We start from the raw sequence: 45,790 nt of genomic DNA, 5'->3' as shown, positions 1-45,790 counted from the left end.
GATGGCTGCCCAAAGGGATGGGTACTCCCCCCGGTGCTCCTGCACCAATCTCACCGCACGCTCACGCACCTCAGGCGAGAACTTGTTTGACTTCTTCATGGCTCAATCCTCTCAGAGAAAAGAGCCTCCTCAAAACCCGGGGCGATTCACCAGGTTGGCCTCTGGTGAAACAACCGACTCACCATCGCCTTGATCTCCGAGGACACTCTCCCCACTGGAGAGCGGGCCACCTTGGTCGCGCTCAGATTTCTCCCTTTGGGGATCAGCGCCGATGGCGCCCACGGGCATAGCGCTGAGCAGTCCTTCTATCGACAACAACTGTATAGGGCGCCCGACTGCATCACCGTGTCCCGGTACCACGCTGGTGCCGAGCGGGGTACCTGAAGGCTGCAGCCTACTTGATTCGAACCGCTGTACTGACACTATGTGGTCTACCAATACCCCAAGCGATTCACCTGCCGTGCAAACGACGAGCAACCTTGATTCAAGCGGTGCGTTGGGCAGTGGCGGTTCAAGCCCCAGGACGTGGTGGATGCGCACCACTGGCACCTTGCGCCGCCCCCAGGCAAGTACTCCATGCAGGCCATTCACCAGGGCAGGTAACTTTTGTATGGGAGGTGTCGTCATCAACGTGCCCACCGATTGAACCGGCAGGGCAAAACGTGATCCGCCCACCTCGAACACGACGTGGGCCTCTGTGAAAGTACGTGAAGCAGCGCTCGAGTTGCCCCTCTGTGGATTTTCCTGATCTGGGTTAGAAGCGGGGCCGAGTGCCTGATTGATAGCTGGCCGTTCTTGTACCCATACCTGAGTCAGCTTTAGAAGATGCTCAGTGTCCAGCAAGGGAACGGACGTAGAGAATCCCTGAACTTGCAACACGCTGTGGAATAGCTCGTCAGTGGAGTTGTCATGATGTATTCGAGTCAACCCCTCGGGCGCCACCTCAACGATGCCTACGGTGCGCTCAATGGCTATGCTTGTCATCATCCCCGACTTCTGCAGGATAAGTACCTGCGCGTTAGACCCCATAGGGTCCATCTGCCGCAGGCTACCCCAACAAGCGAGGTCTACTATTGGTACCACTAGGTCTCGGTGCTGGCACACCCCAAGCAGAGCGCGCTCCCGGCGCGGAAGATGGGCGGCTTTTCCATCGAGCGGAAAAGCCTGGCCGACCTCTTCAACGGCAACAGCTAAGGTAATGCCTGCCGTACAAACAAGTGCATACCGATTTGACTTGTGCTGCGGCAGCGGCAGTGATTTCGACATCGGCCTAGCCCACTCTCGTCGACCCATCTAACTCTGACAGCAATTGTGCAGCGCTATGCGTTGCCTGAGCCTGCTGAACGGAGGCCTTGTGGATATCTTTCATCGCTTCACACGAATTGCCTACTGCGCGCACGATTCGCGAAAAAACATCCTCGACTTGCTCGGAGATCCTGCTGCCCTCTTCTATGCGCAGAAGGGTCTCTGTCATCAACTGACTGATGCCCCTGGTTGCAGAGGAGGACTTTTCTGCCAACTTGCGAACTTCGTCTGCCACGACAGAGAAACCTAGCCCATGCTCAGCGGCACGGGCTGCTTCGATAGCAGCGTTAAAGGCCAGGAGATTGGTTTGGCTGGCAATTTCGCGGATGGTATCCACGATGTCATTGACACTGCGCGACGCATTTTGAATCTGCCTGGTAGCTTCTCGGGAGCGCTGTAGCAAAACCGTGCCACCAGAGGCTTCTTCCTGAGCCGATAGCGCGAGCGCTAGTGACTCTTGGGAGCTATTTGCGACACCGTCGGTCGTCCCCGAAAGTTGATTTAGCACAGAGGTTATCTCAGGCACTTTTTCTCGAATCATCTGTTCTCGTTGAACCTGTTCGGTCACGTCCATGGCGAACTTCACGATCTTGTACGGCTTACCCTCCGCATCCATGATGGCGTTGTAGGTGGCCTGTATCCAAATCTCAGCCCCATGTTTACCCAACCTCATGTAACGCCCGCTCTGAAACTCACCCAGCGACAGGGAGGCCCAGAAGTTGCGGTACTCGGCGGACTTCACTAGAGCGGCCGTGCAGAACATGCTGTGGTGCTTGCCTTGTATCTCTGGCAGCGTATAGCCCAAGGCGCGAAGGAAGTTGTGGTTGGCCTCAAGAACGTTGCCCTGCATGTCAAACTCAATGACGGCTTGAGAGCGCGAAAGTGCTTCGAGCTTTCCCTCAAATTCTGTATTTCGCACTTTTTCGGCTGTGATATCAGTGGCGAACTTGACCACGCTTTCAGGCCGCCCCTCAGCGTTCAAAACGGGGTTGTAGGACGCTTGTATCCAGACCTCTCTACCTTGTTTGTCCAGCCTTCTGTACTCTCCCACATGGAAATCACCCCTCTCCAATCGATCCCAGAATGCTATGTACTCGTGAGACTTGACGAAATCCGGAGCGCAGAAGATGCTGTGGTGCTGGCCCACGACTTCCTGCAGTGAGTAGCCAAAGGTGCGCAGAAAGTTGTCATTCGCATGCAGAACTCTCCCATCGAGAGAGAATTCAATGACCGCTTGGACGCGGTTTACGGCCGTATACAGCGCCTGAGCTCGTGCATCAGAACCCGAAGACGTGTAGTCAGAGTTACTGAGATGTTGAACAGTCATGGAAAGAGTCTCCGAGGGTGGATTGGGCATTGTTCCGGGGATTAATTGCTGGGAAACGCTCGCGCATCCAGCTTGAAAACCGCCACGGCCCCCACCAGGGCCTGGGCCTGGTGGCTCAGGCTGCTGGCGGCCGCGGCCATTTCTTCCACCAAAGCCGCGTTCTGCTGCGTGACCTGGTCCATCTGCGTCACAGCCTCGCCCACCTGCGATACGCCAGTGCTCTGCTCGCTGCTGGCGGCACTGATCTCGCCCATGATGTCGGTCACGCGGCGGATGGCACCCACCACCTCGGTCATGGTGGTGCCGGCCTTGATGTCGGCGATCTTCTTGCTGCTGTCGTTGATGCCTTTCATGGTGGTCACCACCTCGGCCACCACGTCGCCGCCCTGACCTGCCACAGTGGATGCGCTCATCGCCAGCTGGTTGTTCGAGTGGCCCATACCCAGAAGACCAATGCCTCCAACCAGCAAGACCAGGCAACACAGCACTCCAAGGAGAGCGACTAAGCGGGTGGAAATTTTCAGATTGCTCATCTTGCAGTCCTCGAATCGGAGCATGCCGTGATGCCAATGAAACGCTGCTCAACCCAATCTTGGGAGAGGAAGAGGGGCGAAATTGAGGGAGATTTCATGAGCTTGGGTAGGCGTGGCTTAAGTTGATAACGTCATTGTAATGATAAAAATGATTTTTTGATGGTTTTTTGGAAATTTTCATTTGTGTCATTTTTTTCGAAATTTCCAAGTGCCATCGAAAGCAAGGACTGGACTTCCAGTAGGCCGTGACGGTCCATGGTGGATCGACATGAGTACATGGTTGCGCTCAGAACCGGTGGTGTGGGGATGCTCCCGTAACAGCAAGAGCCTGACCGATCGGGGACCAGCGGGAAAAAAGCCTGTAGTCGTATATCTGGCATCTGTGGTGGACTCTGGGGTGGTCCGTGCCGACATGGAATCTGCGTCACCCCGTCGCCATACGTTGCAAGCGGCAGGCAAGCTGCCAAGAGTGTTATTGGCGTAGTGCGAGGGGGGGAACCGATTCGCCATGATGGTCGATCAACCCCGTGGCAGGTGATTAAGAAACTGCTGTTCTGGCGTGCTGACCAGTTGTACTGATTCAGTCGGGCATCGCAAGGCTCTGATGGCTCTCCTCATTGCTCAACGAAGCTGCTTCATCGAACGGTTTGTGATCGCGCAACGTCGCATAGCAAATGAGCGCTAACTTGTTGGCCTGCGCGCAGGTGGCCTTGTTGTGCTTGCTTCGCCTACGCGCATTCAAACGGCTATGGCCAAGTCGACAGCGACATCAGTGGCGTGCATGTCGGACTCCTTTCGTTTGAAGACCTAGTCCCTGCGCCAATGAAGACCAGTGCGCCAATTTCGTGCAAACAAACGGAGGAGTCGATCCCATCATTCGAGCCGCTAGGCGGCCACGCAAACGGGTTCCTTGGTACTAGGGGGCGAAGCCATTCAAGATGCGAGGCGTTCAACGACCGGTTTGGCGGCTGCTGTGATTCAAGCACTGGACTGTGAATGACTCAGATCAGCCTGGGTCAGGCCTTCAACTCTTCCAGAACCCTATGCTCGATGCGGCCCAGACGTTCGCCCATGCCGAGTTATTCGGTGCGGCTGCATGGTCACTTTGGTGACGCCGAACCGGGCCATCCCCATTGCCTGCGCCCCTTGCGGTCTCTAGGCTTGTGGGCACAAGGAGACTGTCTGCCCTATGCGTCCGCACCACAAGTTCTGGCCCCGCCGCCTGCCGCATGCCATCACCCTGCCCGCCACCTCGCTGTGGGACAACCTGGCCACCAACGCCCGGCGTTACCCGGACAAGCCCGCGCTGGTCTTCTTTGGCAGCACCGTGACCTATGCGCAACTGGCTGCCGGGGCCGAGCGGGTGGCGGCGCGGCTGGCCAGCCTGGGTGTGCAGCGCGGCGACCGGGTGGTGCTGTGCATGCAGAACTGCCCGCAGCTGGTGATGGCGCACTTTGGCATCCTGCGTGCTAATGCGGTGGTGGTGCCGGTCAACCCCATGAACCGGGCCGAGGAGCTGAAGCACTACATCACCGACCCCGACACCAAGGTGGCGATCACCACGGGCGACCTGGCCCCGGAGATGGCCAAGGCGAGCAATGCGCTGCACCCGTCCGAACGGCTGGCGCACCTGGTGGTGACGCAGTTCAGTGATGCGTTCGATGTCAATGTGACGGGCGCCGATGCGCCGCCCGAGGCCTGGGGGGAGTGGTTGGGCACACGGCACCCGCTGCCCGTGCTGGATGGCGGCGAGGCCCATGCGTGGGTGGATGCCATCGCCTGCACCGACACCCCTCCGGCGCTGGCGGTGGGCCCGCACGACCTGGCGCTGCTGCCCTACACCAGCGGCACCACGGGCCTGCCCAAGGGCTGCATGCACCTGCACAAAAGCGTTATGCACAACGCGGTGGCCAGCAGCCTGTGGGGCAATGGCTCGGCCGACAACGTGACGCTGGCCGTGGTGCCCATGTTCCACATCACCGGCATGGTGAGCGTGATGCACACGTCCATCTATTGCGGCGCCACGCTGGTCATCATGCCCCGCTGGGACCGCGACCTGGCCGGGCGCCTGATTTCGCGCTACCGGGTGACCACCTGGACCAACATCCCCACCATGGTCATCGACTTGCTGGGCAGCCCGAACTTTGCAAGCTATGACCTCTCCAGCCTGGCCTACATCGGCGGTGGTGGGGCGGCCATGCCCCAGGCGGTGGCGCAGCGCCTGCTGGAGCACTATGGCCTGCGCTATGCCGAAGGCTATGGCCTGACCGAGACGGCGGCCCCGTCGCACGCCAACCCGCCCGACAACCCCAAGCAGCAGTGCCTGGGCATCCCGTTCATGAGCACCGATGCGCGGGTGATCGACCCCGACACCATGCAGGAGGTGCCCATGGGCGAGCAGGGGGAGATCATCATCCATGGTCCCGAGGTGTTCGAGGGCTACTGGAAGCGGCCCGATGCCACGGCGTCGGCCTTCATCGAGTTCGAGGGCAAGCGGTTCTTCCGCTCGGGCGACCTGGGGCGCATGGATGAGGACGGCTATTTCTTCCTCACCGACCGGCTCAAGCGCATGATCAATGCGAGCGGCTTCAAGGTGTGGCCCGCCGAGGTGGAGGCGCTGATGTTCCGCCACCCCGCGATCCAGGAGGCCTGCATCATCGCGGCCAAGGACAGCTACCGGGGCGAGACGGTGAAGGCGGTGGTGGTGCTGCGCGCCAGCCACCAGGACACGACCGAGCAGCAAATCATCGACTGGTGCCGCGAGAACATGGCGGTGTACAAGGTGCCGCGCATCGTGCAGTTTGTGAGCGCGTTGCCCAAGAGTGGCAGCGGCAAGGTGATGTGGCGCACGCTGCAGGAGCAGGAAGCGGCGTAGCCGCTGGCAAGTTGGCGGGGCCCGCAGTCCCGTGGGTGATTGAAAGAGACGAAGGTGGGGCTGCCGGTGGTGCAGCCCTTTCTTTTTGGGGGCGGCAGCGTGGTGTCAGGACGCGGCCGACGCAATGGTCAGCTCGCCCAGGTCGCGCTCCAGCAGGGCCGGGTCGCCCAGTTGCAGCTCGATCAGGCGGCGCAGATGGGTCACGCTGTCCAGGTCGATGCCCCGGCACAGCAGGCCGGTGTGTAGCCCGTGCACATGGGCCACCTCGGTGGACATGGCGATGTGGTTGCCGGTTTCGGCCAGGGGGATGGTGATCTGGCAGAGCATGCCGGGCTCCAGCTCGGCCTGTGCGGGCACGGTGATCAGTGCGCCCTTGAGCGACAGGTCCAGCACATGCACGCTGAATGCATCGTGGGAGGTGGTGAGCAGGGCCGGTGCATCAAAGCTGACGCGGACAAAGTGGCGGCGTTCATGGGGCATTGCTGTCTCCTGTCTCCTGAGCGAGGCGTGGTGGGCACATGCTACTCCAACCCTCACCCGGTCAGATTGCCTTTGGAGCTTTTGGCAGGCTTTCGTTACCATGCGGCTTCCGCCATTGATGGATGGAGTCAGGCCGTGGGTCCAGGCGTTTACCAGTTCAATCGCCACGCTGCGGGCGTGCTGCGATGGGTTGTGGTGATCTCACTGCTGTGGGTAGGCGTCGGTGCGATCAGTGCGTCTGCGGCACCGCGTGAGCTGCGGGTGGGGGTGTATTCCAACGAGCCCAAGGTGTTTGTTGATGAGGACGGCAAGGCCTCGGGCATTTTTGTGGACCTGCTGCAGCTGGTGGCCGACCGCGAGCAGTGGACGCTGAAGTTTGTGCTCTGCAACTGGCAGGACTGCCTGGAGGCGTTGCGCGCCGGGCGGCTTGACCTGATGCCCGACGTGGCGCGTTCGCCCGAACGCGAGGCGCTGTACGACTTCCATGCCCTGCCGGTGCTGCACAGCTGGTCGCAGATCTACCGGGCGCAGGGCAGTGCGATCCACTCGCTGTTTGACCTGCAGGGCAAGCGGGTGGCGGTGCTCAAGGGCTCGGTGCAGCGCGCCACCTTCCTCAACATGATGGACAGTTTTGGCATCCAGGTGTCGCTGGTGGATGCTCCGAGCCTGATCGAAGCCTTTGCGCTGGTGCAGCGTGGCGAGGCCGATGCGGTGATTGCCAACCACCTGTTTGGCAACTTCCATTCGGTTCGCTATGGCGTGACGGACTCGGGCATCGTGTTCCAGCCCGCCACGCTGTTCTTTGCCACCACCCCCGGGCGCAACGCGGAGGTGCTGGCGGCCATCGACCGGTCGGTGCAGGACTGGCGCAGCGGCGCCGACCCGGCCTATGCCGAGGTGCTGCGCCGCTGGGGCGTGCAGGCGCAGGAAGGGGGCATGTCGCCCCTGGTGTGGTGGAGCCTGGGCGGGCTGCTGGTGTTTGGCCTGCTGGCGGCGCTGACTGCGCTGGTGCTGCGCCGTCAGGTGCAAGAGCGCACCCGCCACCTGCAGGACAGCGAGCAGAAGCTGGCCACCATCCTCGACAGCGTGGGCGCGTTCATTTACATCAAGGGCCGGGACTACCGCTACCAGTACGCCAACCACCACACGCTCAAGCTGTTTGGCAAGGCGGCCAGCGAGGTGGTGGGCCATGACGACACGGCCGTGTTCGATGCCGCCACGGCCGCGCAGCTGCGCGCCAACGACCGGCGCGTGCTGGAGGATGGCGAGACGCTGGAGGCCGAGGAGGTGAACACCCAGCTGGTCACGGGCGAGACGCGGGTCTACCTGTCCATCAAGATCCCGCTGCGCCACGCCGACGGCAGCGTCCATGCGCTGTGTGGCATCTCCACCGACATCACCGAGCGGCGCAAGGCCGAAGAGTCGCTGCAGATCGCCGCCACGGTGTTCGAGTCGTTCGAAGGCATGATCGTCACCGGGCCGGACCAGCGCATCCTCAAGGCCAACCAGGCTTATGCGCGCCTCACGGGTTATGCGGTGGAAGAGCTGGTGGGGCAGACGCCCCGGCTGCTGCACTCGGGCCGGCAGGACGCAGCCTTTTATGCCGCCATGAAAACCGCGCTGCGCACCACCGGCAGTTGGCAGGGCGAGGTGTGGAACCGGCGCAAGGATGGCACGGAGTACCCCGCCTGGATCACCATCACCACGGTGCGCTCGCCCGAAGGCGAGGTCACGCACTATGTGGGCACCCAGACCGACATCTCCAGCCGCAAGGCTGCCGAGGAAGAGATCCGCCTGCTGGCCTTCTACGACCCGCTCACCGGCCTGCCCAATCGGCGCCTGATGACCGACCGCCTGCAGCACAGCCTGGCGGCCAGCGCGCGGTCGGGTACGGGCGGGGCGCTGCTGTTTGTCGATCTGGACAACTTCAAGGACCTCAACGACACCCAGGGCCACGAGCTGGGCGACCAGTTGCTGCGCCAGGTGGCGGCCCGCCTGTCGGGCTGCGTGCGCATGGGCGACACGGTGGCCCGCCTGGGGGGCGACGAGTTCATCGTGCTGCTGGAGGGCCTGAGCCCCCATGCCGCCGAAGCCGCCGCCCAGGCCGAAACCGTGGGCCGCACGGTGCTGGCGGCGCTGAGCCAGAGCTACCTGCTGGGCGGGCTGTCGCACCACAGCGCGTGCAGCATCGGCATTGCGTTGTATGCCGACGCACGGGGCTCGGTGGACGAGCTGCTCAAGCATGGCGACATGGCGATGTACCAGGCCAAGGGCGCGGGGCGCAACACCCTGCGGTTTTTTGACCCGCGCACGCAGGCCGATGTGACGGCGCGCACGCTGCTGGAGGCCGGGCTGCGCGAGGGGCTGCGCGATGGCCATTTTTTGCTGCACTACCAGGCGCAGATCAACGCGCACCAGGGCGTGGTGGGCGCCGAGGCCCTGGTGCGCTGGCAGCATCCGCAGCGCGGCCTGGTGTCGCCCGCCGAGTTCATCCCCGTGGCCGAGGCCTCGGGCCTGATCGTGCCCCTGGGCACCTGGATCTTGCGCACCGCCTGCCAGCAGCTGGTGGCGTGGGGCCAGGACGAGCGCACCGCGCACTGGACGCTGGCCGTGAACGTGAGTGCGCGGCAGTTCCGCCACAGCCATTTTGTGGACGAGGTGCTGGGCGTGCTGGAGGAAACCGGCGCCAACCCCCGCCGCCTGAAGCTGGAGCTGACCGAAACCCTGCTGCTCGACGACGTGGAGGACACCATCGAGCGCATGGAGCAATTGCGCCGCCACGGCGTGGGTTTCTCGCTCGACGACTTTGGCACGGGCTATTCCAGTCTGAGCTACCTCAAGCGCCTGCCGCTGGACCAGCTCAAGATCGACCAGGGCTTTGTGCGCGACCTGCTCACCGATGCCGACGACGCCAGCATCGCCCGCACCATCGTCACGCTGGCGCACAGCATGGACCTGGGCGTGATTGCCGAAGGCGTGGAAACCTGCGAGCAGCGCGACATGCTGATCAGCCTGGGCTGCCTCACCTGGCAAGGCTACCTGTTCGGGCGCCCGGGCCCGGCGGAGGCCCTGCAGGCGGCCGCTGCCGCGCATGTGGTGGTGCCATGAAGGCTTGTGGTGGGCGTGGGTTGAAAACTCCTGTTTTGATAGCTGAAAACCATTGATGGATGCGCGGAGAGGGCTGTTTTTTTCAATAAACTGCTGCCTGGCTGGATGTGTCGCCATTGGCTGACATTCCGGCGGTCTTCCAAGGGGTAAGGTACGGCAGGCTGCGCGATCAGTGCGGCCACCCTGGCCCCGCACACCGGGTGGTTTGCGCGCAGTGCGTGCACCCGGCAGGGCCTGCCTTTCGGAGTTCCCCATGACCAATACAACCACCTCCACGAGATTCACCACCCTTTGCCACCGGGTGTGCGGCTCTGCTGCCGCGCTGCTGCTGGTGGCCGCAGGCGGGGCGCAGGCCCAGACCTACATCAACGCCACCGTGGGTGGCGAGCTGGCGCCGGGCGTGTACGGCCGCATCAACATCGGAAATGCGCCACCACCGCCCCTGATCTACGCCGAGCCCGTCATCATCCACCGCCCGGCCGTGGTGGTGCCCCGCGCACCGATCTACCTGTATGTGCCCCCGGGCCACGCCAAGAACTGGGGCAAACACTGCGCCCGCTACAACGCCTGCAACCAGCCCGTGTACTTTGTGCAGGAGCCCCCGCCACGCAAGGGCCCCAAGCACCACCATCACCCGGGGCGTGACGACCGCCGCTGGGACGACGACCACCGCCACGGCGGCGGCAAACATGACCGTGACCATGGTCGCGGCCATGGGCGGGGCGATGACCGGGGTGATCGCGGAGAGCGGGGCGAAGGCCGTGGCAAGGGCCATGGCCACAGGGACTGAGCGGCCTGAGCGGCCTGAGCCGCCTGGCGGATTGGTCTGAGCGGCTGCGCGCGGCGGGGGTACGGCGGGGCGGCGCTCGCTCCCGTCCTCTCCTTGCGCCATCGCAGATCGCGGGCTTGCGCCTGCGGTTAAGCTCGGGCCCCTATGGCCCAAGTCACCTTTTCCCCCCCGTTCACCACCCCTTCCGAAGTCGCCAGCCAGCTGCGCCAGGGCGGCTACGCCGTGTTATCCCCGGCGGCCGTGGCCGAGTGGATCGGTTGCGATCTGCCCGCGCTGATGGCCCTGAGCAGCGACTGGGCCGCGCTGCCACCCGATGAATTTCTGAAAGACGGTGGCCGCTACCGCCGCCGCCGCCATGCCTGTTTTGTGGTGCAGGGCGGGCAGGTGCAGCAGGCGCCCCACCGCGCGCACTGGCAGCCGGTGGAATACAACGCGCTGCATGGGGGCATGGAGCGCTGGTTTGCGCCCATGGAGCCCGCCACCGTGGCACGCCCGGTGTGGCAGCAGTTGCTGGCGGCGCTGGCGGGCGTGTCGGACGCCGTGTTTGCCGGGCCGGACGCACCCGCCCCCTGGTTTGTGGAGGCGCACCAGTTCCGCATCGACACCACCGACGGCATTGGCCGCCCCACGCCCGAGGGCGCGCACCGCGACGGCGTGGACCTGGTGGCGGTGTTCCTGGTGGGCCGCGAAGGTGTGAAGGGCGGCGAGACCCGCGTGTTCGAAGCCACCGGCCCCAGCGGCCAGCGCTTCACGCTCACCGAGCCCTGGTCGCTCTTGCTGCTGGACGATGCCCGCATGATCCACGAATCCACCCCCATCCAGCCCGTGGCTGCGGGCGGCCACCGCGACACACTGGTGGTGACCTGCCGGCGTGGCAACTTCCAGGGTGCAGATGTGGTGGGGCAGGGCCCGGCCGCCTGAAAACAGGTGCGAGTGCGCCCGATTTGATGCGAATCAAGATGCGGGGTATGGTGGCAGTTCACACTGTGTCCATGGTCAGGCCAAAGATCCTGAACAGGTTCTAAGCCTGGTCCCACCCTTCACTTAAGGAGTAGCACCATGTTCAAGCACATTCTGGTTCCCGTCGATGGCTCCAAGACCTCGATGCTGGCCGTTTCCAAGGCCGCAGCCCTGGCCAAAACCTTCGGCAGCGCGGTGACAGCGGTGTATGTGATCGACCCCTATCCCTTCACCGGCGTGGGCGCCGACTTTGCCTACGGGCAGGCGCAGTACATCAATGCCGCCATGTCCGAAGCCAATGCGGCCCTGGATGCCACCAAAAAAGCCATGGCCGAAGCGGGCGTGGAGGCCAACGCCCTGGTGGGCGAGGGCCATGCCGTGCATGACGGCATCCTGCGCGCACTCGAAGCCTCGGGCGCCGACCTCATCGTGATGGGATCGCACGGCCGCCGGGGCCTCGAAAAGCTGGTGCTGGGCAGCGTCACCCAGCGCGTGCTGGGCGTGGTGCACATCCCCGTGCTGGTCGTGCGCGACTGAGCGCCATCCCCCATGAAGAACGGCTCCGAAAGGAGCCGTTTTCATTTCAGTTTTCGATAACGCGGAACACTACCCGCAGCCCACTGCGCGTGGAACAGGCACGCCCCAAGGCGCCAGTGCACCCGTGGAACTGGCTCCGCCAGGCCACCGGGTGCGTCCCCCTTCAGGGGGAAGGCGCCGCAGGCGACTCAGGGGGTCACTCGATCTTCGCGCCAGAGGCTTCCACAATGCCCTTCCACTGCGTGTATTCCTTCTTCAGGAGGGCGCCCAACTGGGCCGATGTCATGGCTTCGGGCTCGGCGCCCTGGGCCTGGATGGCGGCCTTCATGTCGGCCGTGGCCAGCAGCTTGTTGACCTCGGCATTCAGCGTGGCCACCACGGGGGCAGGCGTGCCAGCGGGGGCAAACACGCCATACCAGGTGCTCACGTCAAAGTCCTTGAAGCCGGACTCGGCCACGGTGGGCACATCGGGCAGCGACGAGCTGCGCTTGGCCGATGTGACGGCCAGCGGGCGCAGCTTGCCCGCCTTGATCTGGCCCATGGCCGAGGGCAGCGAGGACACCAGCAGGTCCACATTGCCCGCCAGCGCGTCCATCAGCGCAGGGTTGGAGCCCTTGTAGGGGATGTGGCTGAGCTTGGCGCCCGCCGCCTGCTCGAACAGGTGGCCTGCCAGGTGGATGGAGGTGCCGTTGCCGGGCGAGCCATAGGTGATGGTTCCAGGCGCAGCCTTGGCGGCGGCCACCACGTCGGCCAGGGTCTTGTACTTGGAGTTGATGCTGGTGGCGATGACCACGGGCGTCCACGCCACATGGGCCACGGGCGTGAGATCCTTGGTCGGGTCCCAGGGCAGGTTCTTGTACAGCCAGGGGCCGATCACCAGGTTGTCCTTCTGGCCCATCACGATGTCGTAGCCGGTGGGTGCGGCCTTCACGGCTTCGCCGATGCCGATGGTGCCGCCTGCGCCGGCTTTGTTGTCGGCCACCACGGTCCATTTGGCGCCTTCGGTGAGCTTGGTGGCCACCAGGCGCGAGAGGATGTCGGTGCCGCCGCCGGGCGGGAAGGGCACGATCAGGCGGATGGGCTTGGTGGGATAGGCCGCAGCCGGTGCGGGCGCCTGGGCGTGGGCCGTGGTGCCCATCGCGAAGGCCAGGGCGGTGAAGGAAAGCAGGGTGCGAATCATGGTGAGCAAAGTCTCCGTCGTTGTGTGGGATGCGCAGGCAGCGGGTGGGGCCATGCAGCATGGCGGCAGCCAGGCTCAGGGCCAGCGGGCGCCAATGATCGCTGATCACCGGCGGCGCCCGCCTTGCCAATGGCGGGTGGCAGCATCGCCGCTGGCGATGGCAACCACCGCCACGCTCAATAAATCACAGGCGCTCGAAGATCGCCGCAATGCCCTGGCCGCCGCCAATGCACATGGTTACCAGCGCATAGCGGCCCTGCACGCGCTGCAGCTCGTGGATGGCCTTCACGGTGATCAGCGCGCCCGTGGCGCCGATGGGGTGGCCCAGCGAGATGCCCGAGCCGTTGGGGTTGACCTTGGCCGGGTCCAGGCCCAGGTCCTTGGTGACGGCGCAGGCCTGCGCGGCAAAGGCTTCGTTGGCCTCGATCACGTCCAGGTCGGCCACGGTGAGCCCGGCCTTCTTCAGCGCCAGCTGCGTGGCGGGCACGGGGCCAATGCCCATGTACTTGGGGTCCACACCCGCGTGGGCGTAGGCCACCAGGCGCGCCAGGGGCTTGGCGCCACGGGCCTTGGCGGCAGCGGCGTCCATCAGCACCACGGCAGCGGCCGCGTCGTTGATGCCTGAGGCGTTGCCCGCCGTCACCGTGCCGTTTTCCTTCACGAACACGGGCTTGAGCTTGGCGAAGTCATCGAGCGTGGCGCCGGGGCGGAAGTGCTCGTCGGTGGCGTATTGCACATCGCCCTTCTTGGACTTGAGCGTGACCGGCACGATCTGGTCCTTGAAGTAACCCGCAGCAGTGGCGCGTTCGGCGCGGTTGTGGCTTTCCACGGCCAGCTTGTCCTGGTCTTCGCGGCTGATGCCCCACTTGGCGGCGATGTTCTCGGCCGTCACGCCCATGTGGATGGTGTGGAAGGGGTCGTGCAGCGCGCCGATCATCATGTCCACCATCTTGGTGTCGCCCATGCGGGCGCCCCAGCGCATGTTCAGGCTCGCAAAGGGCGCGCGGCTCATGACCTCGGCACCTGCGCCGATGGTCACGTCGGCATCGCCCAGCTGGATGGCCTGCGCAGCCGACACGATGGCCTGCAGACCCGAGCCGCACAGGCGGTTCACGTTGAACGCGGGCGTGCCTTCGGCGCAGCCGCCGTTGATGGCCGCCACGCGCGACAGGTACATGTCCTTGGGCTCGGTGTTGACCACATGGCCGAACACCACATGGCCCACGTCCTTGCCTTCCACGCTGGCGCGCGCCAGCGATTCCTTGACGACCAGCGCACCCAGGTCGGTGGGGGCGATGTCCTTGAGGCTGCCACCAAAGGTGCCAATGGCGGTGCGCACAGCGCTGACGACGACGACTTCACGGGTCATGGGGAGGTCCTTGTTGAAAAAATATGAATAAAAATGGCCGCTTCCGCGCGTCCATCATGCATTGGTAGCTATAAAAACAGGAGTAATAGGCTCACGCCTCGCGCACATCGGCCACGGGGTTGGTGCCGAAGTCTGCGCGCTCCAGCCAGGCGAGCACGCGGGTGGCGGCGTCGGCAGGCGATGTGAGCTGGCCACCCGTCTTGAGGTTGGCGAAATTCTGGCGATCGGGGAAGGCGGCTGGGTCGGCGCCGCGCAGCTGGACCTGCATGTCGGTGTCGATCACACCGGGCGCCAGCGAGCATACCTTGGCGCCATGGGGCTTGAGGGCCTCGTCCAGCGCCACGCAGCGCGTGAAATGGTCCATGCCCGCCTTGGCCGCGCAGTAGGCGGCTTGTGACGCCATGGCCCGGCGGCCCAGGCCCGAGGAGATGTTGAGCACCTTGCGCGGCACCGTCCAGGCGTCCGTCGCGCCCAGGAAGGCGGCGGTGAGCTGCATGGGCGCCTCCAGCCCCACACGCAGCGCATGGGCCAGGTCGGCCAGATCCTGCGGGTTGGCGCTGGCCGACAGCGGCGCAATGCGCGGGATCACGCCCGCGTTGTTGATGAGGGTGGCGCTGGCAAACGCCTGCGGGCCCTGGGCCTGCAGCCAGGCCTGCAGCTGGTGCGCGGCCTGCTCGCCTTGCGACAGGTCTTGCTGCCACTGCTCCAGCGTGGCGCCTGCGGCCTTGGCCTCGGCGGCCAGATCGGGGTTGGTGCTGCGGGCGATGCAGATCAGCGTGTTGCCGCTTTTGAGCAGCTGCTGGGCCATGGCCAGACCCATGCCGCGCGAGGCGCCGGTGAGGAGATAGAGGTGGTTATGAGGCATCCCGCCATGTTACTGCGCAGTACGCATGTCCACGTGCTGTTGTGGGCCCGCAGGCGACTCCAGTGCCGCCAGCAGCAGTGACAGCCGCGCGTCCAGCGCCGCCAGGTCGGCCGCCTTGAGCGGCGCGAGGATGCGGTGCTCATTGGCCACATGGGCTTCCACCGCACGGTCGATCAGTGCCAGGCCCGCCGGGGTGAGCTGCACCAGCGAGCTGCGCGCATCGGCGGGATTGGGCAGGCGCTCGATCCAGCCGCTGGCTTCGAGCTTGCCCATGCGGTGCGTCATGGTGCCTGAGGTGACCATGAGCGTGGAGAACAGCGTGGTCGGCGCCAGGCAGTAGGGCGCGCCCGAGCGGCGCAGCGTGGCCAGCATGTCGAACTCCCAGAAGCTCAGGCCGAACTCGGCAAAGGTTTCATCCAGCCGGCGCTCCAGCAGCGCGGTGCAGCGCTTGATGCGGCCAATCGGCCCCATGGGGCTCACGTCGAGGTCGGGGCGTTCGCGGTGCCATTGGTCGAGGATGGCGTCCACGGCGTCGGGGGGGCGTTGGGTGGCCATGGTGGAAGCAGGGGTTGCGGATGATTTATCTTGATTTCAAGATTGTATGGTAGAGTTTTTTATCTTGAATTGAAGATAAAAATTGCATGCAAAACGCCCGCAATACCCCCTGGATGGACGCGCTGACCACCGCCGTGGGCCCGGTGATCTGGGGCTCCACCTACATCGTCACCACCGAGCTGCTGCCGCCCGACCGGCCCTTCACCGCCGCACTGCTGCGCACGCTGCCTGCGGGCCTGTTGCTGGTGCTGTGGTGCCGCCGCTGGCCCGCCTGGGGCGACTGGGCCGGGTGGTGGCGCCTGCTGGTGCTGGCGGCGCTGAACATCGGCGTCTTCCAGGCGCTGCTGTTTGTGGCGGCCTACCGGCTGCCGGGCGGCGTGGCGGCCGTGGTGGGCGCCATCGGGCCGCTGGTGGTGATGGGGCTGGCCTGGGCGCTGGACCACCGCCGCCCCCCGGCCGTGGCACTGGCCGCAGGGGCGCTGGGCGTGCTCGGCATGGCCGCGCTGCTGTTGTCGCCGGGCGCGCGCTGGGACATGGTGGGCGTGGCCGCCGCGCTGGTGGGCACGCTGTGCATGGCGGCGGGCACCTTCTGGTCGCGCCGCTGGCGGTCGGACCTGCCGGTGCTGGCCTTCACCGGCTGGCAGTTGCTGGCAGGCGGCATCATGCTGGCGCCCGTGGCCTGGGTGGTGGACCCGCCGCTGCCCGTGCTCACCGCCACGCATGTGGCGGGTTACCTGTACCTGAGCCTGGTGGGCGCGTTGCTGTCGTATGCGCTGTGGTTCCGGGGGGTGGCGCGGCTGCCTTCGGTGGCCGTGTCGTCCTTGCTGCTGCTCAGCCCCGTCACGGCCGTGGTGCTGGGCTGGGCGCTGCTGGGGCAGGCCATGCGCGGCCTGTCGCTGGTGGGCATGCTGGTGGTGCTGGCCAGCGTGCTGGCGGTGCAGTGGGCGATGTCGCGGCCGACCACACCAGCGGCAAGTTGATGCTTCTGAATTGATAGCTGCTTGCGCTTTATGGGCGCGCGGTAGCAGCCTATTTCATTCAAATTCTGCGGCCCACTCCAGCGCCAGCCAGGCGCCAGTGCCAGGGTGGGTGAATGCCAGGTGGCTGGCATGCAGCAGCAGGCGCGGGGCCTGCGCCTGGGTGGCCGCGTCGGCATACAGCGCGTCGCCCAGGATGGGGTGGCCGATGGCCGCCAGGTGCACGCGCAACTGGTGGGTGCGGCCGGTGACGGGCTCCAGCTCGACATGGGTGGTCCCGGCCACCGGGTCCTGGGCCCGCGGGCGCCAGCGGGTGAGGCTGGGCTTGCCCAGGGCGGGGTCGATGACGCGCAGCGGGCGCCGCTCCCAGTCGGCGGCGATGGGCAGGTCGATCTCCTGCCACGTTTGCTCTGCCGGGCCCAGCAGCCCCTGCACCACCGCCTGGTAGCGCTTGTGCACCTGGCGCTCGGCAAACGCGTGGCTCAGGCGGCGCTGTGCGTCGATGTGGCGCGCCATGAGCACCAGGCCCGAGGTCGCCTGGTCCAGCCGGTGCACGATGAGGGCGCCGGGCCAGCGCTCTTGCGCGCGGGCGCTCAGGCAGTCTTGCTTGTCGGGGCCCCGGCCGGGCACACACAGCAAGCCTGCGGGTTTTTGCAGCACGAGCAGGTCGGCGTCTTCGTACACCGCCTGCACGCCGCCTGCCAGGGGCTCATTCCAATTCAAAATCATCCGTGTCGTTGTTGCTTCGCCTTGTCGTGCTACCGCACTGCCTGCGGCTTCGCGCCTAGACACGAATGATTTGGAAATGGAATCAGGCAACGCCATCGCCTGCTGCGTTGTCTGCGATCAGCCGTTGCACCGTGGCGCACAGTTCTTCCACGTCGTTGGGCTTGTGGATCAGCGCCTGCGCGCCTTCGGCCAGCGCGGCTTGCTCGATTTCGGCCGTGACGTAACCGGAGGCCAGGGCCACGGGCAGGCCGGGGCGGATGAGGCGCGCCTCGCGCACCAGGTCCACGCCGCAGAAGCCGGGCATGTTGTAGTCGGTCACCAGCAGGTCGTAGCGCTGGGGCGCTGCGCGCAGCGCGGCCGTGGCCTCGTGGGGGTCGGTGAAGCCACTCACCTCGTAGCCCCGGCGGCGCAAGAGGCGCTGCACCAGAAAGACCAGGGCCTGGTCGTCGTCCACGTACATCACATGGGGCTTCTGGCGCGGTGTGGGGGCGGCTGCTTCGGTGGCTGGCAGCGTTGCGGGCGCAGCCGGTGCTACCGGGGCGGGCGTTGGTGCGGCGGGGGCCTGGCCGGTGGCGACTGGAAAGTACAGCGTGAACCGGCTGCCCTGGCCGGGCGTGCTTTGCACGTCCACCCCGCCTTCGTGCGTGCGCATCACGCCATGCACCACGGCCAGGCCCAGGCCCGTGCCCTGGCCCACGGGCTTGGTGGTGAAGAAGGGCTCGAAGATGCGCTCCAGCGTGGCGGCATCCATGCCGGGGCCGCTGTCGCGCACCGTCAGGGCCACATAGTCGATGGGCGCCAGGCCCAGCCGTTCGGAGAGGCGCTGGTCGGGCTGCACCGTGGCGGCTTCGACATGGATGCTGCCGCGCTCTCCGCCCTGGCCCTGGATGGCGTGGACGGCATTGGTGCACAGGTTGAGCAGGGCCTGCTCGACCTGGGTGGCGTCAGCCAGCACGGGGGGCAGGCCTGCCTGCAACTGCATGTGCAGCTCGATGGCGGGGGGCAGGGTCACGCGCAGCAGGCGCTCGGTGTCGTGCGCCACCTCGGCCAGCGACACGGCCGAGCGCTGCGGGGGCTCGTTGCGGCTGAAGGTGAGGATCTGGCGCACCAGGTCGCGTGCGCGGCGGCCAGCCTTGTCGATCTCCAGCAGGCTCTCCAGTACGGGCGAACCTGCGGTGCAGTCCGCCTTGGCGAGTTCGACGTTGCCCAGGATCGCGCCCAGGATGTTGTTGAAGTCGTGCGCAATGCCCCCGGCCATGGTGCCCACGGCCTGCATCTTGTGCGACTCGCGCAGCTGGGCTTCCAGCTCATTGCGGTGCGCCTCGGCCTTCTTGCGGCCGGTCAGGTCGCGCGCAAACACGGTGGTGGTCTCGCCCCCGCCCACGCTTTCTGCATGGCGCTCGAACGACACGCTCACCTCCACGGCCAGCTCCTTGCCGCTCGCGGTCAATGCCGTCATCTCGCCCAGCAGCGCCTGCGTGGTGAGCTGCGCAAACGCCAGGGCCTGGGCCGCGTCGGGCAAGAAGCGGTCGAGCGTGCTGCCCAGCGCGTCGCTGGCAGCGCACTGGAACAGCGCTGCCGCCGTGGGGTTGAACACGGTGATGCGCTGGTGCTGGTCCACGCAGATGATGGCGTCCAGCGCCGAGTTGATGACGGCTTCGAGCCGCTTTTCACTGGCGTGCAGCTGTTCGTTGCGCTGCTGCAGCGTGACTGCGCTGTGCTGCAGCGCCTGGCGCTCGGCCAGCAGCGGGCCCTGGTCGATCACCGCGCACAAATACTGCGACAGCGGCGCGCCGCTGGTCTGGGGCGCCTCGATGTGCGCGATGTGCAGATCGCCCGTGATGCGGCTGGTGGCGTTGATGAGGAACACCACCTCCTTGGCTTCGCTGTGCCCCAGGTCCTGCGCCTGGGCAAAGACCTCGCGCACGCGGGCGGCGTCCTGCGGGCACACAAAGGGCATCAGGGCGGTCAGCGGCCGGTCGCGTTCGGTGGGCTGGAAGGAGCGGTGCGCCATCGAGTTGGCCTGCACCACCATGTCGTGTTCGTCCACCACCATGAGGGCCAGGGGCACGCTGGCAAACAGGGTCTCGAAGCGTTCGTAGGCGCTCTCGGCCACCGTCTGGCTGTAGCGCAGCACCTTGTTCTGGTTTTCCAGCTCGGCCTGGTAGGCGCGCAGCTCGGCCACCAGGCCTTCGGCCGGGGCGGTGGGGGGCAGCGGGTGCTTTTCGGCCGGGGTGGGCCGCCGACCTGAAGGGTCCAGGAAGGACAGATCGGGTTCAGTCATGGGGCGGGCGCGGCCAGGGAATGGAGCGGGAAATTGGGCAGGAAGTGCGGCAGGAAGTGCGGCAGGAAGTGGGGCGGGGAGGGCGGGTGCACACCGCGCCATGCTGTGGGCCAGAACGCATGGCTGCGAGTGTACGCCCGCAGGCTGCGGGCGCTGGGTGTCTGCGGGTTGCCGGGCGGAATGGGGGGCGGAATAGGGGGCGAAATGGGGGCGAAATGGGGGCGATTGTTGACCGATTGCGAACAATCCTTTTCCGCAGCGGGGCTTACTCAAAGAAAGCCGGGTCTCTACAGTTCAACCATCCGCTTTTTCTTTGCCCAACCCCTTTTGCCGATTTCAGGAAACCTTGCCATGAACCCCGTTGACACCACCGCCGCCCAACCCCTGCTGAACAAGCTGCAATGGCGCTATGCCGCCAAGAAGATGAACCCCGCCAAGAAGGTGCCGCAGGAGAAGGTCGAGCGCATCCTGGAGGCCGCCCGCCTGGCCCCCACCTCCAGCGGCCTGCAGCCCTTCGAGATCATCGTGGTGACCGACCCCGCAGTGCGCGCCAAGATCCAGCCCATCGCCTGGAACCAGGCCCAGATCACCGACGGCTCGCACCTGCTGGTGTTTGCTGCGTGGGACAACTACACGGCCGACCGCATCAACATGATGTTCGACCTGACGAATGAGCAGCGCGGTTTCAAGAACGAAGGCTGGGAAAACTACCGCCAGATGTTGCTGGGCATGTACCCCCAGCGCGATGCGGAGGTGAACTTCCAGCACGCCGCACGCCAGGCCTACATCGGCATGAGCGCTGCGCTGATCGCTGCGGCGTTTGAAGAAGTGGATTCCACCCCCATGGAAGGCTTCGACCCCAATGCGCTGGACGAAATCCTGGACCTGCGCGCCCGTGGCCTGCGCAGCGTGGCGATCCTGCCCCTGGGCTACCGCGCCGATGAAGGCGACTGGCTGGTGAACCTCAAGAAGGTGCGCCGCCCCCGCGAGCAGTTCGTGACCGAAGTCTGAGTCGTTCGATTTCAGTCAAAAAAAGGCCGGGCAGTTGCCCGGCCTTTTTTGTGCGCGCAGGGTTTCAGCGCGTGGCGGGCGCCGTATCGGTGACGCGGCGCATGGGGGTCAGCACCCAGGCCAGCGCAGCCAACACCACCAGCGTGCCACCGCTGGCCGCAAACAGCTGGGGCAGCGTGATGCTTTTCATCACCCAGCCCGTCACCGCCGCAGAGATGGGCGCCAGGCCCATGAAGATGAACATGAACAGGCTCATCGCCCGGCCCAGCAGCGCCGGGGGCACGCGCTGCTGGATCCAGGTGAACACGCTCACCTGCATGAAACCGCCCAACAGGCCAATCACCAGCATCAGCAGCGCCCCTTGCCACACGGCGGTGATCAGGCCCATGGGCACGAACAGTGCACCGATGACCGCGTCGAACGCCAGGATGGTCATGCCCAGGCTGCCGATGCGCAGCCGCGGCAGCATGCCCGACACCACCATGCCCAGCAGCGTGCCCGCCCCATGGGCGCCCACGATGATGCCGAACGCGGCGGCGCCCAGTGCAGGCGTGCTGCTGGCCAGCACAGGGATCGCAATGTGGATGGGCCCCATGATGAACAGGGCAATCGCGCTCCAGTAGAGAAAACAGGTGCGCAGCTCGCCATCGCGCCAGAAATGCGCCAGGCCCTGGGCCACCGACGCCAGCACGGCCTGCGGCGCTGCTGCGGGGGCTGCGCTGCCTGCGTGGGTTTGCACCTTGGCCAGCGTCCAGGCCGACACCGCAAAGCTCAGCGCATCGAGCGCAAACGCAATGCCGATGCCCGTGGCATTGGCGCGCGCGCCGCCCTCGCTACTGGCGGGGGCAGCCGAGGCATCACCAAACAGCGCGATCAACAAGCCCGCCAGCAGCGGCCCAAGGAACATCGTGAGCTGGCGCAGGCCCAGGTTCACGCCGTTGGCCGCCTGCAGCTGGTGGCGTGCCACCACGTTTGGCATCATGGCCGTACCCGCCGGGATGCTGAAGGCCGTGGCCAGCCCGATGCCCAGGGACAGCGCGTACACCATCCACAGTGCCAGGCTGCCGGCCAGCACCAGCCCTGCGAGCACGGCCAGCAGCACGAGGTTGACGTACTTGGTGACCATCAGCACCTGCTTGGGCGAATGCCGGTCCACCAGCGCGCCGCCGATCAGGATGAACAGCGCGCGCGGCACGCTGACCAGGGCCAGCACGGTGCCCAGCACCAGGGTGTCGCCGGTCATCTGCAGCACCAGCCAGGGCAGCGCAATCAGCGTGAACTGGTCGCCCAGCATGGACAGGAAGGCGCCGCTGGTGAGCCAGCGGAAGTTGTGGTCCTTGAACAGCGCGGCGCGCGGGTCGGCAGGCGGGCCCGCAGGGGCCGTGGACGCGGAAGGGGGTGGGGTATCAGGTCGCATGGGCAGTCTCTCCAGAAAGTGGGCGGGTGTGGCGGTGGCCGTTGAGCAACTGGCTCACGGCGGTGAAGCGCACACCCAGGTGGTAGGTGGCCAGGCACAGGGCGGTGGTGGCCAGCACATTGATCAGCATCTTGGCCAGCACAGGAATCGGCAGGCCGTGCAGCAGGGCGCCCCACCCGATGGTCATGGGCAGGTGCACCAGGTACACCCAGTACGAGCTGTCGGCCAGATAGGCCAGCCAGGCGCGGGCCTGCGCCACATGCCGCAGAAAGAATCCGATCAGGGCCAGGCTCCACAGCCAGGAGGCGCAGTTGTAGGCCAGCGCCATCCAGAACTGCAGGTGCCGCGTGGCCGACACGGGCGCGGCCAGGATGTCGGCGAAGGCCCCGGTGACCAGCACCAGCGCGAAGGCCGATGCCTCGGGCTGCGCCAGCACCTCCGACAGCACGGCCGTGATCAGAAAGCAGGCCAGCCCCAGGCCTGCCAGCACAGGCCAGTGCTTTTCGTAGCGCGCCATCAATGCCTTCTGCTGCGCATACAGGCACAGCCCGAAGCCGTAGAACAGCCCGTTGTGCAGCCATTCCGCCAGCGGCGGCAGGAAGGAGCCGTTGGGTGTGACGACGCCATGGTCATAGCCGGCGCCAATCCAGGCCAGGGGCAGCGTGAGCACGACGATGCCCGGCGGCGTGCCGCCCAGCCAGGCGACGATGCGCCCCAGGGCGTGCTGCAGGCTGGAAGGCAGCGCGCGCACGGCGGCCCAGAGCAGGGGCGTCAGCATGGCCAGCCACAGCAGCATCCACAGAAACCACAGGTGCATGGTGTTCGGGCCCGTTGTCACGGTGGTGCTCTGGGGCATCAGGCTGCGGTCCAGCCCCCAGGTGCCGTGGGCCATGCGATGCAGGAACGCCAGGCCCAGCAGGGCGCTCGCCGCAAACAGAGGAGGCCAGAACACCACGAACGGCAAGCCCAGGCGGCGCAGCCGGTGGCGCACCATGCCAGCCAGCCCCCGGCGGTGCACCAGCAGCGACACAAAAAACCCGGCCAGTATGAAAAACACCGGCATGCGGAACGCATGGATCACGGCGACCAGCAGATCGGCCACCGGGGTGGCCTGGTCGTCGTGCCAGGGCAGGGGGGACGGGCGGCTCATGTAAATCACCGCGACATGCAGCACGATGCCCAGCCACATCATGGCGGCGCGCAGATTGTCCAGCGCATGGAGCCGCAGGCCTGGGGCGGCGGGCTTGGGGGAAGGTGTCGATCCATTCATAGGGACCGACTGTGCAGCCTCACGTCACGTGAGGGTCAAGCATTTTCAGAATTCTTTTGAAGGAAGTTCGGGCCGAGGGGCGTGGGCCGCTGCAGGGGCCGCGCAGGCCAGCGCCGCATGCAGGTAGGCCCGCACCGGGGCGCTCAAGGGCGATCCGGCCTGCAGCAGGGGCTCGTTGGCCGATGCCGCGAGCAGCTTCTGGCGCAGCCCGGGGCGCTGGCCGGTCAGTTGGTCGAACAGTGCATTCCAGCGCAGCGCAGCCGTGATGGCATCCGGGTGGTGCGAGGGAAGCCGAAGGGCCAGAAGCTGCTGCACATCGGCCTCCAGCGCGGCCCAGTGGGTATGGGGCACATGGCCCAGCGCGCGCAGGTCGTCGCGGGTGAGGTACTTTTCCAGCAGCGCCATGCGCAGCTTGATGGCGGCTTCGACGTACTCGATCATCTCGCCCGGCGGCGCATGGTTGCGGCCTTGCGTGCTGGGCTCGGTGCGGAACATGTGGCCCCAGCGCTCCAGCAGGTCCAGGTCGCCGCCCATCCAGTGCAGCATGAGCGCCATCCAGCGGTAGGCCAGTGCCTGGACTTCGGGGGCGTCGGGTGGCAGTTGCCGGTCCATGGCGTCGCGCACCAGGTCCTTGACCACCAGCCAGTCTGCCTCGATGAGGCTCCAGTTCGTGAAGATCTGCTTGAGTTCGGCTGAGCTGAAATACTTGCCGTAGGTCGTCATCAGCGCGAGCGCCTCCAGCCAGTTGCCCATGTTGGGCTCGGCGCCCGCCATGAGGCCGTCGCGCAGCATGGTCAGGCGGGCGCGCAGCTCACTGGCCTGCGCAATCTGCTGGTCCAGCGCGCGGATCTGCTGGCCAATGATGCGTTCGGGTGCTACGCCGTCACCCGCCAGCAGGGTGCCGATGTCGCTGAGCGCCAGGCCCATCTGGCGCATGGTCTGGATGCCGTGCAGCCGCTGCACGTCGGCCTGGCTGTAGAGCCGGTAACCCGCCTCCGAGCGGCCCGAGGGGGTGAGCAGGCCGATCTCGTCGTAATGGTGCAGAGTGCGCACCGTAAGGCCGGTGCGCCGCGCGAGGTCACCGACCTTCAGCAACATGGGCTCAGCGGCCGACGGAAATCAGTTCGACTTCGAAGTTCAGCGTGGCGTTGGGCGGGATCACGCCACCCGCACCCCGGGCGCCGTAGGCGATGGCGGGTGGGCAAGTCAGCTTGGCCTTGCCGCCCGGCTTCATGCGCTGCACGCCTTCGGTCCAGCAGGGGATCACGCCATTGAGCGGAAACGAGGTGGGCTCGCCGCGCTTGTAGGAGCTGTCGAACTCCTTGCCGTCCAGGAACATGCCCTTGTAGTGCACCTTCACGGTGTCGGTGGCCTTGGGCGAGTCGCCCGTGCCTTCCTTGAGGGATTCATAGACCAGGCCGCTGGCGGTGGTGACGGGTTTGGATTGGGCCAGGGCGGCAGGGGCAATCACAACGCTTGCAAGCAGCACGCACAGAATGTTTCGCAAAGGGGTCTCCATAGTGGAAGTCGGGTAAGGCCGCGATCTTAGAGCCTGTTCAGTAAAAAACCTCCGTGCAGGCCGGGCCCGCACGGAGGTTTTGTCTGCTGAAGACGGCGTTCGGTCAGGCGTAGTCGGACACCGGAATGCAGCTGCAGCTCAGGTTGCGGTCGCCCCACACGTTGTCCACGCGGCCCACGGGCGACCAGTATTTGGCCTGGCGCAGGGCGGCCACGGGGTAGGCGGCGGCTTCGCGGGTGTAGGGGCGGGTCCATTCGCCGCTCAGCAGGTTCTCGGCCGTGTGGGGGGCGTTCTTGAGCGGGTTGTTGTCCTGGGGCAGCTTGCCCGCTTCGATCTGGCGGATTTCCTCGCGGATGGCGATCATCGCGTCGATGAAGCGGTCGATCTCGAACAGCGTCTCGCTCTCGGTGGGCTCCACCATCAGCGTGTTGGGCACGGGAAAGCTCAGCGTGGGCGCATGGAAGCCGTAGTCGATGAGGCGCTTGGCGACATCCTCGGCCATCACGCCGCTGGTGTCCTTCAGGCCGCGCAGGTCCAGGATGCACTCGTGCGCCACATGGCCGTTTTCGCTGGCGTACAGCGTGGGGTAATGGTCCTTCAGGCGTGCGCTGATGTAGTTGGCGCTCAGGATGGCCGTTTCGGTGGCGGCCTGCAGGCCATCTGCGCCCATCATGCGGATGTACATCCAGCTGATGGGCAGCACGGCGGCATTGCCCAAGGGGGCGGCGCTCACGGGGCCGACCTTGCCGGTGGCGGGGCTCTTGGGCTGGTCGCCCTGGCCGGGCAGGCCAGGAAGGAAGGGCACGAGGTCTTCGACCACACACACGGGGCCGACGCCGGGGCCGCCACCGCCGTGGGGGATGCAGAAGGTCTTGTGCAGGTTCAGGTGGCTCACGTCACCGCCGAACTCGCCAGGCGCGGCCACGCCCACCAGGGCGTTCATGTTGGCGCCGTCCACGTACACGCGGCCGCCGTGGCTGTGCACCAGGGCGCACAGCTCCTTCACGCTGGTCTCGAACACGCCGTGCGTGCTGGGGTAGGTGATCATCACGCAGGCAATATTGCCGCTGTGCTGCTCGCACTTGGCCTGCAGGTCGGCCAGGTCCACGTTGCCGTTGGCGTCGCAGGCCGTCACCACCACCTGCATGCCCACCATCTGGGCGCTGGCAGGGTTGGTGCCGTGCGCGCTGCTGGGGATCAGGCAGATGTTGCGGTGGCCTTCGCCACGCGACTCGTGGTAGCCCTTGATGGCCAGCAGGCCCGCGTATTCGCCCTGGCTGCCCGCGTTGGGCTGCAGGCTGATGCCCGCATAGCCCGTGGCCTCGCACAGCCAGGCGCGCAGTTGCTCGTCCAGCGCCTTGTAGCCCTGCTGCTGGTCAGCCGGGGCAAACGGGTGCATGTTGGCAAACTCGGGCCAGGTGATGGGGATCATCTCGCTGGTGGCGTTGAGCTTCATGGTGCAGCTGCCCAGCGGGATCATGCTGCGGTCCAGCGCCAGGTCCTTGTCGGACAGCTGGCGGATGTAGCGCAGCATGCCGGTTTCGGAGTGGTGGGTGTTGAACACCGGGTGCGTGAGGTAGCGGCTGGTGCGGCGCAGCGCGGCGGGGATCAGGGGCTCGACACCGTTCTCGAACGCATCGAACGTGGGCAGGGCCTGGCCGTCCTTGGCAAAGACCTTCCACAGCAGCTCGATGTCGGCGCGCGTGGTGGTCTCGTCCAGCGAGATGCACAGGTAGCTTTCAAAGTAAATTCGCAGGTTTGCGCCTGACTGTATTGCCTTTGTAGCTATGGATTTGGTAGCGCCATCGGTTTTCAGCACCAGCGTGTCGAAGGTGGCTTGTTCACGCACCGGCGCGCCCAGCTGCACGAGGCCCCGGGCCAGGATGGCGGTGTAGCTGGCCACGCGCTGGGCAATGCGCGAGAGGCCCTCGGGGCCGTGGTAGACGGCGTACATGCTGGCCACCACGGCGGGCAGCACCTGGGCGGTGCAGATGTTGGACGTGGCTTTTTCGCGGCGGATGTGCTGCTCGCGTGTCTGCAGGGCCAGGCGGTAGGCGGGCTTGCCGTGCACGTCCACGCTCACGCCCACCAGGCGGCCAGGCAGGCTGCGCTTGAACTCGTCACGGCAGGCCATGAAGGCGGCGTGGGGGCCGCCCGCGCCCATGGGCATGCCAAAGCGCTGGGTGGTGCCCACGACGATGTCGGCACCTTGTTCGCCCGGCGGGGTGATGAGCGTCAGGGCCAGCAGGTCGGCGGCCACGATGAAGGCGGCCTGCTTGGCGTGGGCTTTTTCCACGTCGGCGCGCAGGTCGTCAATGCGGCCGCTGGTGGCGGGGTATTGGGCCAGCACGGCAAAGTAGTCGCCGGCCAGCAGGCTGTCCCATTCTTCGGCCGAGTTGGCCAGGCGTACGTCCAGGCCCAGGGGTTTGGCGCGGGTCTGGATGACCTCGATGGTCTGCGGGTGGGCGTCGCCCGCCACCACAAACACGTTGCTCTTGCTCTTGACCGAGCGCTTGGCCAGGGTCATGGCTTCGGCGGCGGCCGTGGCCTCGTCGAGCATCGACGCATTGGCAATCGGCATGCCGGTCAGGTCGCACACCATGGTCTGGAAGTTGACCAGCGCCTCCATGCGGCCCTGCGAGATTTCGGCCTGGTAGGGCGTGTAGGCGGTGTACCAGGCGGGGTTCTCCAGGATGTTGCGCAGGATGACGCCCGGCGTGTGGGTGCCGTAGTAGCCCTGGCCGATGAAGCTCTTGAGCACCTTGTTCTTACCCGCAATGGCCTTGAGCTCGGCCAGCGCTGCGGCCTCGGTGGTGGCCGCAGGCAGGTCCATGGCGCGGCTGCGGGCGATGGAGCGCGGCACGATGGAGTCGATGAGCGTGCGGCGCGAGGCCTCGCCGATCACGGACAGCATGTGGGCTTCATCCGCTGCGTCGATGCCGATGTGGCGGGGCAGGAATTCGGCGGCGTTTTCCAGCGCGGACAACGGCAAGGAGGTGGGCAGGGCGGCAGTCATGGCGGGCGTTCGGGGTGCTATGAAAAAAGAAGCTCCTGGCGCTTTTCAGTCGGACGTTTCAGAGGATTTTTCTTTGAAACCCAATGGAATCAAGCGCAGGCAGCTATGGTTTTTGAAACCGGAGACGAATGGGCCAGGCGCCCATCAGGCGTTGGCGGCAAAGGCCGTGTAGGCCGTCTCGTCCATCAGTGCGTCGAGCTGGGCCACATCGGCCAGCTTGACCTTGAAGAACCAGCCAGCGTTCAGCGGGTCGCTGTTGGCCAGCGAGGGGTCGGCGCGCAGGGCTTCGTTCACTTCCACGATCTCGCCGGTGACGGGCATGTACACGTCGGCAGCCGCCTTCACGGACTCGACCACTCCCGCCACGTCACCCTGGCTGAAGGTGGCGCCCACCTCGGGCAGGTCCACAAACACCACATCGCCCAGCGCATCCTGTGCGTGCACGGTGATGCCCACCACGGCAGCGGCTGTGTCGGCGGTGTTGATCCATTCGTGTTCTTTGGAAAATTTGACGGTCATGGGGAAGCTCCTCAAGCAACGGGATAAATAAGGGAATCAGCAATGTAGCGGGCGCAGGCCGCGTTGGTGCGCGGCTGCCTGCGAAATCAGCCGCGAAAGTAGTTGGCGGGGACGAAAGGCATGGCGCGCACTTCCATCGGCACGGCCTTGCCGCGCACGATGGCGTTGACGCGCGTGCCGATGGCAGCAAACGCAGGCAGCACGTAGCCCATAGCCACAGGTTCGTTCACGGTGGGGCCGAGCAGGCCGCTGGTGACTTCTCCGATCTTCTGGCCGTCCTGGCTTTGCAGCTCGGTGTGCTCGCGCACAGGCACACGCTCCAGCGCGACCAGGCCCACGCGCTTGCGCGGCAGGGTGGCCGGGTTGTCGATCTGCGCCAGCACCTTCTCGGCGCCGGGGAATCCGCCCGCGCGTGCACCGCCGGTGCGGCGCACTTTCTGGATGGCCCAGTTCAGCGCCGCTTCGGGCGGTGTGGTGGTGGTGTCGATGTCGTTGCCATACAGGCACAGGCCCGCTTCGAGGCGCAGCGAATTGCGCGCACCCAGGCCGATGGGTTGGACCTCGGGCTGGGCCAGCAGGGCGCGCGCCAGGGTGTCGGCCTGCGCGGTGGGCACGGAGATTTCAAAACCGTCTTCACCCGTGTAGCCGCTGCGGGTCACAAAACAGTCGCAGCCTGCAATGCTGAACGCGCCGCCGGTCATGAACACCAGCTTTTCCACGCCGGGCGCGAGGCGGGCGAGGGCGGTGACGGCCTGCGGGCCTTGCAGCGCCAGCAGGGCGTGGTCGGGCATGGGCACCACCTGGCAGCGCTGGCCAATGCGGGCCTCTATGTGGGCAATGTCGCCCACCTTGCAGGCCCCGTTGACGATGACAAACAGCGTGGGTTCGCCATCCACCACACCCTGGTTGAAGAACATCAGGTCGTCAATGACTGTGCCCTCGTCGGTCAGCAGCAGGCCGTAGCGCTGCTTGCCCACGGGCAGGTCGATCACGTCCACGGGCATCAGGGTTTCAAACGCGGCGGCGGCGTCGGCACCGATGAGCTTGAGCTGGCCCATGTGCGACACATCAAACAGCCCCGCTGCGGTGCGGGTGTGCACATGCTCGGCCATGAGGCCAGCGGGGTACTGCACGGGCATGGAATAGCCCGCAAAAGGCACCATGCGGGCGCCCAGTTCGATGTGCAGGGCGTTCAGAGGCGTGGTGAGCAGGGGGGCGGTGGCGGACATGGCGGAACTCCGGGGCAAATGGGGGCCGCAGCCACACGGGTGGCCACGGGATTTGCCCTGCTGTCCGCTTTACCTGAGAGATTCACCGCAGCGCCCTGGCTGGCCGTGCGGTTTGCTCCTTCGGTGGATGGCCTCATCACGCGGTGCGGTGGGCCATCTCTCTCCAGCAAGGGAACGCCCGCATCACTGCGGGCGGTTGTCAGTCCTTTTGCCTGAGCGTTCGGCTGCTGCCTGCGCCTTCGGCGGTGCTGCGCGCCCTGTTCGGCGGGCGGAGCACTCTCTCCTGACGGGCGGGATTCTAACGCCTACTTGGCATAGACCAGGTCGCGCAAGGCCAGAGAAATCGATGGCACATAGGTGATGACCAGCAGGCATACCAGGATCACGCACACAAAAGGCAGCAGGTGTTTGATGATCCGGTCCAGCGAAATCTTGGCCACCGTGCAGGCCGCAAACAGGTTCACACCAAAGGGTGGTGTGATCATGCCCAGCGCCAGGTTGACCACCATGATCAGCCCGAAATGCACCGGGTCGATGCCGAAGTGCATGGCCACGGGCGCCAGGATGGGCGCGAGCACGATGATGGCGGCGCTGGTCTCGATGAACATGCCGATCACGAACAGCGCCGCATTCACGCCCAGCAGGAACAGGGCGGGGGATTGCAGCACGGCTTCGAGCCAGCGGCCGATGGCATCGGGCACCCCGGCACGCGTGATGAGGAACGCAAACAGCCCGGCATTGGCGATGATGAACATGATCACCGCCGACGAGATGGCCGACTTGCGCAGGATGGCGTACAGGTCTCTGAGCTTGATCTCGCGGTAGATCACCACGCCCACGAGGAGTGCGTAGAACACCGCCACGGCCGATGCCTCGGTGGGGGTGAACACGCCGCCGTAGATGCCGCCCAGGATGATCACGGGCATCAGCAGCGCCCAGCCCGCCTGCAGCGTGGCCTTGCCAAAGGGCATGCGGCCATCGCCGTCGTTCTTGCCCCAGCCCTTGTACTTGCAGTACGCCCATACGAAGAGCATCAGCGCACCGCTGATCAGCAGGCCCGGGCCAAAGCCCGCGATGAACAGCTCGCCAATCGACACCTCGGCGCTCACGCCGTACAGGATCATCGGGATGGAGGGCGGAATGATCACGCCCAGCTCGGCACTGGTGGCCTGCAGCGCAGCCGCATAGCTGGTGGGGTAGCCATGCTTGATGAGCGCGGGGATCAGGATGGCGCCAATCGCAAACGTGGTGGCCACCGACGAGCCCGACACGGCCGCGAAGATCATGCAGGTGAGCACGCAGGTCATGGGCAGGCCGCCCTGCACGCCGCCCACGATGCTCTTGGCAAATTCCACCAGGCGGCGCGAGATGCCGCCGGTCTCCATCAGGTTGCCCGCGAGGATGAAGAAGGGAATGGCCGCCAGCGGAAACTTGTTGATCGAGGCGAACATCTCCTTCACCGAGATCAGCATGTTGGCGTTGGACGCCTGGATACCGAGGATGGATGCAAGACCAATCGATACGGCCACCGAGATGGTGAGCGCGAAGCACAGCACCATCGTGGAAATCATCACGGCGCTCATTGGGCGGTCTCCAGTTCCATGCGCAAGGGGTCAATCAGGTTGCCGATGATGCCCACGGCGCAAAAGACGCCGCCCACGGGCATGGCCAGGTAGGCCCAGAACATCGAGACGGATTCCAGCCCTGCCATGCTCTGCACGCCACCGCGCTGGGCGTAGTCCCAGCCGTACCAGATGACGATGCCAATCAGCGCCAGGGCCGCCAGCGCCACCACCCAGTCCAGCACCCGCCGCAGGGCGGGAGGGCTCCAGCGGTACAGCACATCCACGCTCACCATCGCCCCCTGGCGGAAGGCGGCGGGGATGGCGAGGAACACCATCCAGATCAGGCTGAAGCGGATCAGCACTTCCGTCCATTCGGCGGGCTGCTCCAGCACAAAGCGCATGAGGATCTGGAACATGCCCAGCGAGGCGGACAGGGCCAGCATGGCGCAGGCTGCCAGCATGGCGATGAACGTGGTCCATCGCTCAAAGGTGAGAAAAGCATTTTTCATGGGGCGGTGCCAGCCATGGGCAGTGGTTGAATCAACAGGGGGGACAACACGGTAAGCAATCGGGCAAGAACCAGGGATAAGAATAAAAACGCCCGATAGCGCTGGCGCTACGGGCGTTGGTTGCTACTAAAAAGATAGTAGCGCGGGCATCACTTGACGTCGCGGATCTTGTCGAGTGTGGCCTTGCCGAACTGCTTCTCGAACTCGGCGTTCACCGGGGCCAGGGCTGCCACGAACTTGGACTTGTCGGGGTTGTCCACCACCGTCATGCCCTTGGCGCGCAGGTCGGCCACGCCCTTGGCATCGTCTTCGTCCACGCGGGCGCGGTTGGCCTTGGTGCCTTCCTTGGCGGCGTCGATGAAGGCCTGCTTGTCGGCGGCCGAGAGTTTGTCGAACGAGCCCTTGTTCATCACGAAGATGGCGGGCGAATACACGTGGCCGGTCAGCGTCAGGTGCTTTTGCACCTGGTCGAACTTGGCCGAGATGATCACGGGCAGCGGGTTCTCCTGGCCGTCCACCGTGCCTTGTTGCAGGGCGGTGAACACTTCGGGGAAGGCCATGGGCGTGGTGATGATGCCGAAGCCCTTGTACGCGGCGATGTGCACGGGGTTCTCCATCGTGCGCATCTTCAGGCCCTTGAGGTCCTCGGGCGTGTTGACCGAGCGCTTGCTGTTGGTCATGTGGCGGAAGCCGTTTTCGGCCCAGGCCAGGGCCTTGAAGCCCTTGCTGTCGAACTTGGTCAGCATCTCCTGGCCAATGGGGCCGTCCAGCACGGCGCGGGCGTGGGCCTTGTCGCGGAACAGGAAGGGCACGTCCAGAATCTTGGTCTCTGGCACAAAGTTGGGGATGGGGCCTGTGGAGCTGAAAGCCAGCTCTTGTGTGCCCAGCTGCACGGCTTCGATCGACTCGCGCTCGCCGCCCAGGGCGCCGTTGTAGAAGGTCTGCACCTTGTAGCGGCCGCTGGTGCGCTTTTCGACTTCCTTGGCAAACGTGTCGATGGCAATCCCCTGGTGGGAATTCTGGGCCGTCGAGATGCTGATGCGCATGGTGGTCTGCGCGGCAGCGGTGGCCACAAAGCCGAGCGCGAGGCTCAGGCCGACGACGAGTCTGGTCAATTGCATGGTGTCTCCTGTTGATGGTGGGTCAGGGGGATGCGCTGGGGCCCTTGCGGAGCTGCCCCCGACCTCGCTGAAATTATGGCGGTGCAGCATGGCCGCAGGCATCCGGGTTTGTGCTGGTAAGCGTGCTTATTAACTGGGCGGCAGCGCGTTTGCAGTTGCATTGGTGACACCCCGGGCGCTGGGTTGACGGACCCGTGCACGGGGTCTGTATGGCCGCCGACGGGTGTTCGTGATGGGGCCCGGAATGCCAAGGGCCCCGTGCTGGCGGTAACCAGCCGGGGCCTTGTCAGTTTGTGCACTCCGGTAAGAGCGCCTTGATGAAAGAAGTATGCGCTGCATGGCAGAGATGAATTTGCTGAATTCGCTTGGATTGGTCTTGTTTGCAGAAAAATTTGCTGCACTGGATGGATTTTGTGAATAATCCGGCCGATGGATCGCCTCGACAGAAAAATTCTCGCCGTGTTGCAAGGCAACGCGCGCGCCAGCTTGCAAGAGATCGGCCAGGCCGTGGGCCTGAGCCCGTCGCCCTGCTGGGGCCGCATCAAGAAGATGGAAGAGGCGGGTGTCATCCAGGGCTACACGGTGCGCATCAACCCGCAGTCGCTCGACCTGGCCGACACGGTGCTGGTGCAGGTCACGCTCGACAGCCATTCGGACAACACGCTCGAAAAATTTGGCGAGACGCTGGCCAGCATTCCCGAGGTGATCGAGGCGCATCTGGTGTCGGGCGACTACGATTACCTGCTGCGCATCGTGGTCAAGGACACGCGCGACTACGAGCGCCTGTTGCGAGAGAAGCTCTACAAGATCAAGGGCATCCGCCACAGTCGGTCCAGCTTTGTGCTGCGCACGCTCAAGAAGGCTGATCTGCCGCTTTTTGTGGAGTCGGTTTGAGTAAAAATGGCCGCTTCCGCGCTATGGTCAAGCGCTTTAAGCTATCAAAATAGGAGCATTCAGCGTTTGCTGAAATGCGCTTGGGGGCCCTCACCATGAACCTGCGATTTGTCGAAGCCTTCTACTGGGTGGCCTCCCTCAAGAGCGTGACACGCGCGGCTGAGAAGCTGTTCCTTACGCAGTCGGCCATGTCCAGCCGCATTTCCGCACTCGAAGAAGAGCTGGGCGTGCTGCTGCTCGACCGGCGTGACAAGCACTTCAAACTCACGGTGGCAGGGGCCCGTTTTCTGGTCTACGCCAAGCGCATGCTGGAGCTGCAGCGCCAGCTCAAGACCGAGATGGGCTCGGGTGGGCCGCTGGAGGTGTCGGTCCGCCTGGGCGCCATCGAATCGGTGCTGCACTCATGGCTCATCCCGTGGGTGGAGCAGCTGCGCAAAGACAACCCTTTGCTGGAGCTGGAGCTGACGGTGGAGACCACCCCCGTGTTGCTGGAGCAGATCCGCCGGGGCACGCTGGACGCCGTGTTTGCCGCGCTGCCCGCCGCCGCCGACGGCATTCGCAGCCAGGCCGTCACGCCCATGGAGATGGTGTTTGTGGGCAACAGCAAGGCGCACCGCAAGCGCCGCTACGCGCTCGAAGACTTTGCGGGGGCCGACATCCTGACCTTTCAGCGCGGCTCGCAGCCGCACGTGTCGTTGCTCGACACGCTGCGCCAGGCCCAGGTGGAGCCGCGCTGCGTGCACACCATCTCGTCCATCTCGGCCATGGTCCAGCTGGTGCAGGGCGGCTTTGGCGTGGCCACGCTGCCGCGACTGGCGGTGCAGCGGCTGCTGGCGTTCCCGGACCTGCGCGCGCTGGCCTGCGATACCGCGCTGAAGCCGCTGCCCATCCATGTGAGCTACCGCGAAGACCCCTCGTCACCGGCCATGGAGGCCGTCGTGCGCTCGGCGCTCAGCTTTATCGATGCGCAACAGCCGCCGTCCAAGGCGCGCAAAGCCCGCTCCTGAGCGATTTCGTGCGCGCTTCTTTGCGCACTTCTGTGCGCGCATGCACCGGCGCAGTGCATGGGGCGCAGCGGCTGCAATGTTTATCCGGAGCCGCACGGAAGCAGGACCGGGATGCACGACCTCCAGCACACGCCCCCTCTGCGGCGATGAGGGTGCATTTTTTTGTCCGGGTTAACCCCAAATTCCAACCAAGGGTTAACCCTTGAGCACCAGTCTGGTTCACTCTGCCCCAATGAAGTGCATCGAAAAAATCGATGAGCTAAGAGAAAATTTTTGAATTTGCCAGCAGGCAGCGCAGCCCAACACAATCCGCCCAACGTCATGCAATTGACATTTCTCAATGCAAGGAAACACGGTGGATTCAGTTCAAGACAAAGCGCTGGCAGTGTTTGGCGCCGAGGGCATCAACAACCCCGGCCACGTGCGCAGCATCATCCGGCAAGGGGCCTGGGCATCGCACACCAGCGGCCTGGCGCATGGCCGGGTGCAGGGCAACCTGGTGATCCTGCCCGAGGTGCAGGCGGGTGATTTTCTGCGCTTTTGCCAGCGCAACCCCAAGCCCTGCCCGGTGCTGGCCGTGAGTGAGCCCGGCCAGGTCACGCTGCCATCGCTGGGCCAGGGCATCGACATCCGCAGCGATGTGCCGCAGTACCGCGTGTGGCGCCATGGCGAGCTGGCGCAAGAGGTGACCGACATCACCGACCTGTGGCGTGCCGACCTGGTGACCTTTGTGCTCGGCTGCTCGTTCTCGTTCGAGTCGGCATTGCAGGAAGCCGGTATCAGCCTGCGCCACATCAACGAGGGCAAGAACGTGGCCATGTACCGCACCAACATTGCCACCGAACCCGCTGGGCCCTTTGGCGGCGCCATGGTGGTGTCCATGCGGCCCATGCCTGCGGCCGATGTGATCCGCGCGGTGCAGGTCACTTCGCGTTTCCCCAACGTGCATGGCGCCCCGGTGCACATCGGTGACCCGGCGCTCATCGGCATTGCCGACATTGGCCAGCCCGACTACGGCGACGCCGTGGCCCTGCTGCCCGATGAGATCCCTGTGTTCTGGGCCTGTGGCGTGACGCCGCAATCCGCCATCTTGAATGCCCAACCGGCGTTCTGCATCACCCATGCCCCGGGTTGCATGCTGGTCACCGATCTTCTCAACCACCAACTCGCCAGCTTCTAAGCGGCTTACCCCCAGGAGTCTCCCCATGAAAAAATTTGCACTGTGTATGACGGCCGCCCTCAGCGTGTGCGCGGCCCAGGCCCAGGTCAAGTGGGACCTGCCCACCGGCTACGGTGCCAACAGCTTCCAGACGCAAAACGTGCAGCAGTTCGCCACCGATGTGGACAAGCTCACGGGCGGCAAGCTCAAGATCACCTTGCACCCGGGTGGCTCGCTGTACAAGGCCAACGAGATCAAGCGTGCCGTGCAGACCGGGCAGGTGCCGTCGGCCGAGTTCATCCTCTCGGGCGCATCCAACGAGAACCCGCTGTTTGGCGTGGATTCGATTCCCTTCCTGGCCACGAGCTACGCAGACTCCAAGCGCCTGTACCTGGCCGCCAAGCCTGCGCAAGAGAAGCTGCTGGCATCGCAGGGGGTGAAGGTGCTGTTCACCGTGCCATGGCCCGGCCAGTCGCTGTATTCGCTCAAGCCCCTGAGCACGCCTGCAGACTTTGCGGGCACCAAGATGCGTGCCTACAACCCGGCCACCACGCGCATTGCGCAGTTGCTCAAGGCCCAGCCCGTCACCATCCAGCTGTCCGAGCTGGGCCAGGCCCTGGCCACCAACACCGTGCAGAACTTTCTGACCTCGAGCGCCAGCGGCGTGGAATCCAAGCTGTATGAGCAGGTGAAGCACTTCTACCCTGTCAGCGCCTGGCTGCCGCGCAACGCCACGGTGGTCAACCAGAAGGCCTTTGATGCGCTCGACAAGCCCTTGCAGGACGCCGTGCTGAAGGCTGCTGCAGACGCCGAAGCGCGCGGCTGGGCCACCAGCGAGCGGGTGGACAAGGAGTTCATCAAGGAGCTGGCTGCCAAGGGCATGACCGTGGCCGAGCCCAGCGACAGCATCAAGAAGGAACTGGCCAGCATCGGCGAGTCGATGACCGCCGACTGGGTGAAGTCGGCCGGTGCCGAGGGCCAGGCCATCATCGACGCCTACCGCAAGAAGTAAGCGCCGCGCTCCAGGCCCCGCCACGGGGCCGGGCTGCACCCCAGCGCGTGCTGCCCCCGTTTTCAGTCACTCCCTTTTTCAATTTTTCAAGCGTTACCGGAGTACGCCATGGACAAACTCGTCCGAAATTTCTACAGGCTGCTGATGCTGCTGTCCGGCATCTCCATGCTGGCCGCGTTCGCCGCTGTCACGCTGGGCGTGTTTGCCCGCGAAGTCATCCACCTGAACATCGACGGGCTCGATGCGTACGCAGGCTACGCCATCGCCGCTGCGCTGTTCTTCGCCCTGCCCAGCACACTGCAAAACGGCGACCACATCCGCGTGACGCTGGTGCTGGACCGCCTGCCAGCGCGCCTGCGCTCGGCATTCGAATGGTTCTGCCTGAGTGCGGCGCTCGCGCTCACGCTCTACATCGCCTGGTACGCCGTGCGCTCGGTGTGGATTTCGTACATCACTCACGACATCTCGCCCGCAGCCGACGCCTCGCCGCTGTGGATCCCGCAGCTCAGCATGGCCATGGGCTGCATCGGCTTTGCGCTGTCGTTTGCCCATGCCCTTGTCTTGCGCTTCCAGGGCGTGGCCTTCATGGCCGTGTCCGAGTCGGCTCGTTCTGAATAACCCGAACCCGGAGACACCATCATGGACGTCATCATCGCTTTGGGCTTGATCGTGGTGCTGTTTGCAGTGCTCGGCTCGGGTCTGTGGATCGGCCTGTCACTGCTGGCAGTGGCCCTGGTCGGCATGGAGCTGTTTACCAACCGCCCGGTGGGCGACAGCATGATGCTGACCATCTGGGGGTCCACCTCCAGCTGGACGCTGACTGCTTTGCCTCTTTTTCTGTGGATGGGCGAGATCCTCTTCCGCAGCAAGCTGTCGAGCAGCATGTTCAAGGGCCTGGCCCCATGGCTGGAGCGCCTGCCGGGCCGCCTGCTGCATGTGAACGTGGTGGGCTGCACCATCTTTGCCGCCATCTCGGGCTCGTCGGCCGCCACCTGCGCCACCATCGGCAAGATCACGCTGCCTGAACTCAAGCAGCGCGGCTACCCCGAAGAAATTTCGGTGGGCACGCTTGCAGGGGCTGGCACGCTGGGCCTGCTCATCCCGCCGTCGATCATCATGATCGTCTATGGCGTGGCAGCCAATGTGTCGATCTCCAAGCTCTTCCTGGCGGGCGTGATTCCGGGCCTGCTGCTCGCGGCACTGTTCATGGGCTACATCATCGTGTGGGCGCTGTTCAACAAGGACAAGGTGCCTGCGCCCGATGCCCAGCTGAGCTTTGCACAGAAGCTCTACGCCTCGCGCCACCTGATCCCTGTGGTGTCGCTCATCGTGGTGGTGCTGGGTGCCATCTACAGCGGCATCGCCACGGCCACCGAGGCCGCCGCGCTGGGTGTGGCCGGGTCGCTGATCCTGGCCAAGATCGAGGGCTCGCTCAACTGGGCCCGCTTCAAGGAAGGCCTGGTGGCCGCCTGCCGTGTGTACTGCATGATCGGCCTCATCCTGGCGGGCGCAGCCTTCCTCACGCTGGCCATGGGTTTCATCGGCCTGCCACGGCACCTGGCCGAGTTCATTGGCGCGCTGCACCTCTCGCCGTTTGCGCTGATGCTGCTGCTCATCGTGTTCTTCATCCTGCTGGGCTGCTTCCTGGATGGCATCTCCATGGTGGTGCTGACCATTGCCGTGCTGCTGCCCACCGTGGAAGCTGCAGGCTTTGACCTGGTGTGGTTCGGCATCTTCATCGTGCTGGTGGTCGAGATGGCGCAGATCACGCCGCCCGTGGGCTTCAACCTGTTCGTGCTGCAGGGCATGACGCGCCGTGAAGTCACCTGGATCGCCCGCACCGCGCTGCCCTTGTTCGCCCTGATGATCGTCGCGGTCATCATGACCTACTTCGTGCCCGACGTGGTGCTCTGGCTGCCACGCCAGATGCAGGGCTGATCCACCGCACTGCGACCCAGCCTGCACAGGAGTCCCCCATGAAAACCGTTGTGTTGCTGGCCGCGCTTGCCGTGGCCCAGATGGCGCACGCCCAGACCCAGTGGAAACTGGCCACGGGCTACCGCGCGGAGTCCTTCCACACCCGCAATGTGGTGCAGTTTGCGCAAGACGTGGAGCGCGCCTCGGGCGGGGCGCTGCGCATCGAGGTCCATGCCAACAACACGCTGTTCAAGCTGGGCGAGATTCCCCAGGCGGTGCAGGACGGCAAGGCCCAGGCGGGCGAAACCATCATGACCAGCCTGGTGCAGGGCATGCCCATTGCAGGGGCCGACACCGTGCCATTTCTGGTGCGCAGCTACGCCGATGCGCGCCGCCTGTGGGACCTGCAGCGCCCGCTGATCGACGGGCACTTTGCGGCCAAGGGCCTCAAGGCCCTGTATGCCGTGCCGTGGCCGCCGCAGGGGCTGTTTTCCGTCGGGCCGGTGCGCTCGTCGGCCGACTTCAAGGGCACGCGCATGCGCACCTACAACCCTGCCACCGTGCGCATTGCCGAGCTGCTGGGCGCCACCCCGGTGGACGTGCCCATGGTCGAGGTCAACAAGGCGCTGTCGGCAGGCAAGCTCGACTCCATGATCACCTCGGCTCTGACCGGGGTGGAGAACCAGGTCTGGGGCCAGATCAAGCAGTACTACGGCATCAATGCCTGGCTGCCCAAGAACATCGTGTTTGTGAACCAGCAGGCGTTTGACGCGCTGCCCCCCGCTGCGCGCCAGGCCGTGACCCAGGCGGCGGCCGAGGCCGAAACACGTGGCTGGGCCCTGAGTGCCGCCGTGGCCGACGAGTCGGTGGGCGAGCTGCAGCGCAAGGGCATCAAGGTCGAGCGCGCATCCGCCGAGCTGGACACGGAACTCAAGCGCCTGGGCGAACGCTTCTCCCGCGAATGGGTGCAGTCGGTGGGCAACGAGGCCAACAAGATTTTCATTCCCTACTACTTCCAACGCTAGTCCGACTTCCAACGCCAGTCCGTTGGTCCTTCAGTCCGTCAGTCCGTTAGTCCTTCAGTTCATTCGTTAACCAGTGAGTCCTATCACCATGCAAGCACCCTCCACCATGACCACCGCACCGGCCGGCAACCGCTGGCAGTTCTGGATCGACCGGGGCGGCACCTTCACCGACATCGTGGCCAAGCGGCCCGATGGCTCGCTGACCACGCACAAGCTGCTGTCTGAAAACCCCGAGCAGTACAAAGATGCCGCCGTGGCGGGCATTCGCCACCTGCTGGGCCTGCAGCCCGGCGAACCCGTGACCCCGGCGCTGGTGGAGTGCGTGAAGATGGGCACCACCGTGGCCACCAATGCGCTCTTGGAGCGCAAGGGCGAGCCCACGCTGCTGGTCACCACCAAGGGCTTCAAGGACGCGCTGCGCATTGCCTACCAGAACCGCCCGCGCCTGTTCGACCGCCACATACAGCTGCCCGAGCTGCTCTACACCGAGGTCATCGAAGCCCGCGAGCGCATGGGCGCCCGTGGCAACCTGCTGCAGAACCTGGACGAAGCCACTCTGCGGGGCGACCTGCTGGCCGCTTACGGGCGTGGCCTGCGCAGCGTGGCCATTGTGTTCATGCACGGCTACCGCTACACGCAGCACGAGCAGGCGGCAAAGCGCATTGCCAAAGAGGTGGGCTTCACGCAGATCAGCACCTCGCACGAAACCAGCCCGATGATGAAGTTCGTGAGCCGGGGCGATACCACGGTGGTCGATGCCTACCTGTCGCCCATCCTGCGCCGCTATGTGGAGCAGGTGGCCAGCGAGATGCCGGGCGTCAAGCTGTTCTTCATGCAGTCGTCCGGCGGCCTCACCGATGCGGGCACCTTCCAGGGCAAGGACGCGATCCTCTCCGGCCCGGCGGGCGGCATTGTGGGCATGGCGCGCACGGCGGGTCTGGCGGGGCATGAAAAGGTCATCGGCTTTGACATGGGCGGCACCAGCACCGACGTGAGCCACTACGCCGGTGCCTTCGAGCGCGAGTTCGAGACCCATGTGGCCGGTGTGCGCATGCGCGCGCCCATGATGAGCATCCACACGGTGGCGGCGGGCGGTGGCTCGGTGCTGGCGTATGACGGCTCGCGCTTCCGCGTGGGCCCCGAGAGCGCAGGTGCCAACCCGGGCCCGGTGAGCTACCGCAGGGGCGGCCCGCTGGCCGTGACCGATGCGAACGTGATGGTGGGCAAGGTGCAGCCGCGCTACTTCCCCAGCGTGTTTGGCCCGGCGGCCAATGAAACGCTGGATGCTGATGCGGTGCGCGCCCGCTTCCAGGAGATCGCCACCCAGACCCAGCGCCAGCCCGAGGAAGTGGCCGAAGGTTTTATCCAGATCGCCGTGCAGCAAATGGCCAACGCGATCAAGAAGATCAGCGTGGCGCGCGGCTATGACGTGACGCGCTACACCCTGCAATGCTTTGGTGGCGCGGGCGGTCAGCACGCCTGCCTGGTGGCCGATGCTCTGGGCATGTCGCGTGTGTTTGTGCATCCGCTCGCCGGTGTGCTCAGCGCCTACGGCATGGGCCTGGCCGACCAGACTGTGATTCGCGAGCAGGCGGTGGAGATGCCACTGGCCGCCGCATCGCTGCCCCTGATTGCTGAACGCCTGGACACACTGGGCTCTGCCGCACAGGCCGAGCTGGAGCGCCAGCAGGTCAGCGCCAACCCGGTGCAGGTGCGCCACAACGTGCATGTGCGCTACGAAGGCACCGACTCGGCCCTGGTGGTGCCGTTTGGCGACATCACCAGCATCCAGGCGGCCTTTGAAAAGGCCTACCGCCAGCGCTTTGCCTTCCTGATGGCGGGCAAGGGTCTGGTGGTGGAGGCCGTGTCGGTCGAGGCCATGATCGCAGGCGATGCCCCCGCCGAGCCGCGCCTGCCCGTGCACCCGCACCGCAAGCACCCGCAGCGCGAGAGCGTGCGCATGTACTCGGGCGGCGAGTGGCACACCGCCGCGCTGGTGGTGCGCGAAGACCTGCACCCCGGCGACGTGATTCCCGGCCCGGCCATCATTGCCGAGAAGAACACCACCACCGTGGTGGAGCCCGGCTGGTCTGCGCGCCTGACCGATCTGGACCACCTGGTGCTGGACCGCGTCACGGCGCGCAAGGTGCAGTACGCCGCAGGCACCACGGTGGACCCGGTGCTGCTGGAGGTGTTCAACAACCTGTTCATGAACATCGCCGAGCAGATGGGCCTGCAGCTGCAGAACACGGCCTACTCGGTCAACATCAAGGAGCGCCTCGATTTCAGCTGCGCGCTGTTCGATGCCGCAGGCAACCTGATTGCCAACGCACCCCACATGCCCGTGCACCTGGGCAGCATGGGCGAGAGCATCAAGACCGTGATCCGCGAGAACGCGGGCAAGATGCACCCGGGCGATGTGTACATGCTCAACGACCCGTACCACGGCGGCACGCACCTGCCCGATGTGACGGTGATCACCCCGGTGTACGTGGCCGAAGGCGCCGAGCCCACGTTTTATGTGGGCAGCCGGGGCCACCATGCCGACATCGGTGGCACCACGCCGGGCTCCATGCCACCGTTCTCCACACGCATTGACGAAGAGGGCGTGCAGATCAACAACGTGAAGCTGGTGGACCGGGGCATCTTCCTGGAAGACTCCGTGCGCAACCTGCTGGCCACCGGCGGCGGCACCACGCCATACCCCAGCCGCAACCCCGAGCAGAACCTGGCCGACCTGCGTGCGCAGATTGCCGCCAACGAAAAGGGTGTGCAAGAGCTGTCGAAGATGGTGGAGCAGTTTGGTCTGGATGTGGTGCAGGCCTACATGTGCCACGTGCAAGACAACGCCGAAGAATCGGTGCGCCGCGTGATCACGCAGCTCAAAGACGGCCAGTTCACCCTGCCGCTGGACAACGGCGCGCAGATCAGCGTGTCGGTGAAGGTCAATGTGGCCGAGCGCAGTGCGGTGATCGACTTTGCGGGCACCAGCCCGCAGCAGATGAACAACTTCAATGCCCCGCGCGCCGTGTGCATGGCGGCCGTGCTGTATGTGTTCCGCACGCTGGTGGACGACGACATCCCGCTCAACGCCGGGTGCCTCAAGCCGCTGCAGGTCATCATCCCGCAAGGCTCCATGCTCAACCCCAACCCGCCGGCCTCGGTGGTGGCGGGCAATGTGGAGACCTCCACCTGCATCACCAACGCGCTGTTTGGCGCCCTGGGGGTGATGGCGGGCAGCCAGCCCACCATGAACAACTTCACCTTTGGCAATGCGCAGTACCAGTACTACGAAACCATTGCCGGTGGCAGCGGTGCGGGTGCGGTGTTCGATGCTTCAGGCCGCACGGTGCGCGGCTTTGACGGCACCAGCGTGGTCCAGACCCACATGACCAACTCACGCCTGACCGACCCCGAGGTGCTGGAGTTCCGCTTCCCCGTGGTGCTGGACAGCTACGAGATCCAGCGCGGCTCGGGCGGTGCAGGGCGCTGGGCGGGCGGTGATGGCGGTGTGCGCCGGGTGCGGTTCCTGGAGGCCATGACGGCCAGCATCCTCTCCAACGGGCGCCTGAACCCCGCCTTTGGCATGGCGGGCGGCCAGCCCGGGCGCGCGGGTGCCAACCGGGTGCTGCGCGCCAATGGCCAGGTCGAGGAACTGGGCCACATCGGCGCCGCGCTCATGGAGCCGGGCGATGTGTTCGAGATCTCCACGCCCGGCGGTGGCGGGTTTGGAGAGTGCGTGGCGCACTGACCGCAGCGATGAAGGCGGGACGCTGGCTGCACTTGCCGCCAGCGCTGCCCTCAGCCCCGCCCCAGCCCCGCCGGGTGCGGGGCACGGATGAACCAGGAGAACACGCATGAACTACTTGCCCGCTACATCTGGTGTGTCTCAAGGCACCTCCCTGTCTGGAGCGCGTGTGGATGCGCCCCATCCGGCGCCACGGGCCGATGCGGCCCCGGCGCACGCTGCGGCCCGGCGGCAAGGCCGCAGCCTGAGCGTGGGCTAGAAGCTCGCTGCCAGCTTTGGCATCCTGGGCCTGGCCGTGGCGCTGCTGGGGGCCACCACCTGGATGACGGGTGAGGGCACGGGCCGTCAGGCCGCGCTGCTGACGGCGGAGCAGCTGCCCATCGAACGCTCGGTGCGCGACTGGAAAACGCAGTCGGTGGCCATCGGCCAGATTGCGCTGCGCGCCACGCTGTCGTCGGACGTATTCCCGCTGGTGGCCGAGATGCGCACCCAGCTGGCCGCCGAAGACGCCCAGCGCAAGCGCATCGAAGAAGCCCTGGCCCAGGCATCGACCGCCGAAAGCACCAAGCCCCTGTGGGCCCAGGCCCAGGCGCAGCGGCAGCGCTATGCGGTGCTGCGCGATGCACTGGTGCAGAACGCGCTCGAAGCCAAGATCATCAGCCAGAAGGAGTTGCAGGAGCATGCCGCCGCCCTGGCCCAGTACCTCACGGCCATCGACCAGCTGCTGGCAGCGTCAGAGCAGGCGTCTTTGCGGGCGGGCGACAGCATGATGCGTGACGCCTCGCGTGCGCAGTGGATCAGCGCGATTGCCGTGCTGGTGGTGGTGGGGCTGTCGGCGCTGTTTGGCTGGCTGCTGCGCCGCTCCATCGTGTTGCCGCTGCGCCAGGCGTCCGACGCCGCTGCCGTGGTGGCGCGGGGCGATCTCACGGTGCGCATGGACACGCAGCGCACCGACGAGATCGGCCAGTTGCTCACTGCGCTGGACAAGATGGTCGAGTCCCTGCACTACGTGGTGACCGAGGTGCGCGACTCGGGTGAATCCATCCATGTGGCCAGCTCCGAAGTGGCGGCGGGCAACACCGACCTGAGCGCGCGCACCGAACATGCCGCCAGCAACCTGCAGCAGACGGCGGCCAGCATTGCCCAGCTGGCGCAGATGGTGGCGGCCAATGCCGACAGCACGCGCCAGGCCAATGCCTTGGCGCTGAACGCCACCGAAGTGGCCAGCAAAGGCGGCGAAGTGGTCCACCAGGTGTTCAAGACCATGGAAGAGATCAACGCCAGCAGCAAGAAGATTGCGGACATCGTGGGCATCATCGACGGCATTGCGTTCCAGACCAACATCCTGGCGCTGAACGCCGCCGTGGAGGCCGCGCGCGCAGGCGAGCAGGGGCGCGGCTTTGCCGTGGTGGCGAGCGAGGTGCGTGGCCTGGCCGGGCGCAGCGCCAATGCGGCGCGCGAGATCAAGGCGCTCATCTCTGACAGCGTGGCCAAGGTGAGCGATGGCGCCAAACTGGTGGTGGCTGCGGGCTCCACCATGGGTGACATCGTGCACAGCGTGGAGCGCGTGACCACGCTGATGTCCGAGATCAACGAGGCCAGCAGCGAGCAGAGCACACAGATCGGCCAGGTGAGCCAGGCGGTGGACCAGCTCGACCACATGACCCAGCAGAACGCCGCGCTGGTGGAAGAGGGCGCGGCGGCGGCGCAAAGCCTCAAGGACCAGGCCAACCGACTGGCCGGGGCCATGGGGCAGTTTCAGCTGGACCGGGCAGCGTAAAAATCAATAAAAAAAGGCTCTCTTCCATTTCGGGTGGAACACGACAGTTCAAATAAACCCATTGACACCCCCCGAACAGGAGCCCTCCCCATGCAAGAAGCGTTGTTCTGCCAGGCATTGGGGCTGGCCGCGCCCTGGGCTGTGGAGCGTGTTGCACTGGACGTCGAGCGCAGCCGCATCGACCTGTACGTGGTCTGG

General features: G+C 65.5%; 36 protein-coding genes, 1 pseudogene and 2 riboswitches. Of the genes and pseudogenes, 17 read left to right on the top strand and 20 right to left on the bottom strand.

Annotated elements, in window-relative coordinates:
• Nucleotides 1-129 precede the first annotated feature (129 nt).
• The 3 genes and pseudogenes from A1D30_RS24975 to A1D30_RS21625 form a co-directional block, all read right to left on the bottom strand.
• Nucleotides 130-1,266 carry a chemotaxis protein CheW gene (locus tag A1D30_RS24975; protein WP_199866026.1) on the bottom strand — a complete coding sequence of 379 codons (1,137 nt, stop codon included), beginning with the start codon at nucleotides 1,264-1,266 and terminating at the stop codon, nucleotides 130-132.
• A gap of 4 nt (nucleotides 1,267-1,270) precedes the next feature.
• Nucleotides 1,271-2,632, bottom strand: a complete 1,362-nt coding sequence (locus tag A1D30_RS21630) for a PAS domain-containing methyl-accepting chemotaxis protein (RefSeq protein WP_063462792.1) — start codon at nucleotides 2,630-2,632, stop codon at nucleotides 1,271-1,273.
• A 65-nt stretch (nucleotides 2,633-2,697) separates the two neighbouring features.
• Nucleotides 2,698-3,057, bottom strand: a pseudogene (locus A1D30_RS21625) (methyl-accepting chemotaxis protein); the annotation flags it as partial.
• Nucleotides 3,058-4,354: 1,297 nt separating this feature from the next.
• Here A1D30_RS21625 and A1D30_RS21620 point away from each other — a divergent pair.
• Entirely contained in the window at nucleotides 4,355-6,040 is a 1,686-nt protein-coding gene (locus tag A1D30_RS21620; RefSeq protein WP_063462790.1) for a long-chain fatty acid--CoA ligase, read from the top strand.
• 105 nt (nucleotides 6,041-6,145) lie between these two features.
• Here A1D30_RS21620 and A1D30_RS21615 read toward each other — a convergent pair whose 3' ends face one another.
• Entirely contained in the window at nucleotides 6,146-6,520 is a 375-nt protein-coding gene (locus tag A1D30_RS21615; protein ID WP_063462789.1) for a PilZ domain-containing protein, read from the bottom strand.
• 135 nt (nucleotides 6,521-6,655) lie between these two features.
• Between A1D30_RS21615 and A1D30_RS21610 the strand changes: the two genes are divergently transcribed.
• The 4 genes from A1D30_RS21610 (at nucleotide 6,656) to A1D30_RS21595 (ending at nucleotide 11,915) form a co-directional block, all read left to right on the top strand.
• Nucleotides 6,656-9,628: an EAL domain-containing protein gene (locus tag A1D30_RS21610; protein WP_242421985.1), complete on the top strand. Its 2,973-nt coding sequence runs from the start codon at nucleotides 6,656-6,658 to the stop codon at nucleotides 9,626-9,628.
• A 253-nt stretch (nucleotides 9,629-9,881) separates the two neighbouring features.
• Complete coding sequence (locus A1D30_RS21605; RefSeq protein WP_063462787.1) at nucleotides 9,882-10,418, top strand: hypothetical protein; 537 nt, start codon at nucleotides 9,882-9,884, stop codon at nucleotides 10,416-10,418.
• A gap of 144 nt (nucleotides 10,419-10,562) precedes the next feature.
• Complete coding sequence (locus A1D30_RS21600; protein ID WP_063462786.1) at nucleotides 10,563-11,339, top strand: 2OG-Fe dioxygenase family protein; 777 nt, start codon at nucleotides 10,563-10,565, stop codon at nucleotides 11,337-11,339.
• A gap of 138 nt (nucleotides 11,340-11,477) precedes the next feature.
• Nucleotides 11,478-11,915: a universal stress protein gene (locus A1D30_RS21595; RefSeq protein ID WP_063462785.1), complete on the top strand. Its 438-nt coding sequence runs from the start codon at nucleotides 11,478-11,480 to the stop codon at nucleotides 11,913-11,915.
• A gap of 196 nt (nucleotides 11,916-12,111) precedes the next feature.
• On the opposite strand, the gene A1D30_RS21590 is transcribed toward A1D30_RS21595, so the two are convergent.
• The 4 genes from A1D30_RS21590 to A1D30_RS21575 all read right to left on the bottom strand — a co-directional run bounded on the left by A1D30_RS21590 (nucleotide 12,112) and on the right by A1D30_RS21575 (nucleotide 15,884).
• Nucleotides 12,112-13,095, bottom strand: a complete 984-nt coding sequence (locus tag A1D30_RS21590) for a tripartite tricarboxylate transporter substrate binding protein (protein WP_063462784.1) — start codon at nucleotides 13,093-13,095, stop codon at nucleotides 12,112-12,114.
• Between the two features lie 184 nt (nucleotides 13,096-13,279).
• A complete protein-coding gene (gene bktB, locus A1D30_RS21585; protein WP_063462783.1) occupies nucleotides 13,280-14,464 on the bottom strand; it encodes a beta-ketothiolase BktB in 1,185 nt (394 codons plus the stop codon).
• Between the two features lie 91 nt (nucleotides 14,465-14,555).
• The gene (locus tag A1D30_RS21580; RefSeq protein WP_063462782.1) at nucleotides 14,556-15,329 is read right to left on the bottom strand and encodes an SDR family NAD(P)-dependent oxidoreductase; all 774 of its coding nucleotides are present in this window, start codon (nucleotides 15,327-15,329) and stop codon (nucleotides 14,556-14,558) included.
• 9 nt (nucleotides 15,330-15,338) lie between these two features.
• On the bottom strand, nucleotides 15,339-15,884 hold the full coding sequence (locus A1D30_RS21575; protein WP_063462781.1) for a MarR family transcriptional regulator: 546 nt from the start codon (nucleotides 15,882-15,884) through the stop codon (nucleotides 15,339-15,341).
• Nucleotides 15,885-15,970: 86 nt separating this feature from the next.
• On the opposite strand from A1D30_RS21575, the gene A1D30_RS21570 reads away from it, so the two are divergent.
• On the top strand, nucleotides 15,971-16,864 hold the full coding sequence (locus tag A1D30_RS21570) for an EamA family transporter (protein ID WP_063462780.1): 894 nt from the start codon (nucleotides 15,971-15,973) through the stop codon (nucleotides 16,862-16,864).
• 54 nt (nucleotides 16,865-16,918) lie between these two features.
• Here the strand turns inward: A1D30_RS21570 and A1D30_RS21565 are convergent, their stop codons facing one another.
• Both A1D30_RS21565 and A1D30_RS21560 read right to left on the bottom strand, forming a co-directional pair.
• Complete coding sequence (locus A1D30_RS21565) at nucleotides 16,919-17,590, bottom strand: RluA family pseudouridine synthase (protein WP_063462779.1); 672 nt, start codon at nucleotides 17,588-17,590, stop codon at nucleotides 16,919-16,921.
• 82 nt (nucleotides 17,591-17,672) lie between these two features.
• Nucleotides 17,673-19,874 carry a PAS domain-containing sensor histidine kinase gene (locus A1D30_RS21560; protein WP_063462778.1) on the bottom strand — a complete coding sequence of 734 codons (2,202 nt, stop codon included), beginning with the start codon at nucleotides 19,872-19,874 and terminating at the stop codon, nucleotides 17,673-17,675.
• 351 nt (nucleotides 19,875-20,225) lie between these two features.
• On the opposite strand from A1D30_RS21560, the gene A1D30_RS21555 reads away from it, so the two are divergent.
• The gene (locus A1D30_RS21555) at nucleotides 20,226-20,885 is read left to right on the top strand and encodes an NAD(P)H-dependent oxidoreductase (RefSeq protein WP_063462777.1); all 660 of its coding nucleotides are present in this window, start codon (nucleotides 20,226-20,228) and stop codon (nucleotides 20,883-20,885) included.
• A gap of 64 nt (nucleotides 20,886-20,949) precedes the next feature.
• On the opposite strand, the gene A1D30_RS21550 is transcribed toward A1D30_RS21555, so the two are convergent.
• The 10 genes from A1D30_RS21550 to A1D30_RS21505 form a co-directional block, all read right to left on the bottom strand.
• Nucleotides 20,950-22,302: an MFS transporter gene (locus tag A1D30_RS21550; RefSeq protein WP_242421979.1), complete on the bottom strand. Its 1,353-nt coding sequence runs from the start codon at nucleotides 22,300-22,302 to the stop codon at nucleotides 20,950-20,952.
• Nucleotides 22,292-23,572: an acyltransferase family protein gene (locus A1D30_RS21545; protein WP_063462776.1), complete on the bottom strand. Its 1,281-nt coding sequence runs from the start codon at nucleotides 23,570-23,572 to the stop codon at nucleotides 22,292-22,294. Before A1D30_RS21545 ends, A1D30_RS21550 begins: the two co-directional genes overlap by 11 nt.
• Nucleotides 23,573-23,617: 45 nt before the next feature.
• Nucleotides 23,618-24,670: a MerR family transcriptional regulator gene (locus A1D30_RS21540; protein ID WP_063462775.1), complete on the bottom strand. Its 1,053-nt coding sequence runs from the start codon at nucleotides 24,668-24,670 to the stop codon at nucleotides 23,618-23,620.
• A gap of 4 nt (nucleotides 24,671-24,674) precedes the next feature.
• Complete coding sequence (locus tag A1D30_RS21535) at nucleotides 24,675-25,079, bottom strand: FKBP-type peptidyl-prolyl cis-trans isomerase (RefSeq protein WP_109791011.1); 405 nt, start codon at nucleotides 25,077-25,079, stop codon at nucleotides 24,675-24,677.
• A gap of 115 nt (nucleotides 25,080-25,194) precedes the next feature.
• A complete protein-coding gene (gcvP, locus tag A1D30_RS21530; protein ID WP_063462773.1) occupies nucleotides 25,195-28,107 on the bottom strand; it encodes an aminomethyl-transferring glycine dehydrogenase in 2,913 nt (970 codons plus the stop codon).
• A 144-nt stretch (nucleotides 28,108-28,251) separates the two neighbouring features.
• The gene (gene gcvH, locus A1D30_RS21525; protein ID WP_063462772.1) at nucleotides 28,252-28,626 is read right to left on the bottom strand and encodes a glycine cleavage system protein GcvH; all 375 of its coding nucleotides are present in this window, start codon (nucleotides 28,624-28,626) and stop codon (nucleotides 28,252-28,254) included.
• A gap of 86 nt (nucleotides 28,627-28,712) precedes the next feature.
• Nucleotides 28,713-29,855 carry a glycine cleavage system aminomethyltransferase GcvT gene (gene gcvT, locus A1D30_RS21520; RefSeq protein WP_063462771.1) on the bottom strand — a complete coding sequence of 381 codons (1,143 nt, stop codon included), beginning with the start codon at nucleotides 29,853-29,855 and terminating at the stop codon, nucleotides 28,713-28,715.
• A 50-nt stretch (nucleotides 29,856-29,905) separates the two neighbouring features.
• Nucleotides 29,906-30,032: riboswitch (glycine riboswitch) on the bottom strand.
• Nucleotides 30,033-30,053: 21 nt separating this feature from the next.
• Nucleotides 30,054-30,143: riboswitch (glycine riboswitch) on the bottom strand.
• 17 nt (nucleotides 30,144-30,160) lie between these two features.
• Nucleotides 30,161-31,438 carry a TRAP transporter large permease gene (locus A1D30_RS21515; protein ID WP_063462770.1) on the bottom strand — a complete coding sequence of 426 codons (1,278 nt, stop codon included), beginning with the start codon at nucleotides 31,436-31,438 and terminating at the stop codon, nucleotides 30,161-30,163.
• On the bottom strand, nucleotides 31,435-31,929 hold the full coding sequence (locus A1D30_RS21510; RefSeq protein ID WP_063462769.1) for a TRAP transporter small permease: 495 nt from the start codon (nucleotides 31,927-31,929) through the stop codon (nucleotides 31,435-31,437). The genes A1D30_RS21515 and A1D30_RS21510 overlap by 4 nt, the downstream gene beginning before the upstream one ends.
• A gap of 149 nt (nucleotides 31,930-32,078) precedes the next feature.
• Nucleotides 32,079-33,050, bottom strand: coding sequence for a TRAP transporter substrate-binding protein (locus A1D30_RS21505; protein ID WP_063462768.1), 972 nt, complete (start codon nucleotides 33,048-33,050; stop codon nucleotides 32,079-32,081).
• A 429-nt stretch (nucleotides 33,051-33,479) separates the two neighbouring features.
• On the opposite strand from A1D30_RS21505, the gene A1D30_RS21500 reads away from it, so the two are divergent.
• The 10 genes from A1D30_RS21500 (at nucleotide 33,480) to A1D30_RS26530 (ending at nucleotide 45,592) form a co-directional block, all read left to right on the top strand.
• Nucleotides 33,480-33,944: an Lrp/AsnC family transcriptional regulator gene (locus tag A1D30_RS21500; RefSeq protein WP_063462767.1), complete on the top strand. Its 465-nt coding sequence runs from the start codon at nucleotides 33,480-33,482 to the stop codon at nucleotides 33,942-33,944.
• 95 nt (nucleotides 33,945-34,039) lie between these two features.
• Complete coding sequence (locus A1D30_RS21495) at nucleotides 34,040-34,951, top strand: LysR family transcriptional regulator (RefSeq protein WP_063462799.1); 912 nt, start codon at nucleotides 34,040-34,042, stop codon at nucleotides 34,949-34,951.
• 403 nt (nucleotides 34,952-35,354) lie between these two features.
• Nucleotides 35,355-36,131 (top strand): putative hydro-lyase, encoded by a 777-nt coding sequence (locus tag A1D30_RS21490; RefSeq protein ID WP_063462798.1) that lies wholly within the window; start codon nucleotides 35,355-35,357, stop codon nucleotides 36,129-36,131.
• A 25-nt stretch (nucleotides 36,132-36,156) separates the two neighbouring features.
• On the top strand, nucleotides 36,157-37,122 hold the full coding sequence (locus A1D30_RS21485) for a TRAP transporter substrate-binding protein (protein ID WP_063462766.1): 966 nt from the start codon (nucleotides 36,157-36,159) through the stop codon (nucleotides 37,120-37,122).
• A 108-nt stretch (nucleotides 37,123-37,230) separates the two neighbouring features.
• Nucleotides 37,231-37,740 (top strand): TRAP transporter small permease, encoded by a 510-nt coding sequence (locus A1D30_RS21480; RefSeq protein ID WP_063462765.1) that lies wholly within the window; start codon nucleotides 37,231-37,233, stop codon nucleotides 37,738-37,740.
• A 21-nt stretch (nucleotides 37,741-37,761) separates the two neighbouring features.
• Nucleotides 37,762-39,060, top strand: coding sequence for a TRAP transporter large permease subunit (locus tag A1D30_RS21475; protein ID WP_082836570.1), 1,299 nt, complete (start codon nucleotides 37,762-37,764; stop codon nucleotides 39,058-39,060).
• A 38-nt stretch (nucleotides 39,061-39,098) separates the two neighbouring features.
• Complete coding sequence (locus A1D30_RS21470) at nucleotides 39,099-40,064, top strand: TRAP transporter substrate-binding protein (RefSeq protein ID WP_063462763.1); 966 nt, start codon at nucleotides 39,099-39,101, stop codon at nucleotides 40,062-40,064.
• A gap of 88 nt (nucleotides 40,065-40,152) precedes the next feature.
• The gene (locus tag A1D30_RS21465) at nucleotides 40,153-43,815 is read left to right on the top strand and encodes a hydantoinase B/oxoprolinase family protein (RefSeq protein WP_063462762.1); all 3,663 of its coding nucleotides are present in this window, start codon (nucleotides 40,153-40,155) and stop codon (nucleotides 43,813-43,815) included.
• Nucleotides 43,816-43,921: 106 nt separating this feature from the next.
• Nucleotides 43,922-44,071 carry a hypothetical protein gene (locus A1D30_RS26535; protein ID WP_242421978.1) on the top strand — a complete coding sequence of 50 codons (150 nt, stop codon included), beginning with the start codon at nucleotides 43,922-43,924 and terminating at the stop codon, nucleotides 44,069-44,071.
• 36 nt (nucleotides 44,072-44,107) lie between these two features.
• Complete coding sequence (locus A1D30_RS26530; protein WP_277922027.1) at nucleotides 44,108-45,592, top strand: methyl-accepting chemotaxis protein; 1,485 nt, start codon at nucleotides 44,108-44,110, stop codon at nucleotides 45,590-45,592.
• Nucleotides 45,593-45,790 lie beyond the last annotated feature (198 nt).

Origin of the sequence: Acidovorax sp. GW101-3H11 (assembly GCF_001633105.1) — a bacterium.
Lineage (GTDB): Bacteria > Pseudomonadota > Gammaproteobacteria > Burkholderiales > Burkholderiaceae_C > Acidovorax.
Note: the sequence above shows the minus strand (reverse complement) of the source record. Positions and strands in the feature narration are given on the sequence as shown.

Coding starts and splice junctions, on each gene's coding strand:
- A1D30_RS21480 (WP_063462765.1), top strand. CDS start 37,231: ATGGACAAACTCGTCCGAAATTTCTACAGGCTGCTGATGCTGCTGTCC.
- A1D30_RS21600 (WP_063462786.1), top strand. CDS start 10,563: ATGGCCCAAGTCACCTTTTCCCCCCCGTTCACCACCCCTTCCGAAGTC.
- A1D30_RS21620 (WP_063462790.1), top strand. CDS start 4,355: ATGCGTCCGCACCACAAGTTCTGGCCCCGCCGCCTGCCGCATGCCATC.
- A1D30_RS21500 (WP_063462767.1), top strand. CDS start 33,480: ATGGATCGCCTCGACAGAAAAATTCTCGCCGTGTTGCAAGGCAACGCG.
- A1D30_RS21495 (WP_063462799.1), top strand. CDS start 34,040: ATGAACCTGCGATTTGTCGAAGCCTTCTACTGGGTGGCCTCCCTCAAG.
- A1D30_RS21590 (WP_063462784.1), bottom strand. CDS start 13,095: ATGATTCGCACCCTGCTTTCCTTCACCGCCCTGGCCTTCGCGATGGGC.
- gcvP (WP_063462773.1), bottom strand. CDS start 28,107: ATGACTGCCGCCCTGCCCACCTCCTTGCCGTTGTCCGCGCTGGAAAAC.
- A1D30_RS21630 (WP_063462792.1), bottom strand. CDS start 2,632: ATGACTGTTCAACATCTCAGTAACTCTGACTACACGTCTTCGGGTTCT.
- A1D30_RS26535 (WP_242421978.1), top strand. CDS start 43,922: ATGAACTACTTGCCCGCTACATCTGGTGTGTCTCAAGGCACCTCCCTG.
- gcvH (WP_063462772.1), bottom strand. CDS start 28,626: ATGACCGTCAAATTTTCCAAAGAACACGAATGGATCAACACCGCCGAC.
- A1D30_RS21485 (WP_063462766.1), top strand. CDS start 36,157: ATGAAAAAATTTGCACTGTGTATGACGGCCGCCCTCAGCGTGTGCGCG.
- A1D30_RS21555 (WP_063462777.1), top strand. CDS start 20,226: ATGAACCCCGTTGACACCACCGCCGCCCAACCCCTGCTGAACAAGCTG.
- A1D30_RS21465 (WP_063462762.1), top strand. CDS start 40,153: ATGCAAGCACCCTCCACCATGACCACCGCACCGGCCGGCAACCGCTGG.
- A1D30_RS21505 (WP_063462768.1), bottom strand. CDS start 33,050: ATGCAATTGACCAGACTCGTCGTCGGCCTGAGCCTCGCGCTCGGCTTT.
- A1D30_RS21470 (WP_063462763.1), top strand. CDS start 39,099: ATGAAAACCGTTGTGTTGCTGGCCGCGCTTGCCGTGGCCCAGATGGCG.
- A1D30_RS21475 (WP_082836570.1), top strand. CDS start 37,762: ATGGACGTCATCATCGCTTTGGGCTTGATCGTGGTGCTGTTTGCAGTG.
- A1D30_RS21570 (WP_063462780.1), top strand. CDS start 15,971: ATGCAAAACGCCCGCAATACCCCCTGGATGGACGCGCTGACCACCGCC.
- A1D30_RS21515 (WP_063462770.1), bottom strand. CDS start 31,438: ATGAGCGCCGTGATGATTTCCACGATGGTGCTGTGCTTCGCGCTCACC.
- A1D30_RS24975 (WP_199866026.1), bottom strand. CDS start 1,266: ATGTCGAAATCACTGCCGCTGCCGCAGCACAAGTCAAATCGGTATGCA.
- A1D30_RS21575 (WP_063462781.1), bottom strand. CDS start 15,884: ATGGCCACCCAACGCCCCCCCGACGCCGTGGACGCCATCCTCGACCAA.
- A1D30_RS21545 (WP_063462776.1), bottom strand. CDS start 23,572: ATGAATGGATCGACACCTTCCCCCAAGCCCGCCGCCCCAGGCCTGCGG.
- A1D30_RS21550 (WP_242421979.1), bottom strand. CDS start 22,302: ATGCGACCTGATACCCCACCCCCTTCCGCGTCCACGGCCCCTGCGGGC.
- A1D30_RS21510 (WP_063462769.1), bottom strand. CDS start 31,929: ATGAAAAATGCTTTTCTCACCTTTGAGCGATGGACCACGTTCATCGCC.
- A1D30_RS21565 (WP_063462779.1), bottom strand. CDS start 17,590: ATGATTTTGAATTGGAATGAGCCCCTGGCAGGCGGCGTGCAGGCGGTG.
- A1D30_RS21540 (WP_063462775.1), bottom strand. CDS start 24,670: ATGTTGCTGAAGGTCGGTGACCTCGCGCGGCGCACCGGCCTTACGGTG.
- A1D30_RS21605 (WP_063462787.1), top strand. CDS start 9,882: ATGACCAATACAACCACCTCCACGAGATTCACCACCCTTTGCCACCGG.
- A1D30_RS21615 (WP_063462789.1), bottom strand. CDS start 6,520: ATGCCCCATGAACGCCGCCACTTTGTCCGCGTCAGCTTTGATGCACCG.
- bktB (WP_063462783.1), bottom strand. CDS start 14,464: ATGACCCGTGAAGTCGTCGTCGTCAGCGCTGTGCGCACCGCCATTGGC.
- A1D30_RS21580 (WP_063462782.1), bottom strand. CDS start 15,329: ATGCCTCATAACCACCTCTATCTCCTCACCGGCGCCTCGCGCGGCATG.
- gcvT (WP_063462771.1), bottom strand. CDS start 29,855: ATGTCCGCCACCGCCCCCCTGCTCACCACGCCTCTGAACGCCCTGCAC.
- A1D30_RS21595 (WP_063462785.1), top strand. CDS start 11,478: ATGTTCAAGCACATTCTGGTTCCCGTCGATGGCTCCAAGACCTCGATG.
- A1D30_RS21560 (WP_063462778.1), bottom strand. CDS start 19,874: ATGACTGAACCCGATCTGTCCTTCCTGGACCCTTCAGGTCGGCGGCCC.